At 37.7% G+C, this 57,671-nt stretch carries 59 protein-coding genes, 5 pseudogenes and 2 other annotated features (1 of these 66 only partly in view); of the genes and pseudogenes, 49 read left to right on the forward strand and 15 right to left on the reverse strand.

The features are described from left to right. Both H540_RS30825 and H540_RS0124420 read left to right on the forward strand, forming a co-directional pair. Positions 1-463 carry the 3' portion of a glycoside hydrolase family 191 protein gene (locus tag H540_RS30825; protein WP_162144556.1) on the forward strand. The gene continues 407 nt to the left of window position 1, outside the view, so the window shows 463 of its 870 coding nt (coding positions 408-870); its start codon lies off the left edge, out of view; its stop codon occupies positions 461-463. Between the two features lie 57 nt (positions 464-520). Beyond that, positions 521-1,471 (forward strand): hypothetical protein, encoded by a 951-nt coding sequence (locus H540_RS0124420; protein WP_028402789.1) that lies wholly within the window; start codon positions 521-523, stop codon positions 1,469-1,471. 1,037 nt (positions 1,472-2,508) lie between these two features. On the opposite strand, the gene H540_RS0124430 is transcribed toward H540_RS0124420, so the two are convergent. Next, the gene (locus H540_RS0124430) at positions 2,509-3,441 is read right to left on the reverse strand and encodes a DMT family transporter (protein WP_028402790.1); all 933 of its coding nucleotides are present in this window, start codon (positions 3,439-3,441) and stop codon (positions 2,509-2,511) included. Between the two features lie 252 nt (positions 3,442-3,693). On the opposite strand from H540_RS0124430, the gene H540_RS0124435 reads away from it, so the two are divergent. Together H540_RS0124435 and proI are read left to right on the forward strand one after the other, a co-directional pair. Further along, positions 3,694-4,182: an Lrp/AsnC family transcriptional regulator gene (locus tag H540_RS0124435; protein WP_028402791.1), complete on the forward strand. Its 489-nt coding sequence runs from the start codon at positions 3,694-3,696 to the stop codon at positions 4,180-4,182. Between the two features lie 162 nt (positions 4,183-4,344). Continuing rightward, entirely contained in the window at positions 4,345-5,166 is an 822-nt protein-coding gene (gene proI / locus H540_RS0124440; RefSeq protein WP_028402792.1) for a pyrroline-5-carboxylate reductase ProI, read from the forward strand. A gap of 97 nt (positions 5,167-5,263) precedes the next feature. On the opposite strand, the gene aroC is transcribed toward proI, so the two are convergent. Beyond that, on the reverse strand, positions 5,264-6,436 hold the full coding sequence (gene aroC / locus H540_RS0124445; protein ID WP_028402793.1) for a chorismate synthase: 1,173 nt from the start codon (positions 6,434-6,436) through the stop codon (positions 5,264-5,266). A gap of 137 nt (positions 6,437-6,573) precedes the next feature. Beyond that, positions 6,574-7,650 (reverse strand): bifunctional 3-deoxy-7-phosphoheptulonate synthase/chorismate mutase, encoded by a 1,077-nt coding sequence (locus H540_RS0124450; RefSeq protein WP_028402794.1) that lies wholly within the window; start codon positions 7,648-7,650, stop codon positions 6,574-6,576. A gap of 142 nt (positions 7,651-7,792) precedes the next feature. Continuing rightward, positions 7,793-8,019 (reverse strand) — a binding site (T-box leader). Positions 8,020-8,074: 55 nt separating this feature from the next. Beyond that, positions 8,075-8,301, reverse strand: a binding site (T-box leader). A gap of 419 nt (positions 8,302-8,720) precedes the next feature. Between H540_RS0124450 and H540_RS0124455 the strand changes: the two genes are divergently transcribed. Continuing rightward, positions 8,721-9,368, forward strand: coding sequence for a GDSL-type esterase/lipase family protein (locus H540_RS0124455; RefSeq protein ID WP_028402795.1), 648 nt, complete (start codon positions 8,721-8,723; stop codon positions 9,366-9,368). Positions 9,369-9,423: 55 nt separating this feature from the next. After that, a complete protein-coding gene (gene rsgA, locus H540_RS0124460; RefSeq protein WP_034671877.1) occupies positions 9,424-9,837 on the forward strand; it encodes a GTPase RsgA in 414 nt (137 codons plus the stop codon). A gap of 38 nt (positions 9,838-9,875) precedes the next feature. Here the strand turns inward: rsgA and H540_RS0124465 are convergent, their stop codons facing one another. Then, on the reverse strand, positions 9,876-11,405 hold the full coding sequence (locus H540_RS0124465; RefSeq protein ID WP_051317266.1) for an FAD-dependent oxidoreductase: 1,530 nt from the start codon (positions 11,403-11,405) through the stop codon (positions 9,876-9,878). 457 nt (positions 11,406-11,862) lie between these two features. Here H540_RS0124465 and H540_RS0124470 point away from each other — a divergent pair, with 457 nt between their 5' ends. Then, positions 11,863-12,651, forward strand: coding sequence for a DeoR/GlpR family DNA-binding transcription regulator (locus H540_RS0124470; protein WP_028402798.1), 789 nt, complete (start codon positions 11,863-11,865; stop codon positions 12,649-12,651). Continuing rightward, positions 12,638-13,681, forward strand: a complete 1,044-nt coding sequence (locus H540_RS0124475; RefSeq protein ID WP_028402799.1) for an oxidoreductase — start codon at positions 12,638-12,640, stop codon at positions 13,679-13,681. Before H540_RS0124470 ends, H540_RS0124475 begins: the two co-directional genes overlap by 14 nt. Positions 13,682-13,861: 180 nt before the next feature. Here H540_RS0124475 and H540_RS0124480 read toward each other — a convergent pair whose 3' ends face one another. Further along, on the reverse strand, positions 13,862-14,623 hold the full coding sequence (locus tag H540_RS0124480) for an NRDE family protein (protein WP_028402800.1): 762 nt from the start codon (positions 14,621-14,623) through the stop codon (positions 13,862-13,864). A 201-nt stretch (positions 14,624-14,824) separates the two neighbouring features. Further along, positions 14,825-15,157 carry a winged helix-turn-helix transcriptional regulator gene (locus H540_RS0124485; protein ID WP_028402801.1) on the reverse strand — a complete coding sequence of 111 codons (333 nt, stop codon included), beginning with the start codon at positions 15,155-15,157 and terminating at the stop codon, positions 14,825-14,827. Between the two features lie 340 nt (positions 15,158-15,497). On the opposite strand from H540_RS0124485, the gene H540_RS33620 reads away from it, so the two are divergent. The 5 genes and pseudogenes from H540_RS33620 (at position 15,498) to H540_RS0124515 (ending at position 18,160) form a co-directional block, all read left to right on the forward strand. Further along, positions 15,498-15,869, forward strand: a complete 372-nt coding sequence (locus H540_RS33620; RefSeq protein WP_028402802.1) for a DoxX family protein — start codon at positions 15,498-15,500, stop codon at positions 15,867-15,869. Further along, positions 15,870-16,424: pseudogene (locus H540_RS33625) on the forward strand (VOC family protein); the annotation flags it as partial. 162 nt (positions 16,425-16,586) lie between these two features. Beyond that, the gene (locus H540_RS0124505) at positions 16,587-17,342 is read left to right on the forward strand and encodes a GTP cyclohydrolase II (protein ID WP_028402803.1); all 756 of its coding nucleotides are present in this window, start codon (positions 16,587-16,589) and stop codon (positions 17,340-17,342) included. A 41-nt stretch (positions 17,343-17,383) separates the two neighbouring features. Continuing rightward, positions 17,384-17,563 (forward strand): annotated as a pseudogene (locus tag H540_RS0124510) (bifunctional diaminohydroxyphosphoribosylaminopyrimidine deaminase/5-amino-6-(5-phosphoribosylamino)uracil reductase RibD); the annotation flags it as partial. Positions 17,564-17,587: 24 nt separating this feature from the next. Continuing rightward, positions 17,588-18,160, forward strand: coding sequence for a 5' nucleotidase, NT5C type (locus H540_RS0124515; RefSeq protein ID WP_028402805.1), 573 nt, complete (start codon positions 17,588-17,590; stop codon positions 18,158-18,160). On the opposite strand, the pseudogene H540_RS33630 reads toward H540_RS0124515, so the two are convergent. Next, positions 18,159-18,251, reverse strand: a pseudogene (locus tag H540_RS33630) (IS6 family transposase); the annotation flags it as partial. The gene H540_RS0124515 and the pseudogene H540_RS33630 sit on opposite strands and share 2 nt — an antisense overlap. Before the next feature lie 420 nt (positions 18,252-18,671). Between H540_RS33630 and H540_RS33635 the strand changes: the two are divergent. After that, on the forward strand, positions 18,672-18,938 hold the full coding sequence (locus H540_RS33635; protein ID WP_155891138.1) for a hypothetical protein: 267 nt from the start codon (positions 18,672-18,674) through the stop codon (positions 18,936-18,938). A gap of 128 nt (positions 18,939-19,066) precedes the next feature. Then, positions 19,067-20,377: an alkaline phosphatase gene (locus H540_RS0124525; protein ID WP_028402807.1), complete on the forward strand. Its 1,311-nt coding sequence runs from the start codon at positions 19,067-19,069 to the stop codon at positions 20,375-20,377. Between the two features lie 545 nt (positions 20,378-20,922). Here H540_RS0124525 and H540_RS0124530 read toward each other — a convergent pair. After that, positions 20,923-21,780 (reverse strand): hypothetical protein, encoded by an 858-nt coding sequence (locus H540_RS0124530; protein ID WP_028402808.1) that lies wholly within the window; start codon positions 21,778-21,780, stop codon positions 20,923-20,925. 790 nt (positions 21,781-22,570) lie between these two features. On the opposite strand from H540_RS0124530, the gene H540_RS0124535 reads away from it, so the two are divergent. From H540_RS0124535 to H540_RS0124545, 3 genes are all read left to right on the forward strand, one after another. Continuing rightward, positions 22,571-24,013 (forward strand): sensor histidine kinase, encoded by a 1,443-nt coding sequence (locus H540_RS0124535; protein ID WP_028402809.1) that lies wholly within the window; start codon positions 22,571-22,573, stop codon positions 24,011-24,013. Next, complete coding sequence (locus H540_RS0124540; RefSeq protein ID WP_028402810.1) at positions 24,010-24,696, forward strand: response regulator transcription factor; 687 nt, start codon at positions 24,010-24,012, stop codon at positions 24,694-24,696. The genes H540_RS0124535 and H540_RS0124540 overlap by 4 nt, the downstream gene beginning before the upstream one ends. Positions 24,697-24,853: 157 nt before the next feature. Continuing rightward, the gene (locus H540_RS0124545) at positions 24,854-25,921 is read left to right on the forward strand and encodes a hypothetical protein (protein WP_028402811.1); all 1,068 of its coding nucleotides are present in this window, start codon (positions 24,854-24,856) and stop codon (positions 25,919-25,921) included. A 368-nt stretch (positions 25,922-26,289) separates the two neighbouring features. Here H540_RS0124545 and H540_RS0124550 read toward each other — a convergent pair whose 3' ends face one another. After that, the gene (locus H540_RS0124550) at positions 26,290-26,580 is read right to left on the reverse strand and encodes an SAV0927 family protein (RefSeq protein WP_028402812.1); all 291 of its coding nucleotides are present in this window, start codon (positions 26,578-26,580) and stop codon (positions 26,290-26,292) included. Positions 26,581-26,867: 287 nt separating this feature from the next. Between H540_RS0124550 and H540_RS0124555 the strand changes: the two genes are divergently transcribed. Together H540_RS0124555 and H540_RS0124560 are read left to right on the forward strand one after the other, a co-directional pair. Beyond that, positions 26,868-27,197, forward strand: coding sequence for a YckD family protein (locus H540_RS0124555; RefSeq protein WP_034671879.1), 330 nt, complete (start codon positions 26,868-26,870; stop codon positions 27,195-27,197). 259 nt (positions 27,198-27,456) lie between these two features. Then, the gene (locus H540_RS0124560) at positions 27,457-27,726 is read left to right on the forward strand and encodes a hypothetical protein (protein WP_028402814.1); all 270 of its coding nucleotides are present in this window, start codon (positions 27,457-27,459) and stop codon (positions 27,724-27,726) included. Positions 27,727-28,081: 355 nt separating this feature from the next. Here the strand turns inward: H540_RS0124560 and H540_RS35735 are convergent, their stop codons facing one another. Next, positions 28,082-28,819: a single-stranded-DNA-specific exonuclease RecJ family protein gene (locus tag H540_RS35735; RefSeq protein WP_028402815.1), complete on the reverse strand. Its 738-nt coding sequence runs from the start codon at positions 28,817-28,819 to the stop codon at positions 28,082-28,084. Between the two features lie 210 nt (positions 28,820-29,029). Here H540_RS35735 and H540_RS0124570 point away from each other — a divergent pair, with 210 nt between their 5' ends. From H540_RS0124570 to H540_RS0124665, 21 genes and pseudogenes are all read left to right on the forward strand, one after another. Continuing rightward, positions 29,030-30,319, forward strand: coding sequence for a spore germination protein (locus H540_RS0124570; RefSeq protein WP_034671881.1), 1,290 nt, complete (start codon positions 29,030-29,032; stop codon positions 30,317-30,319). A 16-nt stretch (positions 30,320-30,335) separates the two neighbouring features. Further along, positions 30,336-31,400 (forward strand): GerAB/ArcD/ProY family transporter, encoded by a 1,065-nt coding sequence (locus H540_RS33640; RefSeq protein WP_028402817.1) that lies wholly within the window; start codon positions 30,336-30,338, stop codon positions 31,398-31,400. Between the two features lie 17 nt (positions 31,401-31,417). Next, entirely contained in the window at positions 31,418-32,488 is a 1,071-nt protein-coding gene (locus H540_RS0124580) for a Ger(x)C family spore germination protein (protein ID WP_162144558.1), read from the forward strand. Positions 32,489-32,733: 245 nt separating this feature from the next. Beyond that, positions 32,734-33,006 (forward strand): SseB family protein, encoded by a 273-nt coding sequence (locus tag H540_RS30835; protein ID WP_162144559.1) that lies wholly within the window; start codon positions 32,734-32,736, stop codon positions 33,004-33,006. A 28-nt stretch (positions 33,007-33,034) separates the two neighbouring features. Then, on the forward strand, positions 33,035-34,249 hold the full coding sequence (locus H540_RS31580; protein WP_051317268.1) for a WXG100 family type VII secretion target: 1,215 nt from the start codon (positions 33,035-33,037) through the stop codon (positions 34,247-34,249). 13 nt (positions 34,250-34,262) lie between these two features. Continuing rightward, on the forward strand, positions 34,263-34,649 hold the full coding sequence (locus tag H540_RS0124595) for an immunity 22 family protein (RefSeq protein ID WP_028402819.1): 387 nt from the start codon (positions 34,263-34,265) through the stop codon (positions 34,647-34,649). A gap of 30 nt (positions 34,650-34,679) precedes the next feature. Further along, a pseudogene (locus tag H540_RS35295) lies at positions 34,680-34,781 on the forward strand (ADP-ribosylating-like toxin); the annotation flags it as partial. A gap of 4 nt (positions 34,782-34,785) precedes the next feature. After that, entirely contained in the window at positions 34,786-35,244 is a 459-nt protein-coding gene (locus H540_RS0124600; protein ID WP_028402820.1) for an SMI1/KNR4 family protein, read from the forward strand. A gap of 486 nt (positions 35,245-35,730) precedes the next feature. Then, a complete protein-coding gene (locus tag H540_RS35300) occupies positions 35,731-35,895 on the forward strand; it encodes a hypothetical protein (RefSeq protein WP_155891139.1) in 165 nt (54 codons plus the stop codon). A gap of 597 nt (positions 35,896-36,492) precedes the next feature. After that, a complete protein-coding gene (locus H540_RS0124610) occupies positions 36,493-36,927 on the forward strand; it encodes a hypothetical protein (RefSeq protein ID WP_028402821.1) in 435 nt (144 codons plus the stop codon). Positions 36,928-37,781: 854 nt separating this feature from the next. Then, a complete protein-coding gene (locus tag H540_RS35305) occupies positions 37,782-37,913 on the forward strand; it encodes a hypothetical protein (RefSeq protein WP_281172544.1) in 132 nt (43 codons plus the stop codon). Between the two features lie 522 nt (positions 37,914-38,435). After that, positions 38,436-38,756: a PadR family transcriptional regulator gene (locus H540_RS0124620; RefSeq protein ID WP_028402822.1), complete on the forward strand. Its 321-nt coding sequence runs from the start codon at positions 38,436-38,438 to the stop codon at positions 38,754-38,756. Positions 38,757-38,827: 71 nt separating this feature from the next. Continuing rightward, positions 38,828-39,169, forward strand: a complete 342-nt coding sequence (locus tag H540_RS0124625; protein WP_028402823.1) for a DUF1048 domain-containing protein — start codon at positions 38,828-38,830, stop codon at positions 39,167-39,169. 169 nt (positions 39,170-39,338) lie between these two features. Further along, a complete protein-coding gene (locus H540_RS0124630) occupies positions 39,339-40,100 on the forward strand; it encodes an ABC transporter ATP-binding protein (RefSeq protein ID WP_028402824.1) in 762 nt (253 codons plus the stop codon). Further along, the gene (locus tag H540_RS0124635) at positions 40,101-40,850 is read left to right on the forward strand and encodes an ABC transporter permease (protein WP_028402825.1); all 750 of its coding nucleotides are present in this window, start codon (positions 40,101-40,103) and stop codon (positions 40,848-40,850) included. It begins immediately after the preceding gene. Between the two features lie 10 nt (positions 40,851-40,860). Further along, on the forward strand, positions 40,861-41,148 hold the full coding sequence (locus H540_RS34940; RefSeq protein ID WP_245592345.1) for a carboxymuconolactone decarboxylase family protein: 288 nt from the start codon (positions 40,861-40,863) through the stop codon (positions 41,146-41,148). Positions 41,149-41,401: 253 nt separating this feature from the next. Beyond that, positions 41,402-42,172: pseudogene (locus H540_RS30850) on the forward strand (zinc-binding dehydrogenase); the annotation flags it as partial. Between the two features lie 482 nt (positions 42,173-42,654). Then, entirely contained in the window at positions 42,655-43,833 is a 1,179-nt protein-coding gene (locus H540_RS0124650; RefSeq protein WP_028402826.1) for a NupC/NupG family nucleoside CNT transporter, read from the forward strand. 1,276 nt (positions 43,834-45,109) lie between these two features. Further along, a complete protein-coding gene (gene pdxR, locus H540_RS0124655; protein ID WP_028402827.1) occupies positions 45,110-46,567 on the forward strand; it encodes a MocR-like pyridoxine biosynthesis transcription factor PdxR in 1,458 nt (485 codons plus the stop codon). Beyond that, positions 46,564-47,478: a D-alanine--D-alanine ligase gene (locus H540_RS0124660; protein ID WP_028402828.1), complete on the forward strand. Its 915-nt coding sequence runs from the start codon at positions 46,564-46,566 to the stop codon at positions 47,476-47,478. The genes pdxR and H540_RS0124660 overlap by 4 nt, the downstream gene beginning before the upstream one ends. A gap of 102 nt (positions 47,479-47,580) precedes the next feature. Further along, the gene (locus tag H540_RS0124665; RefSeq protein ID WP_028402829.1) at positions 47,581-48,801 is read left to right on the forward strand and encodes an aspartate aminotransferase family protein; all 1,221 of its coding nucleotides are present in this window, start codon (positions 47,581-47,583) and stop codon (positions 48,799-48,801) included. A gap of 264 nt (positions 48,802-49,065) precedes the next feature. On the opposite strand, the gene H540_RS0124670 is transcribed toward H540_RS0124665, so the two are convergent. Genes H540_RS0124670 through H540_RS0124680 form a run of 3 tightly spaced genes read right to left on the reverse strand, consistent with a single transcriptional unit; the run spans position 49,066 to position 51,173 of the window. Next, positions 49,066-49,485: a VOC family protein gene (locus tag H540_RS0124670; RefSeq protein ID WP_028402830.1), complete on the reverse strand. Its 420-nt coding sequence runs from the start codon at positions 49,483-49,485 to the stop codon at positions 49,066-49,068. Between the two features lie 49 nt (positions 49,486-49,534). Next, the gene (locus H540_RS0124675) at positions 49,535-50,503 is read right to left on the reverse strand and encodes a DMT family transporter (RefSeq protein WP_028402831.1); all 969 of its coding nucleotides are present in this window, start codon (positions 50,501-50,503) and stop codon (positions 49,535-49,537) included. A gap of 10 nt (positions 50,504-50,513) precedes the next feature. Continuing rightward, the gene (locus H540_RS0124680; RefSeq protein WP_028402832.1) at positions 50,514-51,173 is read right to left on the reverse strand and encodes a GntR family transcriptional regulator; all 660 of its coding nucleotides are present in this window, start codon (positions 51,171-51,173) and stop codon (positions 50,514-50,516) included. Positions 51,174-51,558: 385 nt separating this feature from the next. Here H540_RS0124680 and H540_RS35740 point away from each other — a divergent pair, with 385 nt between their 5' ends. The 7 genes from H540_RS35740 (at position 51,559) to H540_RS0124720 (ending at position 56,436) form a co-directional block, all read left to right on the forward strand. Further along, positions 51,559-51,690, forward strand: coding sequence for a hypothetical protein (locus H540_RS35740; protein WP_425388174.1), 132 nt, complete (start codon positions 51,559-51,561; stop codon positions 51,688-51,690). Positions 51,691-52,190: 500 nt separating this feature from the next. Then, on the forward strand, positions 52,191-53,447 hold the full coding sequence (locus H540_RS0124695; RefSeq protein ID WP_028402833.1) for a VanW family protein: 1,257 nt from the start codon (positions 52,191-52,193) through the stop codon (positions 53,445-53,447). A gap of 321 nt (positions 53,448-53,768) precedes the next feature. Continuing rightward, positions 53,769-53,981, forward strand: a complete 213-nt coding sequence (locus H540_RS0124700) for a hypothetical protein (RefSeq protein WP_028402834.1) — start codon at positions 53,769-53,771, stop codon at positions 53,979-53,981. A 501-nt stretch (positions 53,982-54,482) separates the two neighbouring features. After that, positions 54,483-55,025 carry a DUF1003 domain-containing protein gene (locus tag H540_RS0124705; RefSeq protein ID WP_028402835.1) on the forward strand — a complete coding sequence of 181 codons (543 nt, stop codon included), beginning with the start codon at positions 54,483-54,485 and terminating at the stop codon, positions 55,023-55,025. Positions 55,026-55,340: 315 nt separating this feature from the next. Further along, positions 55,341-55,568, forward strand: a complete 228-nt coding sequence (locus tag H540_RS0124710) for a spore coat associated protein CotJA (protein ID WP_028402836.1) — start codon at positions 55,341-55,343, stop codon at positions 55,566-55,568. Between the two features lie 19 nt (positions 55,569-55,587). After that, entirely contained in the window at positions 55,588-55,851 is a 264-nt protein-coding gene (locus H540_RS0124715; RefSeq protein WP_028402837.1) for a spore coat protein CotJB, read from the forward strand. 15 nt (positions 55,852-55,866) lie between these two features. Continuing rightward, positions 55,867-56,436: a manganese catalase family protein gene (locus tag H540_RS0124720; RefSeq protein WP_028402838.1), complete on the forward strand. Its 570-nt coding sequence runs from the start codon at positions 55,867-55,869 to the stop codon at positions 56,434-56,436. 134 nt (positions 56,437-56,570) lie between these two features. On the opposite strand, the gene H540_RS32645 is transcribed toward H540_RS0124720, so the two are convergent. Further along, positions 56,571-56,696: a YjcZ family sporulation protein gene (locus H540_RS32645; protein WP_081415271.1), complete on the reverse strand. Its 126-nt coding sequence runs from the start codon at positions 56,694-56,696 to the stop codon at positions 56,571-56,573. Between the two features lie 311 nt (positions 56,697-57,007). Here H540_RS32645 and H540_RS0124730 point away from each other — a divergent pair, with 311 nt between their 5' ends. Further along, complete coding sequence (locus H540_RS0124730; protein WP_028402839.1) at positions 57,008-57,208, forward strand: cold-shock protein; 201 nt, start codon at positions 57,008-57,010, stop codon at positions 57,206-57,208. A gap of 317 nt (positions 57,209-57,525) precedes the next feature. Here H540_RS0124730 and H540_RS34145 read toward each other — a convergent pair whose 3' ends face one another. Continuing rightward, positions 57,526-57,666: a hypothetical protein gene (locus H540_RS34145; protein ID WP_169729589.1), complete on the reverse strand. Its 141-nt coding sequence runs from the start codon at positions 57,664-57,666 to the stop codon at positions 57,526-57,528. Positions 57,667-57,671 lie beyond the last annotated feature (5 nt).

Raw genomic sequence — 57,671 nt, forward strand, 5'->3', positions numbered from 1 at the left:
CTCTTCTTTACACTACAAAAATCTATTATTGAATGAAATTAAAAACCAAGTCGCTGGGAAAAATTTTGATGGAGTATTTTTAGACACTGTCGGTGATATCGATGACCAATACTCCAACGATCCTGTCATGCTTGAAAAACAAAGAGATGCATTAGTAGCCTTTTTAAAGGAAATTAAACATCAATACCCTAACTTTTTACTTATACAAAATTGGGGTTTCAATACTTTACAAAAGTCGACTGTACCCTATGTGAATGGGGTTATGTGGGAAAATTTCCATTATGATGAGCTTTCTAAAGACCCATGGACATGGGATTCGATAAACAATTTAAAAAAGCTGCAACAACAATACGGTATTTCCGTTTTTACGGTTTCATTTAAGTCGGAAAGGGAAAATCATCAGTTTGCCCAAAGTAATGGATTCATTCCCTTTTATACCAATAAAGGATTTAATGTATGGTAGAAGGTACCACTTTGTTATTCAAATTCTAAAAATCGGGTACTTGAAGGGGGCAAAAAGGTGAGCTTTTCACAGATCCAAGCGAATCAATACCAACCCTATAAAGTTTTGATATATTATGGAACCCCACAAGGAGTTAATCATGTGTGGGATGATGATTTAGCAGCTCAAATTTTTGCCGAATACGATTATATTGTATTTGGTGCAGGACTTGAAGATCCGAACAGTCCATTTTATTTATCAACTAAAAATATCATTTCTAACATTCATTCCATTAATCCAAACGCGATAGTTTTTGGTTATATCGATTTAGGTGTTACAACTAATAATTTTTCGCTTTATGATATTGAAAATATGACTGATCAATGGGAATTAATCAGCGCAGATGGAATTTTTTTAGATGATGCCGGATATGATTTTGGAGTATCGCGCGATCGTTTAAATTCTACTCTTGATTATATCCATAGTAAAAATATGTTCACTACTGTAAATGCCTGGAACGCCGATGACGTGATGTCAGATCAAGTTGATCTAACATACAATCCTTTCGGAATACCAACTCATATGGGAATTCAAGATTTTTACTTATTGGAAAGTTTTTTTGTAAACACAGATGCTTATGCGTCTAATGAGGGATATGCCTCCAATACCGATTATAAAATGAGAGGGGATTCAGCCGTTTATTATCGGAATACATTAGGCGTAAAAATGTTAGCAACCAATATAGTAGATTATTCAATGTATTCAAATGCTAATATCCGAAAGTTCTTTAAAATGTCCGAAACGGCTGCTGCCATTTTTTCACTTGATGGATATGGTTTGTCTCCTTTAGAGTACAGCGCTTCAGGACCGAGTATAAATGTTGTTCGTCCTATGGATTATGCGATTGATTACATGAGTTATTATACAACGAATGTTTCTTATCAAGTCAGCCGCAATTTTATGAAGTTTACTAGAGGAAACATTATACTCTATTCAAAACTCGGTAATCATTGGTATAGAATGCCATAATAGATTGCGGAGGGGCCTGATGCCACCCAGTTAGAGGAGTATGTAGAGAAAATTGCAAAAGTTATTTATGCAGAGTTAGGTCTTTATAGGCCTTTATCGCAAGAGGAATTTGTCATAGTTTAGGTAGCGTGATATTTTTAGATTAAAGTTTTTGATGATTCATATTCTAGAATGTGAGAAGGTTACAAATAATCACGGAAGCAGAAAGCTAGATAAGAAAGATATATAGAGGAATGGGGTTTAGAAATGAGAAATATAGATCATTATCCGAAGACTTTTAAGAAAACCATTCGCTATATTAGACAAGATGCTACTCTGGAACAGTTAGAAGGAATGAAAAAGATATTAAATTATTATATTCATAGTCGGAGAAAAGAACTAGAAAAATTAAAGAAAGAATAGAAATGAATGAAGCGGAGCAGTACGGTGTAAGTTAACGGAACTGCTCCGCTTCATAATTTCATAAAAAGTAGAGAGTTCTTGGTCTCAGTCGTTCCCATCTTCATAGCCTATTCCGTGGGATTTAATCTTTCTTTTGTAAGGATTTATCAATGTGTTAAATTTAATAAACAGCATTGGAAGGTTGTTACCTAGAGTGTTATAAGTTAGTATAAATATGTACAGGGATCAACGTAACTATTTAGGTAAGACATGAAAAAACATCTTAAGAGGAATACCAGACTTTTTGAAATTACTAAATAGCGTTCGCGGGAATTCATACACCTTTATGGACAATTTAAGTATGACAAAAAGGCTTTAAGGTTTATGTACTTATTCTTAGTTGAGTGTATATAGAATTTCAACAAATAGAACAGCCGGCTTGTAAAAATAGTCGGCCGTTCTTTATTTAATAATAAATTTTGTAATTGTGTGATAGTTATTACGGATGACGGTCACATACCTGCTGATGATCTGTTCACTTGGATCCGACGGATGAAAAGTCGATGATGTGAATGATTTGTTTAAGGGAGAGTGCCGCATGCTCATTAAGCAGCAGATTAAAAAGAGCACTTCTCCTGAAGCGAGAAGTGCCCTTTTTAGTGACTGCGAACAAGAGTCGTATTTGAAGGCTGTGAATGAACATTCTGTTTCGAAATTGTATTCGTTTTAAAGTATGAGGATAAATAACATCCTATAATCACGATGCCGCTCCCGATTCCTTGTATCCACGTCATTTGTTCACCTAATAATAAAAACGCTAAAATTGCAGTGAAAATCGGATTGAAATTTAAGAAAATACCTGATGTAGCGGCACCTAATTTCTGTACGCCAATATTCCAAAATACCATACACACTACAGTTGAGATAACACCTGTATATAAAATGGATTCTACGAAAGAAGCATTTATATTGGAAACAGTAAAATCAGAGAGATTAAACGGAAGAAGGACGATAAGTCCAAATATACCGGAGTATAATGTAGACATCATTGGTGATGTCTTTGTCGTTGCCCATCTGCTGCAAACAGAATATATTCCCCATATACATACAGCGGTCAACATCCATAGATCACCTGTATTAAAATGCAAGGAAAGCAATAGGTTGCCCTTTCCTTTTGAGAGAACAAGAATCACGCCAAAAAGTGAAAGAATCATAGAAAACATTTGGAGCATATTCATTTTTTCTTTTAAAAATAAAGATGAAAAAACAGCAATTGAAATCGCATTTAATGTTGAAATTAATCCAACATTGGTCGCGGATGTTTGTTCTAATGCCCAAAACTGAAAGAGATTAAATAGAACAACACCTGTTATTCCCATTAAAAATAAAGGAAGAAGGGCATCTCGCGGCGGTAATAGCTTTTTTTCTTTCCACCATACAATTGGTAAAAGGCAAACAACAGCAATCATCCACCTTAAGCTCGTCAAGGTCATCGGAGAAGCGTGACCAACAAGCGATTTTCCAACGACAAAATTCCCTCCCCATAATAAACTCGTTAAAAGCAGTAATAAAACATAGAAAATTGGCATATTTTATCTCCTTTTCATATTTCGCTGTAGCAGTGAAAAAGATCGAAGCCATTGTGCACAATGGAATTTAGAATATTCTATATTGATTTGTAAATAATTTTAACATTTTTCTTTGTTATTCAACACATCGTTCTGTATAATAGAATAAATTCGAAATAATATAAAGAAATAATTAGAATTTGAAGAATTAAATTCAAAATTTATATTGAAAAGATGCCATTTTTCGAAGAATTGTAAGGGGAGTGGATATGAGTGGAATCTGTCGTAAGTAAAGTGTTAGATGATGTTGATATTCAAATTTTAGATATATTGCAAAAAGAAGCACAGTTAAGCAATGCGGAGCTTGCACGGCGCGTAAATTTGTCTCCGCCCGCTACACATGCAAGGGTAAAACGATTGGAAAGCGAAGGATTTATTGATCGGCAAGTCGCAATCTTAAATCAAGAAAAGCTTGGATTTGATTTATTATGTTTTATTTTTATGAGCACGAATATCCATCAAGCTGAGAAGCTGGAAGTTTTGGAGAAGGCATTAGAACATATGCCAGAAGTATTGGAGTGTCACTGCTTAACGGGAGAGTATGATTATCTTTTAAAAGTAGCGCACAAAGATCGGAAGGGATTGGAGAACTTCATTAGAAAATTAAATAGGCTTGGAATCACACGGATCCAAACTAGTTTAGCATTAAGAGAAATTAAATATTCTACAGTTTTGCCGATATGGGAAGGAGAAAAGATATAATTTTCGATTAAGAAAAGCAAGCAAGGCTGAGTTTATAAGTTAGTTAGTAGTGATTAGATATTCTAAGTTTTTGAATAAATATGTTACATTTATTCGAAACATTTGTTATCCTTGTATGATATAGAAATAATTAAATCAAATAATTTTTCAAGAGAGGTCTCTATGTCTATTCAAAAAATTTCTTTTATTGGTGCCGGTTCAATTGCTGAAGCAATTATTCATGGCTTATTGCAAAGTAACATCGTTAAAAGTGAACAAATTACAGTAGGCAATCGTTCTAATAAAGCAAGGTTACAGGAACTATATTCCCGTTATGGGGTAAAGGGTACACACGATAACGAAGAACTATTGGCTAATGCTGATATTGTGTTTTTGGCGATGAAGCCAAAAGATGTTGTAGAAGCTCTTACGCCGCTTCAAGAGTATATTACAAATCAACAATTAATCATTTCACTTTTAGCTGGTGTATCGACGGCATCAATTACAAGCTTGCTTCAAAAAAATGTTCCAGTTATACGTGCAATGCCAAATACATCATCAGCAATTTTAAAATCGGCTACTGCTATTTCTCCTTCCGTACATGCAGAAGAAGAACATATTTATCTCGCAAAAACGCTTTTTGAAACAATCGGTCTCGTGTCTGTCGTAGAGGAAAAAGATATGCATGCTGTTACCGCATTGTCTGGCAGTGGGCCAGCATATATTTATTATGTAATAGAAGCAATGGAAGAAGCAGCAAGACAAATTGGTTTAGATGAAACGGTTGCAAAGTCCCTTATTCTACAAACAATGATTGGGGCAGCTGAAATGTTGAAAGGAGATACGAAGCCGCCTGCAATTTTACGAAAAGAAATTACATCTCCAGGTGGAACAACAGAAGCTGGAATTGAAGTGTTACAAAGCCTTCACTTTCAAGAAGCTCTTATTCAATGTATTATACAAGCTACACAACGTTCTAGAGAGCTAGGTAAAGCATTAACATAATTTTCTCATTTGTTTGTATATGAAGTTACAACCTCTTCTTTTAGAAGAGGTTGTTGTTTATAAGGATTATACTGTGTCAATTTATATATTCTTTTACTTAAAATTCTTTTGTGTACTTATGATGCTGTGTAATGTTTTGCAAAATGAGATCCATCCGATCTTGACCAAACTGTGCGACTAAAGCATCTGCTAGTTCCCATGCAACAACCGCTTCAGCGACAACACCTGCTGCTGGTACAGCACAGCTATCGGAGCGTTCAATGCTTGCTTGAAATGGCATTTTTGTCTCAATATCTACACTTGCAAGCGGCTTATATAACGTAGGAATTGGCTTCATGACACCTCTTATGATAATCGGCATACCTGTTGTCATCCCGCCTTCTAGTCCGCCAGCGTTATTTGTTTTTCTTGTATAACCTGTTTCTTCATTCCACAGTATTTCATCGTGAACAGCACTGCCTGGTTGCCTAGCTGCTTCAAATCCAATTCCAATCTCCGCTCCTTTAAAAGCATTAATGCTCATGATTGCTGCGGCCAGCTTTGCATCTAACTTTCGATCATAATGAACGTAGCTGCCGACACCAATCGGCATGCCTTCTGCGATTACTTCAACGACGCCGCCAATCGAATCTCCTGTATTTTTCGCTGCATCAATCGCATCCATCATCGCTTGCTCCGCTTTTTTATCTAAGCAGCGAACAGGTGAATTTTCTGATTTCAGCTGCACTTCTTCTAATGATACGTGTGAAATCCGATTTGCTTTTACACCGCCAATTTCAAGGACATGACCTGCAATAGTAACTCCTAATTCAGTAAGAATCTTTTTCGCCACCGCACCTGCTGCAACTCGGACAGTTGTTTCTCGCGCTGAGGAACGCTCCAATACGTTACGCATATCCCGATGACCGTATTTTATGGCACCATTTAAATCCGCATGTCCTGGGCGCGGGTTCGTAATCGTTCGTTTCATTTCTTTACTTTCTTGTTCAGAAATTGGCTGAGCTCCCATCACTTTCGTCCAATGTTTGAAATCATCATTTTTTACGACTAGCGTAATTGGTGAACCAAGCGTGTAACCGTGTCGAACTCCACTTACAATTTCAACCGTATCCGTTTCAATTTGCATGCGTCGCCCGCGGCCATAACCTTTTTGTCTTCTCAGTAATTCTTTGTTAATATCTTCTGCTGTTAAAGAAAGCCCTGCCGGAACACCTTCTAAAATAACGGTTAACTGAGGGCCGTGTGATTCACCAGCTGTTAAATATCTCATTTTCACTTCTCCTTTTTCTATTGTTATAAAAAGTCCCTACTAATACTAGCAGGGACAATATACATCGTGAAGCAGGATCGAACGCTTATGGTAGATAAACGCTACTTAATTCTATTCAATATATTTCCGCTATTGTATTATGACAATTTGTTCTTGAAGCCTTTTAGTTCTTCCATAAACGCATGGAACTGTGGAATATCCATTTGCTGCGCTGAATCTGATAACGCAATGGCTGGGTCTGGATGCACTTCGGCCATAACGGCATCTGCTCCGATTGCTAATGCTGCTTTTGCAGTTGGAAGAAGTAAATCTTTTCGTCCTGTTGAATGCGTTACGTCAACAACGACTGGTAAATGTGTTTCTTTCTTTAAAATCGGTACTGCAGAAATATCAAGCGTATTACGCGTCGCTTTTTCATATGTGCGAATACCACGTTCACATAAAATAATTTGATCGTTTCCTTGTGCGATAATGTATTCTGCTGCATGAACAAATTCATCAATTGTTGCTGCTAAACCGCGTTTTAATAATACAGGCTTATTTACCTTTCCGACAGCACGCAATAAATCAAAGTTTTGCATGTTACGTGCACCGATTTGAATCACATCAATGTAATCAAGTGACATTTCCACATCGTTCGGATTTAAAATTTCACTAATGATGGCTAGATCAAACTCATCGGCTACTTGGCGTAAAATTTGTAATCCTTCTACACCTAGTCCTTGGAAATCGTACGGAGATGTTCTTGGTTTGAATGCACCGCCGCGCATTAATTTGACTCCTTGTTCTTTCATTGCTTGTGCCACTTGGCGAACTTGATCTAAGCTTTCAACCGCGCAAGGCCCCATAATGAACGTTTGTGTCCCGCTTCCTAACAATTCACCTTTTACATCAACAATTGTATTTTCTTGTTTCTTTTTACGTGAAACTAATAATGCTTTACGGTTATCATCTTCTTGTAATTCTAAGCTTGCTTTGAAAATTGTTTTGAAAATGTGTTGTACTGTAGAGGTTTCAAACGGCCCTTCATTATGCTCTGCAATCATGTTAAGCACTTGACGCTCGCGTACAGGATCAAAACGCTTTGTTCCTTGCAGATTTTTTTGTTGACCAATTTCTTGAACAACCTTTGCGCGTTCATTTAATAAGTGCAGTAACTGTAAGTTAATTTCATCCACCTGTTTACGTAATTGTTCTAATTCATAATTTCCCATTGAAAAATCCTCCTTTGAATGTCTGAAATATATAATAAGGGATTGAAAAATCCTTATTTTCTGAATTTGATTGTTGCAGCAAAGTGTGACTGGAAACGATTCCTGGTGCGAAATATACAAAAAAGTCCCTACTGATCCAATCAGTAGGGACGATGATTATCGCGGTACCACCCTAGTTGTAGACAAGTCTACCACTCATGTTTGTTAACGATCATTTGACCGTCTTTCCCTTCATAAAGGATGTTCCTTTACTACGAAAAAGATGCTCCAGGATTGAAATTCGTGTTTATCTTTGTACTGGTTCACACCAACCACCAGCTCTCTGTTACAGGGAAACAACCACTACTCTGTTCCTATCATCACACATGTTATTTTATTGTCATAAGAAACCGCACATATACAAAAAGTCCCTACTGATCCAATCAGTAGGGACGATGATTATCGCGGTACCACCCTAGTTGTAGACAAGTCTACCACTCATGTTTGTTAACGATCATTTGACCGTCTTTCCCTTCATAAAGGATGCTCCTTTACTACGAAAAAGATGCTCCAGGATTGAAATTCATGTTTATCTTTGTACTGATTCACACCAACCATCAGCTCTCTAAAACAGGGAGATAAGCATTACTAAATTCCTTTCATTGCTTTCAATTTATGAATATAATTTTCATATTTACTAAGTATGTCTTGTATTATAATATTTCATTTTCGAAATTGTCAATAACTTTTATGCTTTTAAGAGTATTAATTATTCTTATAGTGCGTTCATCAATGAAACTATATATAAATGATTTATAATTTCGGCGTTTTCATTTGCTATTTCGAACAAAACGGCATTGGCACTTACTTCCTCTCTCTGGTTTGCCCCTGCATGGGCCACTATAAGGGTTTGACCGCTTCTGCACGCCGCCGGATGCTCTCGCCCCACTATAAAAAGCCGATTTTTTTATTCAGTTTTATATAGTATTGAATACAATAAGTATATTTTACTGAAACGAGGGCAAGTTCCCCGTTTACTCCACATGTGTTCTTGAATATATATATGTGGAGTAAGTATTGCGAGGTGGAATATGAACTGCGGTGAACCGCTTTTAGAATATGCGGCTTTAGGTGATTCTCTTTCAGTCGGTGCAGGGACGATGTTGTTCGATCCGGGTTTTGTCGAATATTACTTGCAAATGAGCAGAAACGCTTTACAAAAGCGTATCAAACTATATAAGTTCGCCAAAAGCGGAGCGACCACGAAGGACGTACTGAACATGATACAGCACCCTTGTGTGGCCGAGGCAATCCGGCATGCAGATATCATAACAATTACGGCAGGCGGAAATGACCTGATTCGGGCGGCGCTGACGTTTCTGAAGGAACAGAATGAGGATGCGCTGTTTGACGCTCAATTCGCATGCACGGATAATCTATCAAGAATTCTCAATGCGATCGATGCTCTCGTCTTGGAGGAGGAAGGACCGTATATTGTAAGACTGGTAAACTTGTATAATCCTTTTCCGGGGCTTTCTCAAGCGAAAGAATGGATAGAACGCTTCAATACGCATATTGAAAGTTTTTCGGATATGCGGAATTTGAAGGTGGCAAATATATACGATGTATTTAAAGGAAACGAGAACAGACTCCTAGCTGCTGATGGAATTCATCCGAACGGGAAAGGGTATTATCTCATGGCGGAAGAAATGCGGAAATTAGGCTATGAGTCTTTATGAAACGTTTTTTATTATGAAAATTATAGTAGTATGAGAGTGGTCAACGCCTGTCATCGTGCTGACGAAGCGCAATTTGTGCGAGGATTTGGCTGCGTTGCTCAAAGAGAAAAGCATTGCGTTTGATGTGGATATGTTTGCGGTGGACAGTGTAAGCGGCAACGGCATTGCTGACTTGCAGAGTTTTATACAGCCTGGAAAAACTGTTGTGCTCATCGGATCTTCAGGTGCGGGCAAGATTACGATCATTGCCGGTATTCTTTTAACACCTTTGTTTTATAAAAAAGAAGGTGGACGAATCGTACGGGAGAGGCTGCCTGCAAAAGGACTAATGATGTCAGGTATCATCCTTGCCATTATGCAGTGGGAGCATGCTGCTCGTGATAATCGGCATGATTTTGGCACAGCTATGTTTCCCCGCCTAAGCAGCATACAAAACAAAATAGCGCATGAAAGAAGCCCTTCGTTATGAAAAAGGGCTTCTTTTTTATGAATCTTATCAAGAAACGGCTACTCCAGCTTTTTTAAAGGTTTTTGGGCAGGGCCCTCTATTACATCTCCGTCAATGGAAAACCTGGATCCATGACAAGGGCAGTCCCAAGTTCTGTCTCCACGGTTCCATTCGACCTCGCAGCCTAAGTGGGTGCATGTGGTGTCGACGATATGCAGGACACCTTCATCATCTTTATAAGCACCGGCCCTTTTTCCGTCTACACGGACAACAGATCCTTCCCCGGTTACCAGCTCTTCTGGTGTTCTAAGTGGGAATTCTAACTTGCCTTCAAGCAAGTGCTTGGCAACATCGCCGTTTGTCGTAAGAAAATGCTTGATGCTTGGATCGGCGGCAAAGCGGGATGGTGTGTACAGCTCTTTATACGGGTTATGCTTTTTCGTGATTAAATCTGTAATCAGCAAGGCAGCAGCAGTACTGCTTGTCATGCCCCATTTTCTGTATCCGGTTGCGACAAAGATGTTTGGGTGCCGATCGCTTAAATGCCCGATGTATGGAATTTTATCCAAAGTAATTAAATCTTGCGTCGACCATCTGGATACATGCTTCTCAATCCCCAATACGTCTTCCCCGAAAGCTTCCAAAGCTTCATAATGTTTCATCGTGTCTATGCCTTGACCGGTTTTATGACTTTCTCCGCCGACCAGTACAAGCTTTTCACCATTGATAGGGGTGGAACGCAGCGATCGTACCGGGTCATTCACACTTAAGTACATACCGCCCGGAAATTCCTTTTTTGTCTTTACCCCCAGCACATAAGAGCGCTCGGCATACATTCTTGTAAAATAAAAGGCTGGGTCATAGAACGGAAAGTGAGAACAGGAGACAACATAATCGCATGCAACCTTATGTCCGTCCCTTGTGATAACCCTCGGATGGCTTCCTTTCTCGACATCTACTGCTACAGTATGCTCATAAATAGCGCCGCCTGCTTCCACAAATGCTTTTGTAAGGTCTGTTAAATATTTAAGAGGGTGGAACTGAGCTTGTTTTTTCATAACGAGCGCAGCTGTCACTTTTATATCCAAAGGTATGCGCTCCAAAAACTCCCCGTTTATATCAAGCTTTGTGTATGCTTGAAACTCGCTCATAATTTTTTGTGCGTATTGTTCGCTGGTTGCATATAAATAGGCATCTTCCTCTGAAAAATCGCAGCTTATGTTCCTGTCCGCAATGATTTGTTTAACGAATTGCAGCGCGTTGCTGTTAGCTTCATAATATAATCGTGCCTTTTCTTTCCCGAAATGGCTAATTAGCTCATCGTAAATCAAATTATGCTGGGCTGTTATTTTAGCTGTCGTATGTCCGGTGGTGCCATTTAAAATTTTATCGGCTTCCAATAGGGCAACCGTCAAACCTTCCTTTGCAAGCAAATAGGCGGTGGTAATGCCGGAAATTCCTCCTCCTATAACAGCTGCATCCACTTGTATATCTTGGGAAAGCTTAGGGAAAGAAGACAATTCTGCCGAATCTCTCCAATAGGGTTCTGGTGAATCCGACATTTCTTGCGATGTATCATCTCTGTTCATAAAACAGCCTCCTCATCAAGAATGGTATTATATATTATTTTCTATTTTATGGAAAACATGTACCGTTTAAGGATGTTCAGAAAATTCTCGCAGCAGAATGACATCGGGCTCTGACAGTTCTGGATTGTTGCGGTTGCTTGTTGTTAAAAAAACTTAAAATAATTATTTTTTTTAAGTTTTTTAAGTTTACTTTGTAGTTTTATGAATATCAATCTTATATAATGATTTCATGATAACTATATATGAGTGAATGATAATTTCGACATTTCCATGTGCTATGTGCAACTAAAAGGGAGTATTGCATGCTTCTTCTCTCTGGTTTACCCTTGCATGAACTACTACAAAGGTTTGAGCGCTTCTGCACGTCGCCGGATGATCTTTCCCTACTATCAAAAGACGGTTTTTTTATTCACTTGTATATATTTTAGTCAGAAGATTTATTAAGGAGCTTTAGATTATGTATCAAGAACAAAGGCTGACATCGATAAAAACGTATTTGTCTTCTCATAAAAGCATTACGTTAGAAGAAATATGTGAAATGTTTAGTGTTTCAAAGGATACAGCAAGAAGAGATCTTGTAAAACTCGAAGAACGCGGGGGAATCATAAGGATAAAGGGAGGAGCGACACTTCCATCCGCCAATCGGAATTTAATTGATTACAAAGAACGAAAAGCAACCGCAGGCAAAGAACGAATTGCAAAGAGCGCGTCTTTGTTTATTCACGATGATCATGATTTATTGATCGATACCTCTTCAACTGTCGCTCTTATGGCTAAGTTCATAGGAAACAAACATGTTAATGTGATTACAAACTCCATTGATATGGTTGATTTATTAGGAGAGTATACGGATATTCAAACCTTTTTGCTGCCTGGAAAATTCAATAGGAAAAACAGAAATGTAACGGGTCCCAGAACAATTGAGACACTGAACGACTACAAAGTTGATCAATTATTTCTTGGAGCATGCGGAATCAGCGGCGAAGGTGTTACCTCTCCCGATGAGGAAGAAGCCTTTTTAAAGAAAAAAATGATGAGCTGTGCCCGGCAAGTCATACTGCTGGCTGATCGTTCAAAGTTTGAAAAGGAATTTTTGCACCGGGTTTGTGATATTACGGACATTGATGTGATTATTACAGATAAATACCCGGATGAAGCTGTAAAGGAAAAAATAAAAGAAAATAATATTCGTTTAATTGTTACAGAAGATGAAGAAAGCGAGAGGGAACACAATGAGAAAAATTAAGGTTGGTTTAGTTGGATACGGACTTTCAGGTGCTACATTTCACGCGCCCTTGTTGAGCGTTTTAGAGGAGTTTGAAATTGCAAAAGTCGTTAGTTCAAAAAAGGAAAACGTGCAGCAGGATTTGGGAGACGTGGAGGTGGTAAGCAGCTTAGAAGAGGTTCTTGAAGATGCAGCGATTGATTTAGTGGTTATTACGACACCGAGCGGTTTGCATTATGAAATGGCGAAACAAAGTTTAATGTCTGGAAAACATGTTGTCTTGGAAAAGCCGATGGTGGTAGAAACATGGGAGGCAGAGGAGCTCATTCGGATTGCTGAAGAAAAGAAGCTGCTTTTAAGTGTTTATCATAACAGAAGGTGGGATAATGACTATTTGACGGTCAAAAAACTTGTGAATGATGGCGCGCTTGGAGAAATCAATACATATCAGGTCCATTATGATCGCTTCAGACCAGTTGTAAGAGATAGATGGAGAGAAAAGCAAGGTCCTGGATCTGGCATGCTCTATGATTTAGGTTCGCATCTAATTGATCAAGCCTTACATTTGTTTGGCTGGCCACAATTCGTATTGGCGGATGTTTTTGCGCAAAGAGAGCGTGCAGAAACGGATGATTATTTCCATGTTATTTTAGGCTACGAGAAGCTGCGAGTCATTTTACATTCCGGCTCAATCGTTCCGAGTAACGGACCGCGTTTTCAGGTTCACGGAAGCAAAGGAAGCTTTATTAAGTACGGGCTTGATGGACAGGAAGCTGCGCTCAAAGCAGGCAAAAAGCCTGTCAATGACTCATGGGGCGCAGACGATCCGCAATTTTACGGTAAGCTGGTTACCATTGATGGAGAAAAAGAGAAACACGAAACCATCCCAACATTACATGGATCGTATGTAATCTACTATAAAAAAATTGCCGAAAGTATACTTGAGGGCAAAGATGCTCCTGTCATTGCACATGAGGGATTATCAGTTATTAAAATCATTGAGGCAGCTCTTAAAAGCAATACAGAAAAGAAAGCGATATATGTAGAGTAAATCTTTCATTTTTCAACAACAATCATTAAACCAGCCTTAGAAATAAATAAACCCTGTCCACCAAGAGACAGGGTATTTTACTATGTTTATGCGATTGTTGTAAGTATCGTTTTCATTCTAGATATTTCTTACTATCAGAGCCTTTTTCTTGGCAAGCTATCCCTTATACAGAAACACTCTTTACCCTTCAATCACAAAAGTAAATTCCCTCTCTTTACGCTTGCTTCCTTCATACGCCCGTTCCACAAACCGAACATCCTCATGAGTCATAAACACAAGCGTTGAAGATCTCGTTCCATATTCCGGAGTTTGAATGAACAGCGGCGAAAGCTTTCGTTCCCATTCAAGGGAAACACCCGTACTTGGCAATTCTTCATCTGGGGCAGGATCTGCATGTTGCAAACTTGAAAATAAACATTCCTTCATGTTTTCAGGTGAACCCTGTAGGCATCTTTTTAATCCTTCTTTTCCTTTGCGTACTTTTGGCCACGGCGTGTCCAACAAATGGTTACTCAGTCCATACAGCCCCGGTTCTAACAGTCGTATGTCGTTTTCCATGTTCGAATAATAGTAAAGGGAATGGAGATCCCCAACGATTAAGTTAAACCCAGGATATTGATCACGATGCTGTTGAATGCTTTTCAAATAGCTTTGCGGCAGTTCTTCTCCTATTAGGAAACGGCTTACTAATTCTCCACGGGAACGCTTATTGTCTCTTACTTCATTCGGGTCCCGATAATTTGTGAGAGCCGCGAAGCGCCCTTGTTTTGTTATTCCCATCCATGTTCCCATTTTTTCTAAATCCCTGCCTGCAAGCACATAGGGGGCATCTTCCCAGAAATGTGCCTGTGAGGTCGGTCTTTCATAAAACTCATCTCGATTGGCTGCAACAACCAAGTCATATTTTGAATCCATTTTATATGCGAAGTTTACTAAACACATCCATTTCACCTACTTCCACATTTCTTATTATTAATATGGTACCTTACAGATTAAGAATTGTATAATTTTTGCCTAAGGAGAATAGATAAAAAAACAGCAGGTGTGCGGCGTCTACAAGCAAGTTGGTGGTTATCTAATTAACGTTTAATACGTAAGAAAGGAGCAGCAAAACTGCTCCTTTTCCTCTGGATGAATTCACTGTTATGGATTAGTGGTATTTCCTTCGATTTCTATCCAATCTTGAGACCATTTTCCCAGTTCCACGATGACGGGTTCTAAAGCACGTCCTTTATCTGTTAGCGAATATTCAATTCGAACAGGGGTCTCTGGGAATACTTCTCGTTTTACAATTCCCTCCCTCTCCAAACCCTTTAGTCTCTCTGACAAAACTCTTCCGCTGATGGGAAGTGCAGCTTCCATGGCACAAAAACGCTGGGTGCCGGAAAGAAGTTGATAAATAACTAAGATGGTCCAACGCTTACTAATGACATCTACACTTTTTTCGAATCTTGGACACAACAAGGATGGATCCATGAATTATCACCTCACTCTACAATTATTATATACTATATTTACTTTAAATAATAAAATTATAAAATGCAATTATATTACTTGACATAATTTAATTACAAACATATACTTACTTACATAAAGTAACTAAGTGATCGTTGGAGATAGATGATATGGTTCCGTCTTTATTCTTAGCATATGGTGCTTCACTGTTGGCTATCGAAGATACTGGATATAAACAATTTCTTGAAATTATCAGATAACAGATACAATCGAAGGGCATTATCATTTTTATCTTTTATTAGATAGTTACGATATGTAAAAGTCTAGTTAAAAACAAATATTAAATAAAGAGGTGCTTTTAATGAAGTGGACTACAAGAGTTGTTCAGGGATTATTAGTTATTGGTTTCCTGATGTTTGGATTCATGAAATTAACAGGGAATGCGATGCAAGTACAGGCATTTACAAAGGTATACGGATATTCAGTAGCATTTATGTATGTGGTCGGTGCTCTTGAAGTGTTAGGCGCTCTTGGACTGTTGATTGGTTACTGGAAGCCGAAACTTGCAGCGTTTGCTTCTGGAGGATTGGTATTACTCATGGCAGGTGCGGCATTTACTCATTTGAAAGCAGGTCAAGGAATGGGAATCGCTATAATGCCGCTCATTTTTCTTGTACTATCTCTTCTTGTATTTATCGGTAGACTATCGGCTTTAAAAAATACAAAGCAATAGTTAAGGGAGGTAACAGATCATCTTGTAAGCGAAGCTCTTTATTTAGCTGACCCTGATGGAAATGGGATTGAAATTTATGTAGACCGACCATCTTCGACCTGGAATTGGAAAAACGGTGAAGTGGTAATGGCAACCGAACCATTAGATGCAGAAAACCTTCTTGCGGAGGGACAAGGGAAGCCCTGGAACGCTCTTCCCGCTGGTACATTAATGGGACATATTCATTTACATGTTTCTGAATTACAAAAAACAGAAGAATTTTATAATAAGGGTCTTGGGTTTGATGTTGTGAATCGCTATGATAATCAGGCACTCTTTATTTCATCTGGTAGATACCATCATCATATAGGTCTAAATACATGGAATGGAGTAGGTGCGCCTACGCCTTTAGAAAACAGTGTCGGATTAAAATGGTTTTCCCTTGTACTTCCAAACCAGGAAGCTAGAAAAAAAGTGGTAGAACAATTACAGAAAATCGGTGCTTGGGTAAAAGAGGAACATGGTGTTTTCCTTACGAAAGACCCTTCGGGGAATCACATTCAATTACGGGTTTAATGTCGTAATTTAAAAAACATATATTCAAGGCTTATTTGGATCAAGATATGCTCAGGAACTGTTTAAGGCAATTCTTTTATCTATGTCTAAACTAATACCGACGAAATCACTACATGAAATAGATCATTTAGTCACAAATTAATTAAAAAAAGGATGGTACTCATGACACAAACTAAGCTCGAATCTAAAGCTTTTTCTGTCCTAAAGGATAAAATCCAATTAATTAAAACAAATGAAGGTGCAATTTACTTAGTAGGGCCCATTCGACTCCCAGTTAACTTGTATGGAGAAACAGTTGTTTTCCAATGGTATTGTTGGTTAAATTGTGCGGAAGTAACAGAAGATTATGAACGAATTATTGAGAAGTTATCTTCTGTAAATTTAGCTGAATTTCAACAATCAAGTGTTTTGGTTTACGGGGATTTTGAGCAAGCGGATGATGCTCTAATTAGAATGCATTCCATCTGTCATACTGGAGATATATTTGGAAGCAAGCGGTGTGATTGTGGTTTTCAACTAAAACAATCTATGCAGATGATTGTAGAACATGGTACAGGAGCACTATTTTATTTAGCCAATCATGAAGGCAGGGGAATTGGCTTATTCAGTAAAGCGATGGCGTACGTTCTTCAAGAAAATGGGTATGACACAGTAGAAGCGAACGAAAGTCTTGGTTTTGTAGACGACTCCAGAAACTACGGCGATGCTATTCAAGTTTTAAAAGCTTTACGTGTAAAACCTGTAACATTGATAACAAATAACCCTAAGAAACTGGAAGCATTAAAAAACTCTGGTATGCATGTTTCAGGAAGAACATCTTTATGGGGAGATGTTTCGGAATTTAATGAAAGATACTTACAAACAAAAATAAAGCGCTCTGGTCATTTAAAAGATGAGGAAACTTACCCGAATGACTAACCATGAATTCGATATGGAGTTGGCTTTAAAAAATGCAAAATGATAAACTGATTTTATATATAGCGCCAAAAGTGATTGGTGGAAAGGCGGCTCCGAGCTTTTTAGAGGGTATGGGTGTTGTAAATATGAGAGATGCAATTGAATTTACAGATGTAGCATTCGTTCAGGTCAGTAAAGATTATAAATTTGTTGGTTACCCCATATATAGTGCAGCTACCTGACAACATAGGGAGGTAGGGAATGGAATGAAATTCGGATTTGATATCGATGATACATTAATTAATCTTAGAGAGCACGCGTTTCACTTGTACAATCAAAAGCTGAATCAAAATGTTGGGATTGATGTATTCCATGCTTTAAAAACCGTTGAGATTCATGAGATTTTTGGATTGTCTGCAGAAGAGGGGAAGCAGATGTGGAATAGCTTACTGGAGGAAATCTATTATACATCTTGTCCTCCTTTTCCCCATGCAGTGGAAACCCTGCAAGAGCTAGAAAAAAAGGGCCATGAAGTATATTACGTGACAGCCCGCCCCAAGGAGCATGGCGAACGAACCAAGCAATGGCTTATTAAGAATGGGTTTCCAGTTCATGAGAATCATTTTTTCTACGGAATGAATGATGAAGACAAAGTCCATATTATCCAAGAATTACAACTCGATTATTTCTTTGATGATAAACCAACTGTTCTCGAAACATTGATTGATAAGCCGCTTAAAGTGTACGCAAAAAGAACTTCTTATAACCAACATCTTACGATTCCCAGTATTACAAACTGGTCAGAATTATGGGACATCATTAAGAATGATAGGAAATAAAATACAAAACATACTGTAGGTACCATCTGACAGTAAGAAGAATAATATCGGATTGATAATGTTTCCACTTGAATAAATTTTGCTTTTCCATACTGAACACCATCCCTTTTCTAGGTTGATAGTATCAGTATGTTCAAGATTTAGAGATTAGTTTTAAGTCAGCTGAAATTTTTGCCCCAGAATCCTTTTCTAAGTAAAAGATAAAAATTAAAAAACGCTCAAGAAACTTTGTATATTTAGGTTCCTTGAGTGTTTTTTAATTCCTCTAACGGATTTTATGTTAACTTCACTTTACATGAGTATAATATTCATCTTAAAAGTTTAAAATATATAAGTTCATTTCGTTAGCAGGAAATTTATGTCCTATGTTTTTTTGCAATCATCTTTGCACCAGAACCTTTATTTTTGTACCCCTTTATGCTTCATTTCAACTACTTTCCACTTTATTTCTGCAGGATAATGCATCCTTGTACCCATACGACATTGTCCCATTATCGGGGGGCGCTCCAATATGTTCGACTTTTTTAAACTGACCCTTTTCTTGTATTGTGCTGTCATTGGCTTAGGGGATCTATTAAAAATGAAGTGTCCAAACAAGCTAAGCATTCCTATGGGCTTAATCATGTTTGGCTTGTCATTAGTTATAGCTTCTAGTTTCACAGAGCACCTCGATGTGGGGCTGCGTATTGTCCCCTATTACTTACATATCCCTTTTCAGATTGTCATCCCATTACTGCTTTTAGGGATAAGCATGGTGAAGAAGTACATGTTCAGCTAATGACATATTTATGAAGATTAACTAAAAATGATTATCTTTACACACAGGAAACGCATTCATAATATAGCGTTAAAATTACCAAAATATAATAAGTCAGTCTATCGTCTAATTTTTAGGGGGAAAAACAAGTGTTCAAAAAAGATCTCAAAAAGAGGCTATTCCCTTTTGCAGTCGTTTCTTCTATTGCTGTTGGTGGTTTAATTGGTGCTCTATCAACACCAACTGTTGAAGCACAAAATAATCACAGGAAAGTAAAAAACGTTATATTTATGATTCCTGATGGTTTTTCTGCTTCTTACGCAACAAACTATCGCTGGTATAAAGGTCGAGAATCTCTTCTGGATTCAATATTAGTCGGTATGCATCGAACTTATTCAGCAAATAAAGAAGTAACGGATTCAGCAGCAGCTGGAACAGCGATGGCGACTGGTGTGAAAACAAACAACGGAATGATTAGCACTTCACCAGAAGGCAAAGAGTTGAAAACCATTCTTGAAGCAGCTGAAGAAGAAGGGAAAGCATCCGGATTAGTCGCGACTTTAACTATTACACATGCGACTCCTGCCGCTTTCGCTTCACATGTTGCCGCGCGTGCAAATGAAACAGATATTGCACCGCAATTGCTAAAAAATGGAGTAGATGTCATTCTTGGAGGCGGAAAGAAATATTTTCCTGATTCGCTTTTAAATAAAGCAAAAGGGAAAGGATACCAATATGTTAGTGACCGGGAACAGTTAGCTGCCGCAAAAAAAACAGACAAGCTAATCGGTTTATTTGCTGAAAAAGGCTTAGCGCCTGAGTTGGATCGAGATACAACAAACCAACCTAGCCTAGCGGAGATGAGTGAAAAAGCCCTTGAAGTTCTTAATAAGGATAAAGACGGTTTCTTCTTAATGATTGAAGGTAGCCAAATTGATCGGGCAGGACATGCTCATGATGCAGCATGGGCAATGAAAGATACTGAAGCATTCGAAGCAGCGCTGGCAAAAGTTTTGGAATTCGCGAAAAAGGATAAAAATACGTTAGTTGTTGTCGCTGGTGACCATGATACGGGCGGCATGTCTGTTGGCGGTTACGGTAAATATGATGCAAATGTTGAATTGCTTCGTAATGTAGCTGCAACGGGTAACTTTATGGCAGGCAAGTTGAACGCTGGCCGCAGCAATGTAAAAGAAGTAGTTAAACAGTATGCGAACATCGACCTTACAGATGAAGAAGCTAAAAGAATCAAAGCTGTAAAAAAGCCGGATATAGCAATTAACGAAGTAATTTCTGAACGTGCATTAGTTGGATGGACAACTTCCCAGCATACTGGTACAGATGTTCCGCTATATGCATTCGGACCTTGCTCTAACCTGTTTAGCGGTTTACACAATAACACAGATTTGCCTCAATTAATGGCACAAGCTATGAAAATCCACTTTAGCCCATCTAAATAATTGAGCCAGATGGAATTTTTTGAATGAAAAACACTGCTGAATAACAACCAGCAGTGTTTTTCCTGTATCAAACTATATAAATGGAACTAAAAAAATCGACATAAAAACTTTTCTTTTAGGGGGGAGAGAGCATCCGACTAAGCGTAGAAGCGGTCAAACCCTTTTCGTGGCCCATGCAGGGAGAGAGAGAGGGAGCGAGCGCAGTTTCCCTGTTGTTCTACGTGGCAAACGATAGATATGTCGGAATAACAAAGTGGACTTATATATAAGTGAATAAAAAACCGTTTATAGTGGGAAGAGATGATCCGGCGACGTGCAGAAGCGGTCAAACCTTTGTAGTGGTTCATACAAGGGTAAACCAGAGAGAAGAAGCATACCATACTTCCTTTTGGTTGCACATAGCACATAAATGTCGAAATTATCATTCACTCATATATAGTTTGTTATTCAGAGAGTTGACTTCTTTAGAAACTGGAAAAAAGTTAAGTTGATCGCATTCATTTTCATTCTAGATACTGGCAGTATCGAATTCAACTATTAGTCTATTACTGTGAACGTCTGCGTCTGGAACTTCCGCGTGAGCGACGGTTAGATATTTGGTTGTCTTTGGATATAAGTAATATTAATAAGAATATAATCAAGGCTATAAGTATTCTATTAGTATTTGAGTTATTAGCCCTGACATCGCCTTGTAAACCAACAGAGTCAGCATCATTGAGCAATGCTGCATGAGCACCTTGTAAACCAACAGAGTCAGCATCATTGAGCAATGCTGCATGAGCATCTTGTAAACCAACAGAGTCAGCATCATTGAGCAATGCTGCATGAGCATCTTGTAAACCAACAGAGTCAGCATCATTGAACAATGCTACATAAGCATCTTGTAAACCAACAGAGTCAGCATCGTTGAACAATTCTACATAATCATCTTGTAAACCAACAGAATCAGCATCGTTGGGCAATTCTACATAATCATCTTGTAAATCAACAGAGTCAGCATCGTTGAGCAATTCTACATAATCATCTTGTAAACCAACAGAGTCAGCATCGTTGAGCAATGCTGCATAATCATCTTGTAAACCAACAGAGTTAGCATTATTGAGCAATGCTGCATAATCATCTTGCAAACTAACAGAGTTAGCATTATTGAGTAATTCTGTAAAATCACCTTGCAAACCAACAGAGTTAGCATCATTGAGTAATTCTGCAAAAGTAGCTTGCAAACCAACAGAGTTAGCATCATTGAGTAATGTTGCAAAATCACCTTGAATACCACATAACTCTGGAAAGTGTTGTCTAAAGTATTGGCTAATACAATGAATATCATCACTTTGATACGTATAGCCAAATTTGTTAGTAGTGTATGGCATATACTTTTGATGATGTTTTTTCCTAGAAGCCATTTCTTCACTCCTCAATTAAACGCTTAATAATACCTATACACATTCAATATATATAAAATTGAACAGATTGCTTGGACAGTCATCACTATAGGATGAAAATTCATCCTATAAATTCATCCTATAAGGTTCCTATATAGCATTTCTATAGGTGCTCTTTGGTTTTGCAGTATGAATGACAAGCTCAATTCTTCTATATGATGCAAAGAGGCAAATATCATGGACAAGTAGCAAATTACATTCTATTTAGAACAAAGAATGAGTGAAGGATTACTGGAATCTGGGTTATGTGAATTTTAATGAGTATCTAGCAGAATACGTTATACTTTTATTAAAATATAATTAGTCGATGCGTAAAAAGTGCCCGGCTTACGGACTCTTTTTGTACATGTTATATGTCAGATGCGGATTTAATACTTTTTTAAGAAATGGTTTAGAGAATGTTTAGCTTTATGCGGTACGATTGAAGCAGGATGGAACTCGGATAGAGGAGAATGTCTATGGAAGCTTTTTGGCTGACCAATGTGCGCTTGGAGACAGAGGGGTATATATGAAGACGGGTTGATTAAAAAATAGAGCCTGCAGATTGTTCTTGACCTGAACACGCCATTATATATGATGCAAACCTTTTGTAAGAACGCATTGCACTATCAATCATTCTGTAGGGTTGCAAAATTTAGAGACAACAGTTGCGGGGTTTTTATGAGATGTGAAAAAAATACATCTGTGCACACTAAAGAGAGTGATGAGCGCTCTCTTTTAATACGAAAAAGAACATTAAGGATGAAAAAATGTGTCGATTAAAACAAGGTTTTTGTTGTCTTATATCGCAGTTATATGTATTTCAATCATGTTGTTGTTTGCTGCCGGCTTTCTGATTCTTTTTACAATGACGGGAGATGTAAAATCCGTCCAGTATTTTTATAAGAATTCGTATACGAATAAGCCCTTGACGGAAGCTGAAGAGAACGCGTTTCTTGATTTGAAGCTGCTGGCTAAACATACGCCGGAACAATTGCTGGACGAGAAGCAGCTGCAGGAAAAGAAAGGGACAGAAATTGTAATACGAAAAGGCAAGTCCATCGTATATGCATCTCCTTCCTTGAATAAAGAAGCATTGGCAAAATCTCTTCCTGCTTTTGAAGAGGCGAATATTAATACACGCGATACGATTCAAATGGATAACTCTTTTTTCACGTATGTGAAATTCGATTTTTATTTTTCTGATAAAGAGGAAGGAAGTATGTTTGTTTTACGCAAAGTAAGTTCTTATACGGAACTGGTCCGAAACCTATTCCCGATTCTGTTCGGCTTACTGCTGCTTTTACTTGTGATTACACTTGGTGTCGTGAACTATATCGTTTCACGCAGCGTTATCAAACCTCTCAATGTTCTGAAGCATGGAACGGAACGAATTAAGGAAGGGGACTTGGACTTTCAGCTGCGGCCGCATTCAGGAGATGAAGTGGGACAGCTTACCCAATCGTTCGAGGATATGAGAAAGAGGTTGAAAGAATCCGTGGAAGTGCAGATTCAATACGAAGAAAACCGAAAGGAGCTTCTTTCCAACATTTCTCATGATTTGAAAACGCCCATCACTTCCATTTTAGGGTATGTAGAGGGAATACGGGACGGCGTGGCAAATACGCCGGAGAAGATAGACAAGTATTTAACGACAGTGTATACAAAAGCAAAAGACTTGGACTCGCTCATAGAGGAATTGTTTCTGTTTTCCAAGCTGGATTTGCAAAAAGTCCCTTTTGCGTTTGAAATGGTAAACCTTGTGCAATATATGCGGGACTATGTGGAAGAGCTGCAGCTCGATTTACAGGACCAAGGAATAGAAGTGACATTGAAGCCCTCTTATCTTCATGTGATGTATGTAGAGATGGATCGTGAGAAGATAAAACGAGTGTTGTCGAATCTGATAAATAATAGTGTAAAATATATGGATAAAGAGCATAAAAGCATAGACATCGTTTTAACCGATCGGCAACATTACGTCACTGTACAGGTGACGGATAATGGTCCGGGCATCGACGAAGCGGCGCTGCCGTATTTTTATCGTGCGGAGCGTTCACGAAGCAAGCATACGGGCGGAAGCGGTCTCGGCCTCGCGATTGCCAAACAAATCGTTCAAGGGCACGGGGGAACAATCAGTGTCAGCAGTGAAACAGGAGCAGGGACGACCATCTTCTTTTCCTTACCGAAAGCAGAGACGGGGGATGTAAAGTGAAAAGGATATTGATTGTAGAAGACGAAGTTAGTATTGCCGAATTGCAGCGGGATTATTTGGAAATCAATGGATTATATGTGGATATGGAATCATCCGGAAAAGCAGGGCTTGATCGTGTTTTGCATGAAGGATACGATCTTATCATATTGGACATCATGCTTCCGGAGATAAACGGATTTGAAATCTGCAAGAAAATACGCGCGGTCACCAATGTGCCCATTTTGCTCGTATCCGCCAAAAAAGAAGAGATCGATAAAATTCGCGGTCTTGGTCTGGGGGCAGACGATTATATTACAAAGCCGTTTAGCCCGAGCGAGCTTGTCGCACGAGTGAAAGCGCATCTGGCGCGTTACGAGCGGCTCGCGGGCAGTCGTTCCTCCCAAAATACGATATACGTGCATGGAATTTCTATTGATAAGGCGGCGCGCCGGGTGTATATCAATGATAAAGAAGTAATCTTCACCACAAAGGAATTTGATTTATTGACATTCCTTGTTATGCATCCGAATCAAGTATTGAGCAAGGAGCAATTATTCGAAAACATCTGGGGGTTCGATTCAGCCGGAGATGTATCTACTGTAACGGTTCATGTTCGTAAGTTGAGAGAAAAAATAGAAAGAGATCCGGCAAATCCACAATATTTAGAAACGGTTTGGGGAGCCGGCTACCGTTTCAATATATGACCAAGTATAAAATCCTGCCGTTAAAGAGGCAGGATTTTTTTATAAGAAAAGTTTTCAGCTTTGTTTATAGTTTTTTAAGAAATGCTTTAGAGGGAGTTTAGACATGTCCGATAAGATGAAGTCATGAAAGAAAGCAACCATAAAGGAGAGAAATATAATGAAGCAAAAGAAAAAATTATTGTCTTATGTAGTGTTGACTACGGCTCTTACTACTGGATGGGCTTTATACTCTGATGCAGGACAAGCGTATGCAGCTTCGGAAAGCAAAGTGGAATTGCAAACAGCAAAATCCGATACGATTCGTGTCGTGAAGTTCAATAAATTGAATCCTATCGCATTGGAAATTACGTTCTCTAAACCGATTCCGCAAGAAGATTTGATCTTAAATCAAGCACAGAAAAACTTCGTGTTCAGTAACGGACTAAAGCTTACGAATGTACCGCAATTAAAAACGGGAGCTGAATCCACTTATATCGTTCCGGTTTCAGTACAAAAGCCGGGAGAGAAATATACGCTAACGTATAAAGGAAAGAAAATGCGCACATTTACAGGAAGCAGAGACAAGTTGAAATTGAGTTCAGTGAAACAAGTGACGAATGATACATTCGAATTGGAATCATTCCGTTCCAACGGTATCCTTGACTACCAATATGTCGTAGCCGCCGATGCCGAAAAAATGGGGAATCTTGCAGTGACCCTTGATAAACACAATAGATATAACGGTGTTCGTTATGATATCATCCCGTCTCTAAGAGATCAAAAAGTAACAATCACTCCGGAAGGCGGAGAACCGATGACAGCCAGCTACGTACCATTTACGCAGGCCACTGACGGCAGACAGGCTCCGAAATTCCGTTTGCCTCAAGGCCAAACATTAAAACTGGGCACAAAATACACAGTAATGGCTGACTGGGCGATTGTGGAGAAACAGACGTTCATAGCGGCAGATGTAGCACCTCTAGTTATTTCATCAGCCAAGCAGGCAGGTCCTGCAAGTGTTGAAGTCACTTTGTCGCAAGATCCGAAAGATGAACTGTTCGCTCTTCGTCAAATCAAGTTGACAGCGGAAGACGGCTCAGAACTTCTTGCACAATACAAATTCACATCCCGCAAAGGCGCTTCCGGTACATTCGATATACTGAATAACAGCGCTTTAAAACCAGGAACAGCATACAAAGTAGAACCGATCGGCGGCTGGGCCGAGGCGGCAAACGTTACATTGTAGACGAATTAAACATACGCTTGACGCTACTATTACTATAAAAGGAAAGCCTTGTTTCAAGGGCTTTCCTCTTTACGCTATTGAGAGAAAACGAGTTTTAAGGAGATTGAATTTATTCTTGAATCTCATTATGAATTTTAATAGAGAATGAAATGCGGGGATATTTACGCAAGACGATGAATGAAGAGGCAGTCATGTAGAATGCTGTGAAGAGGCATAGAACTGAAGATAGTCCAAGTTGTTTATGAAACATGATATTTTCTTTACATATTCTATTTATAAATGAGGAAATTATAAAAGAATGTTCATGACATGCATGCAATGTACAGCTATAGCTGTATATAAAAAAAGCCTCCGCATCGGAGACTTTTTTAATATTGATCCATAACCAACTTTTGATCCAAAAGAAAATGGAGAAACTCTTCAATTTTAGGAATATCCTCCGGTACGATACCAAGTTTCGGAGCCCAATAGCTTGAATGTTCAATGTCCTCGCTGCAAAGCAGCGCCATGCGCTCGCTTTGTATGGAAATGACCATTGCTTTTCCGAGAAAATGCGAGGAGTAAATGACCGATAAATCATAGCGGTGATTGCCGGCGGCGATACAAAAATAGTGGATATTTTGCTTTTCTCTTTCTTCTGACAAGATTTCGAAATTCATATTTTACCACTCCTTTTCTACACTTTTTTGTGACAGAGGATGATCCTGGCAGATGCCCGTTCCCTCTCATGATCATCCCTTTGTTAAAACAATGGGTTAACGGCGTCTATTCGCAAGTGTATGCGCGAGCGGCTTCATAGGTGTATAAATACATTCGGCACAAGATACATCAGATTCCTGCTTTGTAACAAAATTAGAATATATAGGGGATAGGGAGAATTCTGCTCAAGCGTACATAAAAGGTGCATAAAAGGGAGAAAATACTCTGAAACGAAAGGAGTGTGTTTATGCATAAATTAATCAATACGACATTTATTATCTTATTTACCACACTGACAGTAGGATTGATTCCGGTCCATGCAGAAACGGCCAATACAAACCAGGAACAACCGGCTGTTCAATTGACAGAGAAACAGAAAAAGGAGTTATCGGCTCTGCATAAGGAAATTTTGGCGAAGAAAAAAGAAGTCATTTCAAAATATGTGGAATATGGAGTTATGCCGAAAGAAAAAGGCGACAAAATTATTTCGCATATGGAAGAGCACTATGCGAAGCTTGAGGAAAACGGTTTCGTCATGAAAAGAGAAAGACATAAGCATAGACATTGGGAGCGTTAGACAGTGAGAAAAGCTCAGATAAAGGAATCTGAGCTTTTCTTTTTTTCTGGGTATTCAAATTATCATTCCGTAGCGATTTGGTTTTCAAATATTGAATGGGACTGAAACAAAATGATTGTAATTTTATGATTTTATATATACAGATTTAACTTTGGTGAAATTTTCATATTGGTAAGGATAGCAGCCTAAACTTTTGGCTATTGTCCTGAATAAGGTGATTAAGAATAGAGTATTAAAAAATGAAGGGAGAGAAGTATACATGATCGATGAGCGTATTATCGGAGGGTTTGGCGGTCCGTTTTTCGGAGGATTTGGCCGTCCGTTTTTCGGAGGGTTCGGTCGTCCATTTTTTGGGTTTGGTCGTCCATTTTTTGGAGGATTCGGTTTTCCATTTTTTGCAGGGTTAACAGCGGGAGCTTTACTTACGCCTGGTTTTGGATACGGTTATCCTTACCCGGCACCGTATCCATGTCCATATCCATCTCCTTATGGCTGTCCATATCCTTATTCGTATGGTTATGGTTATTAAGGCGGTTTTGGGGAGAGGGAAGATTGAGGATTGTAAGACTTAAAAACTATTGTATGAAGGGACACCATCTGTTAGAACAGATGGTGTTTTTTATATGTAAATTTCATCAATTCAAAAGGTAAAGATAAAATTCCACTAAATATTCAATGTATTCATTTGCAAGTTAACGTGCATATATTTCTTAGATTACTAATATAAAAGTCTATAGACGAGCATTAATAAAATGAAGCAACTACGACTATATTCCTCTACGACATGAATTTACTTATGTATATGTTGACTAAAAATGTCCTATGCGCCAGGTACTTTATGAAAGAAAATAGGCTCTGCTTTTTTGTGACCATGTTAAAGTCTACTAAGCTCGAAAGGGAATTGTCTTATGTACATCTTGTCTAAAGGAGGTGAGTAGAAAGGCTTTCTCTCTATAATCATGCAGTGTGTAGAGTATATCGACAGGATGGTGAAGAGAAATACTGCATGCATGATTGTCTTGAAAATAGGAATAGCCCTTGCGTCCAAGGAATGTAAATTCTAGATGATTCTCTTGTTTGCCGAATGTTCGGAAGTTGGAGATACATAGTCCCTCACTGTAGAATATGGGTTTTACATTCCCAATTCCAAAGGGTTCTAAGGCCTGGAAATCATCAAACAGATAACTACTTACCTCCAAGAGGGAAAGACACCTATTATATGTTTTATCCGTACTAATTTGAGGTTGCCGGGGCAACATGAATTCAAGTGCGCAGTAAAATTCGTGTATACGTTGTTCACTTGGATGAGGGTATAAGCAAAATTTAGCCATTGTTGAATGAATATCATAGCGTTTAAGAGATCCACCGTATTGATGAATTACTTTTGCTACACTGGTCTTATCTCCATTTATGCTTCTTGCTACAGCTTCTCCTTCGTAGGAAATCACTACAGTCGGTCTTCGATAACATTCGGCTATACGACAAGCTATCGGGCCGAGAATTCCAATATGAAAATCTCCGTATATGCAATGCCACTTCTCCAGGAGAATAAAGTCTTTTATATATCCTCTTGTAACTCGTCCACATCGTTTTACCTCCTTTTCGGCGAAAATATAACCCATAGCATTATACCATTCCAGGACTATTATTTTTAGCTTTCTAGGCAGCGTCTAAAAGCTAAGAAGAAGGATTTTTTTGGGGGTTCAGGTATCATTGACTTTAAATCATTTCTATTTAACTAATGGAAGCGATTGATCAATTTAAGGGAACGCACTCTGGTTTGGCGTGTATAAATTTGTATTTTAGGGGATAATTTCTCTGAGGTGACTTTAATGAATCTTAAGGACTTGAAAGAAAATCATGATTTTATTCACCGTGAAGTTAAAAAGGGGAATCTAAAAATTACTCTTTTTTATCTGAAGTCACTATGCGACGAAAAAAAAATTACTTGTAATGTAATCTCAACTTTTTATGATACAGACGGAATCATTGAGTATGAAGAATATATACGCTCATTTGAAGAATGGTCAATGATTAAAGAGGAAAAAGATGCTGTGGGAAAAATTTTCAGCGGATGCATTATAATCTTACAAAACAATAAAATGTACTCTGTTAAACTGGACAAGATTGAATCACGTCCTGTATATGAATCGACAGAAGAAAGTATTTTGCAAGGACCTAAAGACAGCTTAAATGAAAAAATGAGTATATCATTAAACATTATTCGCAATCGATATCGAAAAGAAACATTAAGGGCTAAAAACCACACATTAGGACAAAATTCCAAGACGAATATTATTTTGCTGTACGATGAAAAGCTCTGTGATAAAAATGCTCTACAACACTTGAATAATAAACTAAAAGACTTAAAAGTGGATTTATTACAATCTGCGGGTCAGTTGCAAAAATTATTGGTGGAGAGTAAGTGGTGTCCTTTTCCTTTATTTATGACAACAGAGCGACCCGACAGAGTAGTAAGAAATCTGTCTCAAGGGAAAATTGTATTTCTTATTGAAGGATCTTCATGGGTTTTACTAGGACCAGCTAGTTTCTTTGATTTTTTTAAATCTATGGATGATCATGTAGAGTTAGTCACCATAGGAAAATTTCTTATTTTTATTCGATACATAGCACTTATGATTTCACTTTTTCTTCCCGCTTTATACGTCGCCGTAATTTCTTATTCTCCAGAAATTTTAAAAGTACAATTTGCTCTTCTAATTGCAGGAAGCAGAATAGCTGTTCCTTTTCCTTCCTACATTGAAATTATCTTTATGATGCTGATGGTAGAATTTTTATGTGAAGCTAGTATTCGTTTACCAAGAACAATTAGCCCATCCGCAACAACTGTAGGTGGCTTAATCCTCGGTCAGACAGCATCCCAAGCAGGACTAATAGGTAATGTTATGATTATTGTAATTTCTATTGTTGCAATTTCTATTTTTGTCATTCCGGTTAATGCCATGCATCAAGCTATCCGATTCATACGATATCCATTAATTGTACTTGGAAGTTTATTTGGAACTATAGGGGTACTAATCGGAGCTTTTGCTCTTATCGCATATCTATGTAGTTTACGTAGCCTAGGTAAACCGTACATGCAGCTATTTGCTAAAAACTGATTGTAGGTGGATTTTAATGCTAGGACAGCGTTATTACGTTTATTTGTTTTATATCAATGCACTGGTGAATGTAACTGCTTTTATCCCACAAATCCTTTACAAAAATCGATTTAACGGGAGCTTATTTAGTTTAGCTCTATCAACCCTAATAGGAACGTTTCTGATTTTTTTATTTCAAACTCAAATAAAAAAATTTCCAAGACAAAATATTGCTCAAATCATGGATAGGATTTTCCCAAAATGGTTTCAGAAGACTTTTCTGTTTTTTAATTTCACTCTACATATTTTTGCAGGAATTTTATTTCTTATCTCAAATACGCAAATTGTAAACCATTTTTTAACCCCGAACTCAATTATCATATTTTATATTTTTCTCTTGTTAATCGTATTTTTAATAATGAATCAAACAAATTCCATATTGTATATGTTGGAAATTATTGTTTTATTTGCTACACCTTTCTATCTTTTTATAATGCTGAGGTTTTTTACAGATGATTTAGTAATGGTTGATTTTATCAAACAATCTTGGACTTACCTAATGCATTTTCCAAAAATGAATTCGGTTGCTTCTGGATTATTTGTTTTTACAGGATTCACAAATTTTTTTATTTATGGTGAACATATTCTTTCTATTGGTAAGAAACCATTATTTATTGCTTTGGGGATTATTTGTTTCGTACTTTTTTCTTCATATTTCGTACCAATTGGATACTTTGGACTTAATGGTGTAGGAAAGGAAAGCTATGTATGGGTAACTGCAGTTGACAGCATGCGCTTTGATTACTTCTTTTTAGAAAGAATGGTACCAATTTTTATTTTAGTTCAAATTGGCATAACGTTGATGTATATAATATTATCCTATCACTCGTCACTACAATATCTTCAGTTAATGACAAAAAATGTTGGAGGACGTTCAAAATGGGTCGGCATATTTGTCGTGGTGATATCAGCTATAATTACTCAGCATTTTACAGACGAATTCATGTTGTTAAAACTTTTCAATTGTTTTTTTATTTCTCGAATTATTTTAGATCTATTTTTAATGTTAATTTTACTTTTTGCTTCAAAAAAGCAAATGTAAAATTAGTATTTGTTTTTTTGATATTACTGTTAAATCCTTTTTTAGTTAATGGGTGTTCATTTAAGGATATTGATAAACGTTCATTTGTTACATCAATTGGTATTGATAAGTCTGAATTATTGGGAAAAAAATTTAAAGTGATCCTCAAAATTTCACTTTCAAAAGGAGACCCAGCTACAATTGGAGCCGATTTTACTTTGCTATCTTCTGATGCCAATTCCATTTCTGAAGCTCTAAGACGAATGAAGTCGATGACAGATAAAGAATTGTTTTACGGACATACAAAAACAATTCTCATCGGAGAAAAAGTTGCTAAGGGGGATATTCGCCCTTTATTAGATTATTTCGTAAGAAGACCCGAAATACACAAGACTGCGTATTTAAGTGTTGCTGCTCCATCAGCATATCAGGTACTACAGTACAAACCAAAGGTAGAACGAGTTGCAGGTAGTTATTTATTTTCAATGTTTGAAGAAAGCAGCACTGATTCGCCATATGTTAAAGTGTTAACACTATTTGATGCATATAGAAGGGAAACAGAAACGGGAATTAACATCGCTATGCCCGTAATTGAAGTTAAAAACAATAAAATTCTAGTTGATACGATTGCCCTTTTTAGCAAAAAAAGAATGGAATTTAAGCTTAATCCTAAAGAATCTGAGCTATTTAGACTCCTGACTGTGGGTATTAAGAATGGAAGTACAAATATTAAGACCATAGATGGTACTTATGCAATAAATATTTCAAAAGGAAATGCCAGCTTCAATATTAAAGAAACCAAAAACCACATGTTATCAGCCTTTTTTTTAATTAAATTGAATGCAATTGTAGAAGAAAAAATGGACAATCAAATAAATCTTTCCAATGATCAAATAAAAAAAATACAGGATGAAACTGAAAAGAAAATTAAAAAAGATGTCAATTTACTTTTAGATAATATACAGAAAACAAAACTAGACCCCATTGGATTAGGTCTTAAATTCAACTCAAAAAATTTTGACCATAGGAATTGGGTTAATTTTTACCCTAACCTCAAGTTTAAAGTAAATGTGGCTTGTAAAATTAATGGAGCTGGTATTGTTGAATAAAATTGGTTCTATACAAAAGCTCGATTGTGAAGGAATGTACTTAAACAAACGGGGGCTTGAGTTGAACAAGAAGTACAAAAAAACCGACTGGATTCGGTCTTTTTGTTTTGACTAAAAATCAACAATGAGGTTTAACTGAGCCAATTAATAAAAAACAGGGGCATGAAAGGGGTAGTCTTATTTCCTGGCAAAGCTCCTCATTTAATAACGAAGAAAATAAAAGCACCGCTCAAAATCCAAAGTGAGTGGTGTTTTTTCTGCTTCTCATTTCACTAGTAGGTACAAACACTTTAGCGCTTGTGCTGCCTATTTTTTCATCCTTGGAGCATATGCAGCAGGTTATTAGTGAGGATGCACCTTATGTAGTGATGAATGCGGTAGATGTTTTAAAGAATAAAGAAACCGATGCGTCTGTTTTTTTAAATATGGGTTCGCATCCATTTAAGGGATTTGTCCAGGAGGAAATCGCAGCCCTATGCGATGGCAGCATTATAGAGTATTTTCCGCTAGAGAAATAGTAAAGAACAGAGGATGGGGAAAGAGAATATGAAGATTCAAGTGCGGCCGGAAAGGCTTGACGAAGTTGCCGGCCAGTTCGCGAAGGCACGGGAAGAAAGCCGGCATTTGATACAATCGATGCAGAAATCGATAAGCTTATTGGAATCGCAATGGCAAGGAGCAGTCAGAGAAAGCTTCTACCAAAGGTACCATCAGTCCAGCCGAATCATGGACCAATACATAAAGAAATTGCATGAAGTAGAAAAAGATTTGCATCACATAGCCAATACGTTTCGCAAAGCGGATGATCAGAAAACAGTGGGTCATGCGAAGTACACCGGTGAGGTAAAGAAAAAGGAACAAGCAAAAAGCTGGTGGCAGAAGGGGAAGGACTTTTTAGGAGAAGCAACTGGCTGGTATGATGTAGAAAGAGCGGCAACTGGAACAGACCCTGTTACGGGGGAGGAGCTCTCAACGAAGGAGCGATGGATTGCAGGAGCATGGGCAGTAGCAGGAATTCTGCCTGTCGGAAAGCTTGCAAAGGGTGGTAAAATAGTAGCGGCAGGGTTGAAGATGGGAAAGGGAGTAGTGAAAGCCAGGAATTTTCCAAATGTTAAACAGGTTGTAGTTGGAACTGGAATGAAGATAAAACAGGATGTCTTAGAAGTAAAACATTTTGGAAAAAGTGTATCAAATTCTGCACAAAATTTATTTCGTGCGCAGTGGGGAATGCAGCCTGCTTTTGCTAGCTCGGCTCTTGATCACTACAGGAATACTAAAAACACCATAGAAAATACTGTTAATAAAAGTAGCTTCTCTGTAGAACAAAAGGTACAAATTCTTCATTCAGTGCCATCTGTAAAAAATGGAGAATTTCATAAATGGTTTAATGATTTAACAACAGATGAGTTTGATACAATCTGGCAAGATTCTAACGCTAAACAAGCTATTAAGGCTAGGCTGAGATATCCTGGAGGAATGCATGAGTGGCATCTTGTAGCACGTGCAGACGTGTTTAAGTATTGGGGAGTAACTGCTGAACAAATCACTGAATTAAGAACAGCCATTAGTGAAGTTAAATTTGTCAATCCGCCTGGTGCTCACGGAAGAAAAGGTTCAACAAAAGCACATAATGAGTTGCTAGAAATTATTGATACATCCTTAGACTATAATAACTTTACAAGAAGGCTTCAAAATTGGGCTCATTATAGATTCGAGGGGGGAGTAGATGCTCTTCCTGAAGGATTAAGATTAAAAAAATAAGGGAGGCTTTTTTATGGAAAAAGAAAATATTGTTGCTTTATGGGTAGGGAATGTTTCATCCATGGGCGAGCTAGAAGAATATTTAGAAACAACTTATACAGAAGATGGAGATTTACTACCTTCCGCCTTTGCTCAAGATTTTGGTATCGAGTATTATGATGAGGCATTTCAAGAAATCGATTATCGTGAGCATGCTACTGCTAATATTAATGAATTACTTGCAGATTTTTCTTACGATGAAGAGCTTATTTCAAAGTATACTTCGTTATATGGAGAAGGTCTCTCATCAAAGTTTAACTCTGTGATACTATTATATAATTTTGAATATACAGGGAGCCTGAAGAAGGTTGTGAACAGCGGGAGAAGCTTTGAATACTTAGGAAGTGTTGCATATAGATAACTAAGCAGATATCAGAGTCCAGAAATTTAGTGGAACATGCATCCTGTGGAATGTTTGAACGAGCATCAAGGCGGTATTCATACTAAAGATAGTATTTCGCGTGAAATCTTTAAAAATAAGATTAAGAGATGATGAAATGTTTGAGCAATTAAAAAAATACATAGTAGCGGATGAGAGTGTGCAATCAAATCAATCTCCTATTTTCTATCCTTTGCCACAGGGTGAGATTGAAGAAGCAGAGCAATTGTTAAATCTAAAACTTCCCAAGGAGTTAAGGGAATTTTATAAGGAAATCGGATATGGTTTTCTTAAAACGGATAGACGAACATTTATTAACAGAATTTTTGATCCTATTTCTTTGGCGGATTTCCGTTTAAGACAGTATGACTATGAAAATAACCCAAATTTAGAAGGGGTAGATGATGAAGAGTCAATTGTGTTTTTTGAAGTGACTGAACTTAGCTTTCTGACAATAAAATTTAGGCAAGAAAATGAGTTGGGGCAATGTCCTATATATTATGGACGTAAAAAAATAGCTGAGTCTTTGGAAGAGTTCATGAATAAAATGGAGTCGCAGCCAGATTACTACATCTAAATTAGTGAAAAAGTTACTTACATTAAAATGGTGTACGGTTTTAGGACAACATACTCTAGGTGTCCTCTTCATTTTGAAGGTTTCTCTAGGGAAGGGTCATTATTATAACTTTTGCCAGCACCACGAGTCATATGTTGTTTGTTTTTGCTTCTAAAGAGGATAGTACCGCATACCTATCAAACTAAATCAAAATTGTATTTTTAAAATGCCAAACAGTGTTTTAGGCTCAAAGTGAGCTTTAGACTAGGTCATGCTAAGATGGAATTGTAGAAGACGGCGATGAATAAAGACTGATAAACAGTAGCTTATTCATAAATGTATAAGGGAATACGAACATTATAGAAAACAGACAAACCGATTGTTTCGGGTAGAGGATGGCTATTGATATCCTTACCCGGCACCGTATCCATATCCATGCCCTTATGGATACCCATATCCTTATTCGTATGGCTATGGTTGTTAAGAGGGTTTTGGGAAGAGGAAAGAGTGGGGATTGTAACAGTTAAAAACTATTGTATGAAGGGACATCGCTCGTTAGAATGGGCGATGTTTTGTTTAATGGCTCTGTTAAACATTAGTGTTGATATTTCACCAAAAGAAAAAGGACAATTTTTTGGTCCATTTGCATATCTTGTTCAACTAAAGCCCTGAACTATGTGGGATATAAAGCAATCTATGCAACTTATTTTTCAACGCCGGTTGTTGTTTTATCTGAACTATGTGGGATATAAAGGCAGTATTACATGTGCTTTCAGCTTGGTCTGACCAAGTTTTATCTGAACCATGTGGGATTTCACTAAAAAGTACCGATACACAATTATTGGTACTTTTTTAATTTCTTGCGGTTTATGATACGTTTGCTGTAACTAGGTTTCTTAAGGATACAGAAATGTTATAAAAAACAGTATCAAATAACAGTATCAAATAACAAGTTTCATAAAACATGTATTTATTATAAGTGTTCCGTAGAAAAAGTTCTTTACTGGAATAGGCTATTGTTCTTCAACAAACGGGCCAGATTGTGGGATACTAGGAGGACATTCAAGACAGAAACTTGAATATTTTGAAACAAGATCTTATTTAAATATCGTATTTTAAATTAAATAGTGAGGTAGATCAATAGAGGGTATTACATTATAAGATAAATGAAGACATTCTGATTTACTACGGAGAATTTGAAGTAGTGTTAGATTTATATAAAAGTAAAATGACAGGTGTCTTATATACTTTAAGGGAAGTGATAGTAAAATGCTTTATACATGGAATATTGAGAAGGTCATTAAAGATACACTAGATAAGCACAATTTAAATATTAACTATGAATTTAACAATAATCTCACGGTACCTATGAGTTATAACGTATCGACAAATACTATAAAGTTTAATTATCTTCAAGTTAACGGTTATATCAGTAACATTAGAATTAAAGAGACAGATGAAAACTTTGTTAAAATTATTCTTTATCATGTGATTGGTTATTACTTAGATTTTAAGAAAAACAAACATGATTTAAGGATTCTAATGTATGGTGACGAAGAAGAAATAGAAAAGCTTAAATCTAAAATAGAAACGAATGCTTGGGATTACGGGAGAACATTGATCCCTGAGCAGTTGTTACAGTCATATGATAAAGTACGTGAATTAGATAAAGCTCTAATAAAGAGCCGATTAACGAATATTTAATAATAATTTTTAGCTTATATGGTAGCAAAAGCGCAAATAATGAATCACAGTTCGCAAATGGAAATGGAAGAAGTGGAATTGCTGGAAAAGGAAATGATGAACAAGGCGGACAGGAAGCTATAAAAATAAGAAAGAAAAGATGTAGAAAAACATCTATAAACGACTGAACTTTAAGACGAGTATGTCGTAGGATAACGGGGCGACCTTAACTATCGGATTGTCCAGGGAAGATCGTCTCCATTCTTTTTCTTTTTATATTTTTAGCTAAAAGATAAACGTACATTTGTTTATAATTATGTGCATGATAAAAATGAGATATAAATAGTTACTATGTGTACTTACTAAATCTAAGTGAACACCCTCTATACACGATGGGTGAGGAAATACATGGATTTATGTTTGGGGTCTGTGTAGCAACGGAACTTTTTTATGCAATAAGCATTAGTGGACATTGATTTCCAGTATTATTGCTTATATTAGCGGACATTAAAGCCTAATTTTCATGCTTTCAATGTCCGCTAATAATACTTAGAGGACATTAACGGCTCAAATTTTTTAGATGATAGTAAAAACCATTAATAAAATAAGGGTAAAATTACTCTTTTAGTTTAATTTCATACCATTTATAATGTCCGCTAATGCTTGTTGCGTGATCCGGTTCCATTTCTACACAGACCCCATAATCATTAAGACAGGATTTTTAAATTGGTTTCTAATTGTCCTTATATATATTTAACAATTTAGTTCGTTTAATTTTAACCTTAAAAATTCAAAAAATATTTGACACATTTTAATTACTTTGTAATACTATATAGTAGTACTGAGTGATGATAAGTAGCGTGTAAGGAGGATATATGAAGGATTTAACTGAAATGCTTAAGGGAGTTCTTGAAGGGGTACCATCAGCGAAACGCAAATTAACAACGCTAAGGGATGAAGTACCAAAGAATCCCTTGATATGGTATTCCATTAAAGGGGCAGGTTAGTTCAATATGGTTTAAAAGAAAAAGAACACATTAAGTGTTCTCGATCTCATTTTGTATTTTGGGGAGACTTACTGTGTTCGTACTTAATCAATTCAACTGGTGGATATTCTTTAGGAAGATTCTTCATTGTTTGACGAGATGGTTCGACCGCAAAGTATAAAGTGCCAGTTCCAAAAGTTTTTCCATTACTGGATGAAGGAATTAAGGTGATTTTCAAGACATATGAATATTTTTCCAAACCTTTGTACTATTTATTTCCTTTAAACGAAATAGATACCGTATCAATTTGTGAAGGTGTTGCATAGCCGTTAATATTGGTATCGAAATATTTTTAAGAAAAATAGTTGACACCCCTGCTACTCGGTGTTACAATGTACATGTAATAAGTAATACTGAATAGCGTGATTTCTCAATAGCTATTCAGTAAAAATTTCCCTTAGTACTAAGTTATACTGAATATAAGTCAGACAAAATAGGGGAGGCTATGAACATGGAAAATTTAACTGAAATGAGGCTATGAACATGGAAAATTTAACTGAAATGCTGAAGGGTTCGCTGGAAGGCTGCGTGCTGAAAATCATCAGCCGCCAGGAAACCTATGGCTACGAGATTACCCGCCGCCTGAACGAGCTTGGGTTTACCGAAGTTGTGGAAGGGACGGTCTACACCATCCTCGTGCGATTAGAAAAGAAAAAACTTGTGAACATAGAAAAGAAACCGTCAGATATGGGGCCGCCCCGCAAGTTTTACTCACTTAATGAGGCTGGCCGCCAGGAACTTGAATTGTTTTGGAAAAAGTGGGATTTTGTATCATCAAAAATCAACGTCTTAAAGTCAATCTAGCTTCATAAGATATTCCGTCCGATATTTTTGGAGTGTCTTGTTCAGCTTTATAAAAAAGGAGGAAAAATAACATGATGGAAATGTTCAAAAAAATGATTGGTGATAAAAAAGAGTACAAGATGATGATGGCACGGGTTGAAGCCCTGCCAGAGGACTACCAGTTTGTATTTAAGAAAATTCAAAACTACATGTGGAATTTCTCAGCGGGCGGCGGGATGGATATGCTGCACATACAGTATGAATTAATCGAGTTGTTCGAAGCCGGTGCGGCGGAAGGCAGACAAGTGCTGGAAATTACTGGGGACGACGTGGCGTCCTTTGCCGACGAACTAGTGGCAAACGCTAAAACCTATGTCGCCAAGTATCGTGAAGATTTGAATCAGAGTATCATGAAGCGATTGGGGAAAAAATAAATTCAATGGATAATACCGACTGAATAGCTGGTTACAAATGTGAATTGCCACCTTAGCTATTCAGTTATTTTCAACCCGGTAATAAGTTATACAGATTATCAGTCAGACTAAATAGTAGAGTATAGGCAATCTAGCTCCGCAAGGCGCTTTTTATAAGGAGGAAAAAAGTATGAGCAATGCAGCGATTTCTGTAAAAGGGTTAAAAAAATCCTTTAAAGACAAGGAAGTCTTAAAGGGGGTGGATTTTGAGGTGCGGCGTGGCGAAATTTTCGCACTTCTGGGCTCAAATGGAGCGGGCAAGACGACGACGGTCAACATCCTCTCGACGCTGATGAAGCCCGATGGCGGCGAAGTAGGTATTTGCGGCTTTGACGTCCAGCGTCAACCGGATCATGTTCGCCAGAGCATCAGCCTGACAGGGCAGTTCGCAGCTTTAGACGGCATGCTCACCGGGCGGGAAAACCTGATGATGATCGCCAAGTTGCGGGGAGTTTCCAATCCCGCTCAAGTCGCCGACAATCTGCTTGCAAGATTCAGCCTGACCGATGCGGCCAACCGCCGGGCGGATAAGTATTCCGGCGGGATGAAGCGCCGGCTTGACATCGCCATGAGCCTGATCGGGACGCCAGCAGTCATTTTTCTCGACGAACCGACGACAGGGCTTGATCCCGAAGCGCGGATTGAAGTCTGGGATACCGTCAAGGAGCTTGCCGGCGGCGGCACGACCATCTTGCTGACGACCCAGTACCTGGAGGAAGCCGAACAACTGGCGGACCGTATCGCCATCCTGCATGGCGGAAAAATCATCACGACCGGTACCCTTACCGAACTCAAAGAGATGTTCCCGCCAGCGAAAGTGGAGTACATCGAGAAGCAGCCGACATTGGAGGAAATTTTTCTCGCGATCATCGGCAAAAAGGAGGAGATGTAAATGAAAAGCAAAACAGGGGTATTACTAGGGCGTTTATTGCGCAACATCATGCGCAGCCCGGATACGATTATCACGGTGGCGATTACGCCGATTATGATGATGCTGCTGTTTGTCTACGTATTTGGCGGCGCCATAGAGACAGGCACGGACAACTACGTCAATTATTTATTGCCGGGAATCTTGCTGATGGCTATCGCATCCGGCGTCGCTTACACTTCCGTGCGGCTGTTTACGGATGTAAAGAGTGGGCTGATGGCGCGTTTCATTACCATGCCCATCAAACGCTCGTCGGTATTGTGGGCTCACGTGTTGACCTCGCTTGTTTCCAATGCGCTTACTGTCGTGGTGGTTATCCTCGTCGCGCTCTTGATGGGCTTCCGTTCCAGCGCTGATATCCTGGATTGGCTCGCGGTAGCTGGGATACTCGGGCTGTTTACGCTGGCGCTGACATGGCTGGCGGTCATTCCCGGATTGACAGCGAGGTCTATGGAAGGGGCGACAGCCTACTCGTACCCGCTGATTTTCCTGCCGTTTATCAGTTCGGCCTTTGTCCCCACCGAAACCATGCCTAGAATTGTCCGTGCGTTCGCTGAGAACCAGCCCGTGACTTCAATCGTGAATGCGATTCGTGCCCTCTTGTATGAAGGGTCTGTTGGCAACGGTATCTGGATCGCGCTTGCCTGGTGCGTCGGAATCATGGTCATCGCTTACTTCTTCGCCAGTAAAGCATTTAAACGCCAGTTAGGGTAAGTACACCATTATGGGATTAGCCATATCAATAGTTAGCCGCTGCGATGAATGCATTTGCTATCACATGGAAGGCTGCTTAAATGCCGGGGCAACCATCGACGAAATCATGGAAACCCTTAAAATTGGTGTGATTGGTGGCGGCTCGATCACTTATCCCAACGCGAGGTTTGCCATGCATGCTTTAGAAGATAAGGAATCTATTAAATTCACATGCTGCTGGAACCGATTTATGGATTTCAATTGGTTGGATGGTGTTAATCATAATCATTTCATATATTTTTGGAATGAAAGTTTATAAGAGAGTATAATCATAATATTTATGTAAATTTTGTGGATTTTAAATAAAGTCGTTCCGGTTATAATTATCATTGCCAATTACTATTCTATAATTAACCGATTTCGCTAATCATTTTAGGCAGTAGACCAATTCGAAAATCGAATAAGTCTACTGCCTTTTGTTTGTTCAGCGCATTCCGTTGTAAAAGACTAGGTGAAATCACTAAGACTTGTGGCCTTATGGTGTTTTTCAGAATGAAACTAATACGATACCCGTAACCGAGTTTAAAATTGGCGATGAAGTGTTTGGATGCGCGGGTGGATTTAGAGGGACTGGTGGTGGTGCACTTGCAGAGTTTATGCTAGCAGATGTTGATTTACTTGCTCACAAGCCGAAAAATTTGACGATGGAAGAAGCTACAGCTTTACCATTAGTTTCCATTACCGCTTGGGAAGCATTATTTAATCGTGCAAGGCTTATACCTGGACAAGATATATTGATCCATGGAGCCACCGGAGGTGTAGGACACATCGCCATTCAACTAGCCAAATGGGGAGGAGCGACAGTCTATACAACTGCCTCTTCGCAAGAGAAGCTGGAGATTGGCACGCGCCTTGGTGCTGATGTAACTATTAATTATCGAGAAGAAAGCGTTCACGACTATGTACAAAAGTATACAAACGGAAAAGAATTTGACGTCGTGTTTGACACGGTAGGGGGTGAAAACCTTGATCGCTCTTTTGAGGCGGCAGCGGTACATGGAACGGTAACAGCCATTGCTACTCGTTCGACTCATGACCTCTCCCCAGTGCATTCGAAGGGACTTTCTCTTCATGTTACCTTTATGTTGTTGAAGATATTAAACAAGGACATGCATAAACATTATGGAGAAATTTTGAAGAAGGTTGCTAGGGTGGTTGAGGAAGGGAAGCTGCGTCCGCTTTTGGATTCAAACATTTTTACGTTTGATGAAGTCTCAAAAGCCCATGAGTACATGGAGTCAGGCAAGGCGATAGGAAAAATTGTTTTGAAAAATAGTTGGTAATATTATTGCAAATTTGAAATGCCTCAACAACTTTACGTTCATTTAAAAGTAGATGGTCAATAGAATCTCTATAAGATTCTCGATGTACCGTCTGCTTTTATTTTTAATTACCGTAAAAACCAATAGGGCATAGTAATAGAAATCGGCAACTTTAAGATAATTTGAAACCACTAATACTCTTTAAATAAAAGTTTTTGTCAATTTCTTTTTCGGTTACATCCTCTTGTTCTTCATTCCAAAAATCATACTTTATACCTCAAGAAAAAATTTCTTTTCTTACGCTAAACTGCCCCATCAGTTCAATAAGAAAATCAATAATGTTCTTTAACTGAGCCAAAAAATTCATGCCTGAGGAGCGAGGACAGCAGCGATACAGATCTCTTTTTTGTATCCATTAATTACATATTTAATGTGAAATGATTCACATAACGGATAAAATTGTACATAAATGATTAAAATATCAGCAACTAGGAGGTATTTACATGTCGATTTTAATCGCTATTCTGGGTATCGTTTTACTGCTTGGGGTATCTTGGCTCATGTCAAACGACAAGAAGGCTATCAATCTTCGAGCAATCAGTATTATGGGTGGTCTACAGTTAGCCATTGCGTGGTTCATGCTTAACACTTCAATCGGTCGATCAATCTTACAATCAGTAACAAACGGATTTAACAAAGTATTATCTTTTGGTGGAGACGGAATCAGCTTCGTTTTTGGTGGATTGGTTAAACAACAACTGTTCTTCGTAAACGTATTGATGCAAATCATATTCGTAACAGCTATCCTTGGCATCTTAACTTATATTCGCATCTTACCACTAGCTATCAAATATATCGGTGGATTTGTTTCCAAAGTAACCGGCTTACCTAAAGTTGAATCTTTCGTAGCAGTAAACTCAATGGTATTCGGAGATACATCAGCAATTCTTTCCGTAAAATCATTCGTACCTAAATTATCTGGCAACCGCTTATTCATTGTTGTAACATCTTCGCTAGTAGCTGTATCTGCTTCAATCTTGGGAGCATACATGAGCATGATCCCTGCAGGGTTTGTTTTAGTAGCATTGCCAATCAACGTATTCTCTGGCTTAATCTTAAGCTCAATTGTTTGTCCAGTTCGTAAAGAAGAAAATGATGAAGAAATCAATGTTAAAGAAATGATTCCTGAGAAATCACTGTTCGAAGCAATTGGTAACTGGACAATTTTAGGAGGAAAGACAGCACTTATCGTAGGTGCGATGCTTATCACTTACATCGGCTTAATCTCAATGGTAAACTGGATCTTCACTTCCATCTTCGGAATTAGCTTCACTAGTGTTCTAGGGTATGTGTTTGCTCCAATCGCTTACATGATGGGTATTTCTTCATCCGAAATCGTAAGAGCAGGTTCTGTAATGGGTACTAAAGTTGCGGCTAATGAATTCGTTGCAATGCTTGATTTCATGAAAATGATTCCTCATCTGTCACATAAGACAGTTGGTATCGTTTCAGCATTCTTAATCAGCTTCGCAAACTTCAGCTCAATCGGTATCATTCTTGGTACTGTACAAGCTATCAGCCAACAAAAGGCTTCTGAGCTTGCTAAAGTAGGTTTAAAGGTATTGTTAGTAGCAACTATGGGATCTATCCTAACTGGTACTATTGTTGGTCTATTCTTGTAAAATGGGGGCTCCAAAAAGAATGAAGAATGCAAAAGTACCGTTTGCATAGTGAAGTGAGTCGTGTTTTTTTGCTTCAAATTTCACTAGTTAAAAATTACAAACACTTTAGCGTTTGCATCAGCTAGTGAAAAAGAGTTTAAATTATGAAAGAAAATTGAGATTTAGCATAACGTTCAGATTAAATATTGAAGCCATAATATCGGAGGGGATTGAAATTATAATGGTTGTACATTTCTTTTCTAGATATACAGGGTGGGGTATCTGAACGTAATGGTGCAGCAAATATCTAAGAAATGAATGAGGCAGTGAGGAATAAAGGAAGTAAAAATCATGTAAACACGAACAAAAACTAAGGGGAATAAGCCAATTATTCCGGATAGATGATGGCTAGTGATATCCTTACCCAGCACCGTATCCATATCCATATTCGTATGGCTATGGTTGTTAAGAGGTTTTTGGGAAGAGGAAAGATTGGGAATTGTAACAGTTAAAAACTATTATATGAAGGGACATCGCTCGTTAGAACGGGCGATGTTTTGTTTAATAAGGGAAACGGGAAGTTCATCATTGAATAGGTTATTGGACTAAACCAGTTCAAAACTAGTGCCGACGTGTACTTTTGTCTAGTGACAAAAAGTCCTAACTCAAACCCCAAGGTAATTAAGAAGTAGTTAGTGCATTTCTGTTGTGGGTTTAAGACAGGAAATGTACTAACTCAGTGGGGGAACGACAAGAACCTCCTAATGCGCTGAAAAGTAAAAAATCAAGCTGGGAGGAATAAGAATTAGCTTAGACTTCTGCCTTTATAGGGGGTAATGAATGTGTTCATTTAATGTGTTCCTTAAGTGTTCATATAACACCCCAATGTTTATCCTTTTATTAACTTCAAAATACACATACTTAACACCTGTTCTACCTTTGGAAATGCCCTATAATTCACCAGCAAGACATATGAAATATCTTTCATTGTCAAACCCTTATATAGACAAATGTTTCTCTCATTATTGCTTCTCGGTATAAAGTTTCGCACACTTTGATGTACTTGTAGATTACGCAACACCAACTAATGTATCATTAAAATAAAATTCGATAACTAAAAAAGCTTAATTATTATTGGATAAGAAGGTGAAGTGAGTTTAAACTTACCACATTCTCCATATCAAAGTTGTATGAATGGTGCCTAAAACCATACCGCTAATTAAAGAAAATACATATGTGGTGGACCTTTTGAGATAGTTATAATTATGTAAAAATGGTAGCAAGGGGGGCAAAGGAAGTGTTTAATGATTTTAAGCTTGCGGATGATCGTCCGGTTTATATTCAATTAAAGGATTATTTTAAAAAAATGATTATGAAAGGACACCTGCTGGAGCACCAGAAGCTTCCATCTACCCGAGAACTTAGTAAATTATTATCGGTCAGCAGAAATACTGTGCTCACTGCTTACGCGGATTTAGAACAAGAAGGCCTAATCTATGCAATAAAGGGAAAAGGAAATTTTGTAGGAAAAGTCGATGCATCCAAAACACCATCTATCGAACTAAACTGGAAAGAAAAGCTCAATGAAGTTACCTTGCTAGCTGATGAATTAGATTTAATGAAGCACGGTGTTCGCTGGGAAAAAGGCATGATTTCATTCAATAGCATTGCCCCAGACGAAAAGCTTTTTGATGTCGAAAATTTTAAAAGGGCTTTTCTGACCCGGATGTCCATTGAAGGAGATATCGTTTTGAACTATGGATATGCAAAAGGTTATAAACCCCTAATTAATTACCTTCTTCACTATATGGAAATGAAAGGGATAGATATTTCCAATAAGGATATTCTTATCACTAATGGCTTCACCGAGGGGCTGGATATTTTATTGTCTTCCTTAACTAAAAAATCTGGGCGTATTATATGCGAAAATCCTACCCATCATGCCGCATTAAAGCTTTTTCGATTACATGGACTTGACATCCACGGGATAGAAATGAAGGATGATGGTATCGATATTGGTCAAGTTGAGAAAAGCTTATCCGAAGCGGATTTTGATTTTGCATATCTAATCCCGTCCTATCATAATCCGACCGGGATTGTCACCTCCTCTGAAAAAAGGACTGAAATCATGAAACTCTTTTCAAAATATCAAATTCCTATCGTGGAAGATGGCTTTAATGAGGAGTTACGTTATTCAGGTTCCCATTTAGCGCCTTTATTGACTTTCGCCGGATCTGGAAACAATGTTATCTATATCAGCAGCTTTTCAAAAATTCTTTTTCCAGGCTTACGTGTTGGTTGGATTTTAGCAGATAAGGAATTAATTCACTGGCTGGAAAGTATGAAAAGGGCACGGACTATTCACACATCCACACTGGATCAGGCAGTGCTTTTTCAATATTTGCATGATGGCTATTTTGAAAAATACTTAAAAAAGGCCAAGTCAGTTTATAAGAAAAAATATGAACTAGCCCTTCATGCTTGTAATCAATACATTCCATTAAATAGAATGACTGGGGATGGAGGACTTCATCTTTTTATAGAGTTAGAAAAAGGAATTAATTCGCGTACACTTTTGAAAAAATGCTATGAAAAGGGAGTTGTTTTTTCTCCTGGGGATGTTTTTTACACGGATGGAAGAGGAAGTAATACGTTTCGATTAGGATTTTCTAGGTTAAAAGAAGAAGATATTGTCCATGGAATTAGGATAATTGGTGATACCTTGAAAAATGAAAATTGGGAGTTGGAAAAATGAGAGTTGGCGTTATTATGGGAGGAGTGTCCTCCGAAAAACAAGTGTCCCTCATGACAGGGGAAGAAATGATTGCCCATTTGGATAAGAGTAAGTACGAAGTCGTGCCTATTAAATTAAATGACAAAAAAGAACTTGTTGAAAAGGTAAGAAATCTTAATATTGCCCTATTAGCCCTTCACGGAAAATACGGGGAGGACGGTACGATTCAAGGTACTCTGGAAACCCTCGGCGTTCCATATACCGGAAGTGTCATGCTATCAAGCGGTATTTGTATGGATAAAAATATGTCGAAAAAAATGATTCGTTATGAGAGCATTCAAACACCAGATTGGATTCATCTTTCAAATATGGAAGAGCTTCAGCTTGATGAAATAGATAAAATGGGGTATCCGTTAGTGGTAAAACCAAATTCAGGTGGTTCCAGTGTAGGGGTAAAGATCGTATACGATAAGGATTCTTTACTTTCCTCTCTTGAGGATGTATTCAAATGGGATTCTGAAATAGTGATTGAAAAATATATAAAGGGCGAAGAAATTACATGTTCTATTTTGGACGGAAAGCTTTTACCAATCATTTCGATTCAACATACGGCTGAGTTTTTTGATTATCATGCGAAATACGATGATGTCGCTACGATTGAAGAGGTTGTAGAACTTCCGGCTACAACACATGAACGTGTCGCTGAAGCTGCAATGGCCTGCTATAGAGCATTAAAATGCAGTGTTTATGCTAGAGTTGATATGATTATAAAAGATGGAACTCCGTATGTTATGGAAGTGAATACATTGCCGGGGATGACAAAAAATAGCTTACTGCCCAAAAGTGCCCATGCGGCGGGAATCCCCTATAACAAGCTATTGGATATGATTATTGAAACCTCCTTACAGGTTAGGAGGAGCGAAGGTTTCTAATAGCATATTAAATGCAGTGTTGAAGTCTGTATAAAATTCTGATAATTCAGATAATGTAAAATGATGTAAAGTTAATGTGATTACACCTAGGGGGAATAATTCATGACCAATTGGTTTCAATTAGATAAAGAATATTTAATGTCTACGTATCGCCGTACGCCGGTTGCTATAAAAGAGGGAAAAGGTTGTAAGCTTTATGATGTGAATGGTAAAGAATATCTTGATTTATTCTCTGGTGTAGGCGTGAATATATTAGGCTACAATCATCCTAATATTATAAAAGCCACCTTTGAACAAGTTAAAAGATGCTTACATCTTCCTTTTCATTTTTTAAACCCAGTTGCTATTGAATACGCCAAAAAATTAGTCGATTATTCTTTAAAGGATGGGAAAGTCTATTATACAAACTCTGGTGCGGAAGCTACCGAGGCAACCTTAAAACTAATCCACAAGTACAGACATATAACAAATCAAAAACGTGATGGAGTGATTGTACTCAAAGAAAGTTTTCATGGACGTACATTAGGTGCTCTTCACTTTACAAGACAAGAAAGTGTATACCAGAATTTTCCTTGTACGTCTATTCCTGTATATGAAGTGGAACGAGAGAATTTAAAGGAACTAGAAAGAACCATACTCAAGGAAAATCCGATTGCTATTATGCTAGAGCCAGTATTAGGAAGTAGTGGGATATACCCTTTGTCGGGGGAATATTTAAAAGGTGTTGAAGAGCTTTGTAAACAGTATAATATGTTATTTATTGTTGACGAGGTGCAAAGTGGTATAGGGAGAACTGGAAAATTGTTTGCTTATCAGCATTTTGATATTACACCTGATATTATTCAATTTGGTAAAGGAGCGGGAGGCGGTACACCCTTAGGAGGAATAATAGTAGGTTCACGACTTTATGATATATTCTCACCAGGTGATCATGGAACAACATTCGCACATTCTCCAATTGGTACGGCTTTAGGATTAGCTGTATTAAAAACATTAATTGATGATGGTTTAATGCAAAAGTCTTATGAAATGTCCTTATATTTAAATGAAAAACTTCAAAAAATCCAGGAGGAAAACTCTTCTTTTATCGAAGAAGTACGTCATTGTGGAATGATGTTTGGAATCAGTATTCATGACACTAATAAAAACGTAAAAAAACTACAGTTAGAATTACTGAATAAGGGCATGCTAGTGGACGTTACAAACGGAAATACTATTCGTTTACTCCCCCCTTATATTATTACAAAAGCAGAAATCGATGAATTTATTAATCAGTTTATTTCCTGTATCCCAAAATCAGTAGCCTTGACAAGCGGATTGTGATATATGCTTATTCTTTCTTCTATTTACTATTGTGGCGTTAGAATAAAGTCGTACCGTTTTCTATTGTTAAGATGCAAGCTATAAGGAATTTATTTACGTACTCCAAGGAATAAATAATAAAAAAGAAGACGAACCACTTTGTAATTATTCGTCTTCTTTTTACATTGAACCTCTATTCGTAAACAGCCCCTATTAGACTATTTTTACCAATATTGACTAATATAATATTTATTTTTCTTTTCGTACCGAAGCAATTAGTTATACTTAATTACCGGGAACGTTGGTAATCATCCATATTACGCCGAATTTATCCTCAAGCTCCCCGTGCAATCCGCCCCAGAATGCCTGCTCTAGTGGCTTGTTAATCTTTCCACCCTGACTCAATTTTTCGAAAGCTTCGTGCGCTTCCTCTTCAGTTTGAAATGCAAGGTTCAAACTGATATTATTGCCGCGAATGATAGTATTGCCGTGAAAGAAAAGACTGAAATACGAGTCGGTCATGAAGAAGTCAACGCTGCCGGCAACAAATTCCATGTGTAATACTTTATCTTTAAGCTTGTCATTGGCATCCGGAAGTTGTCCGTGAGTCATGACGGACTTGATTTTCCCTCCGAGTGCTTGAATGTAAAATTCTGCTTGAGTCCTTGAGTCTTCAGAAATAATATAAGTTGTGATTGTTGCCAATGTAACACTGTTTTTAAAGTGTTATATTGGCTTGAACATATCGTGTATTTTAGGCACTTACATCTTGGTTGCGAGTAACTTCTCTTTTATGGGAAACATAACTATGTGAAATCATACCGAGCATTATAATGAACATGCCGCACCAAGATAAAGCGGAAGGAATTGGAGAAGCTAAGAAAATTACTTCTCCAGCTACTGCAAAAAGCACCTCCATAGATTGTGTTGCTTCAACAGCAGCTAGCTTTTGTATATTCCCTCTCACCATATCAGTTGCACTGAAGAAAAGTACCGTCGCAATTACCCCAGAACAAACAGCAACCGAGATAGATTGTATAGTTTGTTCTTTACTAGGTACGCCCACAGTGAATAAACCATACAGCGAAAGTAAAAACCAAAATGGTAAACTAGCTAATGTCATACCTAGCACACGTTGATAAGCATCTAAACGGCCAACACATATATCCATCATTTTACGATTACCAAGCGGATAAGCAAATGAAGCGATAATTACAGGTATGACACCTAACAATACATTTTTTAAAGAAAAATGATTTGCTTGTTCTACTTGCATGAGAACTATACCAAGAAAAATGATGAGTGACATAGCAAGACCCTTAACTGGTATTTTTCCCCGCACTTTTAAAGGACCCTTTAATGTCTCAATCGTCTGTGAAAAAAGCGGGGCAAGTAAAGAACCGGATATAATGGTAATCTGCCATGTTCCAGCAATAAGCCAACCTGGTGCATATGCAGCCGCAAAACATAGGGGAGCGTAAAATAATCCAAATCCTACAAAGCTCCATAAAAACCAGGCTCCTAGTTCCTCTTTCATTACTTGCAATAAAGGATGTAAGTTCTTTCTAGCTATAACAATAAGCAAAAGGAAGGGAACCATGAAGATATACCTTAGTGAAGCACTCCATATCCAATTTCCACCGGACAATTCCATTGACCGATTGAGAATAAACGTAAAAGCAAAAAAGAAAGCAGCACAAATACCTAAAAAAATAGGACGCAATCAACCCACCTCAATCCGTTTGCTGAGTCAGTAATTCCCCAAGACTTAACCAGTTTTCTTCCACAAGGCGGGCGGTTGTTTCACCATCCTTATTTTTGCAAGCTTCTATAATTTGTTTGTGTTGTTCTACTGACTTCAAACCTTTTACAGAAGTGAATTGAGAAATCTCTAGGCGGTGAATTTTAGGTATACTTCGCTCTAAGGCACGAATGATTTCAGGATTTCCTGCCACATCTAAGAAAATGTTGTGAAACAATTCATCTGCTTCAATGGCCTTTATAATATCTTTTTTCTCAACAGAAAGCAGCAAAGTCTTATTACTGAACTCTAATTCTTCAATATCTGACTCTTTTAATAAAGGAACCGCTAAGCGAGCAGCTAAAGAGTGTAAAACTGCTACAACAGTAAATGCATGTTTTGCCTCCTCTAGTTTTAATGGAGCAACACGGGTAACTGATCCAGGAATAGATTCAACAAGTCCCTCATCTTCAAGACGTTTAAGTGCTTCTCTCACAGGGGTACGACTAATTCCGAACTCTTCAGCTAACTCCTTGTCATTTAAGCGTTGCTCTGGTTGTAATTCCAACATGACAATTGCTTTTTTTAAAGCTAGATATACTTCATCTCTAAATGACAAACGTTTAATTGGTTTTATAATATCTTTTTTCATAAAACCAATATATCGCATTTCGGTTTTATGTTCAATTGTATTTTAAAATTACTGAAAATCAACTTCATGTCGAAAATTCACTTAGGATATATAATAACTCGTGTTATACAAACTGGAAATTCATGCCGTTATACCATATACAGGAGAGGTTGCTAATTGTGTCGAATGGTATATTAGGTAAATTAACCGTGACAAAGGAGGGTAACATGTTATCTACTTTTTTGTTTGAGGTATTTCCATATCTGTTTTGGGGATTTTTCATCGTATTTGAGATTGTTTCTTTAGTAAAAAACCGGCTCCGGAATATAGATAATTAATTGCTTATAACGTGAGTATGTGTGTCGAACACCGTCCTAGGAATATAAATAAGGAGGCATAAGACAACATGCTGCATGTGTCTATTATTGCTATGTTAATTGTAGTAGCCCCTATGTATTTAATCACTTATCAAAAGGTTGTTTCTGAAGTAATTGGACATAAAAATAAAGAATTCACACTTTATATTTTACTGGATTGAGTGAATAGGCTAATTTAATTTTACTATGTATAAATTTCTAATTAGCAACTCTTCCGTACTTTTTATGAATGTTTTTTTGTACCACCAACATTGTTCTTTAAAGAGCCTTATATTTAATATATATATGAGTGAATGATAAATTCGACATGTCCATGTGCTATGTGCAACGAAAAGGGAGTATGGCATGCTTTTGGTTTCCCCTTGCATGAACCACTCCAAAAGTTTGACCGCTTCTGCACGTCTTTTGATCTCTCCCCACTATAAAAAGACGTTTTTTATATTTGTGGGCGTAAAACTACGATACCTTTAGGTTCGTGGTAGTTCACTTGTATATAGCATCTTTAATGTTACAGAATAGTAACAAATTTCAATTTATTATTACACATTTTACCAATGTAGTGCTATACTGGTAGTGAATATTTTACAAAATATTATGAAAATTAATTAAATTCTTAATCTTTTGTTACGATTATTAAATTGTCTTTTATGGGGGGAAGCAAATGAATTTACGAAAGTGGGTTATAGGATCCATAGTAGCTGGTGCAATTAGTCTTTCTATTACAGGAGGATTAGCTTATCAATATGTTTCCAAGATGAACAAACAGCTAGATACATATGTTTTACCCCATACAATTTTTGAAGGCATACCATTAGGTGGCAAAACAAAACAAGAAGTTCAACAAATCATTCAAAAAAGAGTGGATGAGTTGAATCAACAACACCTGAGTTATTCTTTGCAAAACACTACAAGCACTTATACTTGGAAAGATTTAGGGGTCCAATATAAGGGTATGGATGTTGCAGACAAAATCTTTAAGGAGCAAAAAGGGACTATTACGGAACGCTATAACTTGCGCAAACAAGCTGAAAAAGGACAAACACAGAAAGAATATCATCTAGAAATATACTTAGACTCTTCAAAATATGAAGCATTTTTGAAAGATAAATACAATGAACTTGTATCGAATCCGCAAAATGCTTCTCTTTCTATTACAGAAACGAATGTCTCCATTACCCCAAGTAAAGACGGAGAAAAAGTAGATAAAGAAAAGCTGAAAACATTAACGGAAGAAGCAGTGAAAACAATGAATGCCGACATTCAAGTACCGGTTGCTGCCGTAAAACCGGAGCGCACAACAGAAGACATACAAAATATGGGGATTAAAGAAATCATTGCGGAATATAGCACTCCTACGAGCGGTAGAAATGGGAATCAACTGTTTAACGAAATGCGAGCAGCTGGAACGTTAACCGGAGCGCTTGTTGCACCTGATGAGGTATTTAGTTTTAATGGTCACGTTGGAGTAACTGATACTGCTAACGGATATAAGTTAGCGGCTGTATATGTTAACGGAAAAGTACAAGAAAGTGCAGGTGGTGGCGTTTGTCAAGTGAGTAGTACATTGTACGGTGCTATCTTACGTGCAGATCTTTCTATTGTGGAACGAAGCAATCACTCTATGCCCGTTCATTACGTACCGCTGGGTCAAGACGCTACTGTAGCGGATTACGGGCCGGACTTTAAGTTCAAAAACAATACAGGACATTATATCTACATTCAAGCAGGTATCGAAAATGATGAGGTCGTGATTCGCATCTTTGGAACAAACACAGGGAAGAGTGTCGATATCTCTTCTCAAGTTGTTAGTGAAACTGATAAGAGTATAGTGGCTGTTACATACAAAACTGTAACACAAAATGGTCAAGTGATTGAAAGTGGTATACTTAACAAAAGCACTTACAAAAAACATGTATAGAAAAGACATGATCTTATGATATGATTCCTTCGGTGTAGATAGCGGCAGAAAAAACATACTATCTGCACAGGAGGGATTTTTCTATGGCACGAAAAGGGATTAAATTTTAAAGCTATACAAAAGAAGTAAAATTACAGGGCACTCACATGTATCCAAGTGATGATTTATACTTCGTCAAAAAATACTATGAAAGGTATTGGTTTAGCTTTTTTTGGTACAATAACATTAGAAATACCTTTATATTTTCGTTATTTGATTAAAGAACCTGTACATTTTTAATGTTCATATTTGCCCATTTTAGGATGAAGGGGAATTTTAATAATGAACAAAGATGATATTCCGTTTAAAGAACAACAGCTGGCAAATTGTACTGAAGACCAAACATATAAAGAAAAAGTACCTTGGAAATTAGGCAAGCACCTAAAACATAACCATGTAGAAAAGCTAAATAGGCTGGTAACAGATCACCATCAACGTATGTTTCATTTACTGAATAACAAAGGGGCTCATGCAAAACATGATGGAAATATATAAGCTATCGATAATCTATATCCAACTGAATAAAAAAATCGTCTTTTTGTAGTGAGGAAAGAGCATCCGGCGGAGCATAGAAGCGGTCAAACCCTTTTCCTGTCCCATACAAGGATGAGAGAGAGGAAGCGCGTACAGGCTTTGGTTCTGTATAGCAGCGGTTCATATGTCGAAATTATAACTTATTTATATATAGGCTATATTCATTATCTGCTATTCATACACATTTTCTTTATATGAAAATGTAAGATAACTACGTATGTTTTCCGAATAATCATATAGTCAGAAGAGATAAGATAGCATATAATGAAAAAGGATTTTGAGAAAAAAAGCGAGGTGGAACTGTTTTATGTGTAATCCGAGCACAGGAGAGTCGGACATAGCACCGACACCAGAGGAAGTCATACAACTGAATATCCGAGGCGGATTACTACGTAAAAATAGTTACCGCTTCATATAAACTTTGGAAAGATGACTTCCTCTATAAGAGAGGAGGTTTGTACAATGGTACAAAAAATCTGGAAGAATTTAAAAGGAAAAAAACAAGCACCTGTGAAAATCCAAGGTTTTGACATTGATTTAAACCAAGAAAGCTTAACACGTATTGATCGACTTGTAGATCGCTACGAGTCAGAAATCCTTCACCAACTTGACAGTGAATACACACAACGAACAAAGTGGGCAGATCGATTAGCGGATAAAATTGCACAGTTTGGAGGTAGTTGGCGATTCATCATCTGGTTTGCATGTTTTCTTGCTGGATGGATTATTTGGAATAGCCTGCCTATCACAAAAGGAGCACATTTTGATGCCCCGCCGTTCATTTTATTGAACTTATGTTTATCTTTTATAGCGGCATTTCAAGCTCCCGTTATTATGATGAGCCAAAACCGTCAAGCTTCACGTGACAAACATGAATCCGTTATTGACTTTGCGATCAATTATAAAGCAGAGCAAGAGATTGATGATATGCAAAGTCGCCTTCACCATATAGAAAGCGAATTAACGGAGATCAAAGAGTTGTTGAAACAAATGCAATCAAAATGAATACACCTTTTTTGAAGGAGTTAAAAAGCTAATCATCTACACAATATAAGTAGATGGTTAGCTTTTTTTGTATTCCATAAAAATAAAAGGACAACTTTATCAAAGGGTGAAAGCTGTCCAAAATGAGGTCGAATTCATTCATAGGTTGTTTGGATTAGCTGCTTAATCCCCAAGTTAACAGGATATTGCTGTTCTATGTTTCTAGCACGTTATTTTTTGCCCTAGAACCCTTTTACTCATGATACACCATGAATCTGAATACAATGAAAGAGATGGCATAGCAAAACCGTTAATTCATATAAGGAGAGGGTAGTTGTGAATGATAATGCACAAAGTTTTACACGAGTAAAATCCTATCAACCTTATCACAGTCCGTATGATCCATGTCCGCCGATTGGTCAGAAGTATTACTTTACGCCGGCGCATTTGTATATAGGATTTCAGCCGTTGAACTTAGAGCAGTTTTCTCCAAAAGAAGCTCTGAAAAAAGGGACACTTTGGCCTATTTTTTATGATTATTATAAAAACCCGTACAAAAAATAGGAGGTAGTGGATAATGAATATGCAGCAATCTTTGCCTCAAGAGTATTATCAGCTGCTTGAAGAGCTGCAAGCTGCTGACTTTGTACTAATAGAACTTACCTTATATTTAGATACACACCCAGGAGATATAAATGCTATTAATCAATTTAATCAGTATGCGCAGTACAGACAAAAAATAAAGCAAACGATTGAATCAAAGTATGGCCCGTTACAGCAATATGGAAACAGCTATTCAGATGCCAAATGGAGCTGGAACAGCGCGCCTTGGCCTTGGCAAGTATAGGAAAGGAGTCTTAACATGTGGATTTATGAAAAAAAGCTTCAATACCCTGTTAAGGTGAGTACGTGCAATCCAAGACTTGCAAGATATCTTGTGGAGCAATACGGCGGAGCCGACGGAGAACTAGCTGCTGCACTTCGGTATTTGAATCAGCGTTATACAATTCCAGATAAAGTAGTTGGTTTGCTGACAGACATCGGAACAGAAGAGTTTGCACATTTAGAGATGATTGCGACGATGATTTATAAGCTTACAAAGGATGCAACACCAGAGCAAATGCGTGACGCTGGCTTGGATGCGCACTATGCGAATCATGACAGTGCCTTATTTTATCACAATGCAGCAGGAGCTCCATTTACGGTAGCTTACATAGCAGCAAAAGGGGATCCAATTGCGGATTTATACGAAGACATTGCTGCAGAAGAAAAAGCTCGTGCAACATATCAGTGGATTATTAATATGTCAGATGACCCGGATTTGAATGATGGGCTGAGCTTTTTGCGAGAAAGAGAAATTGTACATTCACAAAGGTTCCGGGAGGCAGTTGAAATTTTAAAAGAAGAAAGCAATAAAAAAACCGTGTTCTAATAGTTTACTCTATTAATATTTTTAGGAACCACCAATTGTATTACCATTCTTGCTCCGCATCATCTTTCAAGACGAATGTGTAAAATGGAAAGGACCCTGTGTTTACACAGGATCCTTTTGTATTCCATAATTTGTTAGCAGTAGCCGTAACCGTAGCCACCATGGCCACAAAAACAAGCTGCACCGACGATAATCAGTAGGATGAATAATACAACAATTAAAGCAAAGCTGCTACTAAAGCCAAATCCAGGATTACTCATACATTCATGCCTCCTTTACTCTAAATATGTCGAGGGTAACTTAATGAGCTATCATTACAATATAATCAGGGGGAGCGGCGGATAATGTATCGTATGTTTTTTTATAACTATGGAGCTGGTCTGTATTACAAATAGGCATTATAAATGCCATACACCTCTCGTTTTACGATTCCCTCCTGCTCTAAATCCTTTGGTCTTTCTGATAAAACTCTTCTGCTTTAAGTTTTAAAATGTTTTTACTTGGATATAATAGATGGGTAAGATTAAATTACAGTTTTATGTATTTTTTATATGTTTAGGAGGCAACAAAAATGGAACGTGGTAAAGTAAAATGGTTTAACAGTGAAAAAGGCTTTGGATTTATTGAGCGTGAGGGTGGAGAGGATGTGTTCGTTCACTTCTCAGCTATTCAAGGCGAAGGGTACAAATCATTAGATGAAGGTCAAGAAGTTACTTTTGATATCGAAAATGGTCAACGTGGGCCGCAAGCGACAAATGTACGTAAAGTATAATCAAAAAAACGATAAACAGACTCGAATTTCCGGGTCTGTTTTTATTTTAGCTGAATTAAATAAAAACCTGCTCAAGAAAAGAGCAGGGAGTAAACATGTAAAAAGTAAAATGTTAGTATTAGTATAGTGTTATTCTTGAAAATAAATACCTGTCACTTATTCAACGAACGGTACGATTTTTCAATATGATGCAATGTTTTTTTGTTCAACTAATGCGTTCGTTAGCAAAATAAGAAACGAATTGAAAGGTGAGTTTCGGCTCACCTTTTGTTTAGGGGTATTTGTTATGTTTTTTAGGAGCCCACAGTCGCTTCCTTTTACTCACTTGATTGCGTCGTATTGAAAAACTCTGTTTCTTGGACATCGGAATCATTTGTTTTTTTCTTCTTGCCCTTGCCCATTTTTTCGTCAGACTCGTAGCTTAATTTAAATATTTCCTTGTTTTGCTTTTTTTTCATACGGG

The organism is Ectobacillus panaciterrae DSM 19096, assembly GCF_000430785.1.
In the GTDB taxonomy this organism is placed as follows: Bacteria; Bacillota; Bacilli; order Bacillales; family Bacillaceae_G; genus Ectobacillus; species Ectobacillus panaciterrae.

Excerpts from the sequence above, each read along its gene's own strand:
- H540_RS0124665 (WP_028402829.1), top strand. The coding sequence starts at position 47,581 with ATGACCAATTGGTTTCAATTAGATAAAGAATATTTAATGTCTACGTAT.
- H540_RS0124680 (WP_028402832.1), bottom strand. The coding sequence starts at position 51,173 with ATGAAAAAAGATATTATAAAACCAATTAAACGTTTGTCATTTAGAGAT.
- H540_RS0124610 (WP_028402821.1), top strand. The coding sequence starts at position 36,493 with ATGCTTTATACATGGAATATTGAGAAGGTCATTAAAGATACACTAGAT.
- H540_RS0124570 (WP_034671881.1), top strand. The coding sequence starts at position 29,030 with ATGAATCTTAAGGACTTGAAAGAAAATCATGATTTTATTCACCGTGAA.
- H540_RS0124650 (WP_028402826.1), top strand. The coding sequence starts at position 42,655 with ATGTCGATTTTAATCGCTATTCTGGGTATCGTTTTACTGCTTGGGGTA.
- H540_RS0124530 (WP_028402808.1), bottom strand. The coding sequence starts at position 21,780 with ATGGCTTCTAGGAAAAAACATCATCAAAAGTATATGCCATACACTACT.
- H540_RS33635 (WP_155891138.1), top strand. The coding sequence starts at position 18,672 with ATGTTCGACTTTTTTAAACTGACCCTTTTCTTGTATTGTGCTGTCATT.
- H540_RS0124515 (WP_028402805.1), top strand. The coding sequence starts at position 17,588 with ATGAAATTCGGATTTGATATCGATGATACATTAATTAATCTTAGAGAG.
- H540_RS0124480 (WP_028402800.1), bottom strand. The coding sequence starts at position 14,623 with ATGTGTTTAGTAAACTTCGCATATAAAATGGATTCAAAATATGACTTG.
- H540_RS0124715 (WP_028402837.1), top strand. The coding sequence starts at position 55,588 with ATGCAGCAATCTTTGCCTCAAGAGTATTATCAGCTGCTTGAAGAGCTG.
- H540_RS0124625 (WP_028402823.1), top strand. The coding sequence starts at position 38,828 with ATGATGGAAATGTTCAAAAAAATGATTGGTGATAAAAAAGAGTACAAG.
- H540_RS0124465 (WP_051317266.1), bottom strand. The coding sequence starts at position 11,405 with ATGAACAGAGATGATACATCGCAAGAAATGTCGGATTCACCAGAACCC.
- H540_RS0124695 (WP_028402833.1), top strand. The coding sequence starts at position 52,191 with ATGAATTTACGAAAGTGGGTTATAGGATCCATAGTAGCTGGTGCAATT.
- H540_RS0124620 (WP_028402822.1), top strand. The coding sequence starts at position 38,436 with ATGGAAAATTTAACTGAAATGCTGAAGGGTTCGCTGGAAGGCTGCGTG.
- H540_RS35735 (WP_028402815.1), bottom strand. The coding sequence starts at position 28,819 with ATGGGTTATATTTTCGCCGAAAAGGAGGTAAAACGATGTGGACGAGTT.
- H540_RS0124545 (WP_028402811.1), top strand. The coding sequence starts at position 24,854 with ATGAAGCAAAAGAAAAAATTATTGTCTTATGTAGTGTTGACTACGGCT.
- H540_RS0124730 (WP_028402839.1), top strand. The coding sequence starts at position 57,008 with ATGGAACGTGGTAAAGTAAAATGGTTTAACAGTGAAAAAGGCTTTGGA.
- H540_RS0124635 (WP_028402825.1), top strand. The coding sequence starts at position 40,101 with ATGAAAAGCAAAACAGGGGTATTACTAGGGCGTTTATTGCGCAACATC.
- H540_RS35305 (WP_281172544.1), top strand. The coding sequence starts at position 37,782 with ATGAAGGATTTAACTGAAATGCTTAAGGGAGTTCTTGAAGGGGTACCA.
- H540_RS31580 (WP_051317268.1), top strand. The coding sequence starts at position 33,035 with ATGAAGATTCAAGTGCGGCCGGAAAGGCTTGACGAAGTTGCCGGCCAG.
- H540_RS33620 (WP_028402802.1), top strand. The coding sequence starts at position 15,498 with ATGAAGTGGACTACAAGAGTTGTTCAGGGATTATTAGTTATTGGTTTC.
- H540_RS35740 (WP_425388174.1), top strand. The coding sequence starts at position 51,559 with ATGCTGCATGTGTCTATTATTGCTATGTTAATTGTAGTAGCCCCTATG.
- aroC (WP_028402793.1), bottom strand. The coding sequence starts at position 6,436 with ATGAGATATTTAACAGCTGGTGAATCACACGGCCCTCAGTTAACCGTT.
- H540_RS0124600 (WP_028402820.1), top strand. The coding sequence starts at position 34,786 with ATGTTTGAGCAATTAAAAAAATACATAGTAGCGGATGAGAGTGTGCAA.
- H540_RS0124485 (WP_028402801.1), bottom strand. The coding sequence starts at position 15,157 with ATGGATCCATCCTTGTTGTGTCCAAGATTCGAAAAAAGTGTAGATGTC.
- H540_RS34940 (WP_245592345.1), top strand. The coding sequence starts at position 40,861 with ATGGGATTAGCCATATCAATAGTTAGCCGCTGCGATGAATGCATTTGC.
- H540_RS0124430 (WP_028402790.1), bottom strand. The coding sequence starts at position 3,441 with ATGCCAATTTTCTATGTTTTATTACTGCTTTTAACGAGTTTATTATGG.
- H540_RS0124560 (WP_028402814.1), top strand. The coding sequence starts at position 27,457 with ATGATCGATGAGCGTATTATCGGAGGGTTTGGCGGTCCGTTTTTCGGA.
- H540_RS0124505 (WP_028402803.1), top strand. The coding sequence starts at position 16,587 with ATGACACAAACTAAGCTCGAATCTAAAGCTTTTTCTGTCCTAAAGGAT.
- H540_RS0124660 (WP_028402828.1), top strand. The coding sequence starts at position 46,564 with ATGAGAGTTGGCGTTATTATGGGAGGAGTGTCCTCCGAAAAACAAGTG.
- H540_RS33640 (WP_028402817.1), top strand. The coding sequence starts at position 30,336 with ATGCTAGGACAGCGTTATTACGTTTATTTGTTTTATATCAATGCACTG.
- H540_RS0124700 (WP_028402834.1), top strand. The coding sequence starts at position 53,769 with ATGAACAAAGATGATATTCCGTTTAAAGAACAACAGCTGGCAAATTGT.
- H540_RS0124720 (WP_028402838.1), top strand. The coding sequence starts at position 55,867 with ATGTGGATTTATGAAAAAAAGCTTCAATACCCTGTTAAGGTGAGTACG.
- H540_RS32645 (WP_081415271.1), bottom strand. The coding sequence starts at position 56,696 with ATGAGTAATCCTGGATTTGGCTTTAGTAGCAGCTTTGCTTTAATTGTT.
- H540_RS0124475 (WP_028402799.1), top strand. The coding sequence starts at position 12,638 with ATGAGAAAAATTAAGGTTGGTTTAGTTGGATACGGACTTTCAGGTGCT.
- H540_RS0124595 (WP_028402819.1), top strand. The coding sequence starts at position 34,263 with ATGGAAAAAGAAAATATTGTTGCTTTATGGGTAGGGAATGTTTCATCC.
- H540_RS0124555 (WP_034671879.1), top strand. The coding sequence starts at position 26,868 with ATGCATAAATTAATCAATACGACATTTATTATCTTATTTACCACACTG.
- H540_RS0124630 (WP_028402824.1), top strand. The coding sequence starts at position 39,339 with ATGAGCAATGCAGCGATTTCTGTAAAAGGGTTAAAAAAATCCTTTAAA.
- H540_RS0124450 (WP_028402794.1), bottom strand. The coding sequence starts at position 7,650 with ATGGGAAATTATGAATTAGAACAATTACGTAAACAGGTGGATGAAATT.
- H540_RS0124455 (WP_028402795.1), top strand. The coding sequence starts at position 8,721 with ATGAACTGCGGTGAACCGCTTTTAGAATATGCGGCTTTAGGTGATTCT.
- H540_RS0124550 (WP_028402812.1), bottom strand. The coding sequence starts at position 26,580 with ATGAATTTCGAAATCTTGTCAGAAGAAAGAGAAAAGCAAAATATCCAC.
- proI (WP_028402792.1), top strand. The coding sequence starts at position 4,345 with ATGTCTATTCAAAAAATTTCTTTTATTGGTGCCGGTTCAATTGCTGAA.
- H540_RS34145 (WP_169729589.1), bottom strand. The coding sequence starts at position 57,666 with ATGAAAAAAAAGCAAAACAAGGAAATATTTAAATTAAGCTACGAGTCT.
- H540_RS0124470 (WP_028402798.1), top strand. The coding sequence starts at position 11,863 with ATGTATCAAGAACAAAGGCTGACATCGATAAAAACGTATTTGTCTTCT.
- H540_RS0124705 (WP_028402835.1), top strand. The coding sequence starts at position 54,483 with ATGGTACAAAAAATCTGGAAGAATTTAAAAGGAAAAAAACAAGCACCT.